The 57,671-nt window shown below is 37.2% G+C and carries 48 protein-coding genes and 1 pseudogene (2 of these 49 running past the window's edge); 15 read left to right on the top strand and 34 right to left on the bottom strand.

All coding sequences use genetic code 11. The features are described 5' to 3' along the window. From BN53_RS03425 to BN53_RS03405, 5 genes are all read right to left on the bottom strand, one after another. On the bottom strand, positions 1-1,463 hold the 5' portion of the coding sequence (locus BN53_RS03425) for a sugar ABC transporter ATP-binding protein (RefSeq protein WP_009559530.1). 16 nt of this gene lie to the left of the window's left edge; only the first 1,463 of its 1,479 coding nucleotides appear in the window; it begins with the start codon at positions 1,461-1,463; its stop codon lies off the left edge, out of view. 16 nt (positions 1,464-1,479) lie between these two features. Next, positions 1,480-1,875 (bottom strand): D-ribose pyranase, encoded by a 396-nt coding sequence (rbsD, locus tag BN53_RS03420; RefSeq protein ID WP_009559529.1) that lies wholly within the window; start codon positions 1,873-1,875, stop codon positions 1,480-1,482. Between the two features lie 14 nt (positions 1,876-1,889). Then, positions 1,890-2,807 (bottom strand): ribokinase, encoded by a 918-nt coding sequence (gene rbsK, locus BN53_RS03415; protein ID WP_009559528.1) that lies wholly within the window; start codon positions 2,805-2,807, stop codon positions 1,890-1,892. Positions 2,808-3,008: 201 nt separating this feature from the next. Then, the gene (locus BN53_RS03410) at positions 3,009-4,451 is read right to left on the bottom strand and encodes an L-fucose/L-arabinose isomerase family protein (protein ID WP_009559527.1); all 1,443 of its coding nucleotides are present in this window, start codon (positions 4,449-4,451) and stop codon (positions 3,009-3,011) included. A gap of 98 nt (positions 4,452-4,549) precedes the next feature. Beyond that, positions 4,550-5,569: a LacI family DNA-binding transcriptional regulator gene (locus BN53_RS03405; RefSeq protein WP_009559526.1), complete on the bottom strand. Its 1,020-nt coding sequence runs from the start codon at positions 5,567-5,569 to the stop codon at positions 4,550-4,552. A gap of 173 nt (positions 5,570-5,742) precedes the next feature. On the opposite strand from BN53_RS03405, the gene BN53_RS03400 reads away from it, so the two are divergent. The 3 genes from BN53_RS03400 to BN53_RS03390 are packed head-to-tail and all read left to right on the top strand — an operon-like array spanning position 5,743 to position 8,974. Beyond that, positions 5,743-6,576, top strand: a complete 834-nt coding sequence (locus BN53_RS03400) for a transketolase (RefSeq protein ID WP_009559525.1) — start codon at positions 5,743-5,745, stop codon at positions 6,574-6,576. Continuing rightward, positions 6,569-7,513, top strand: a complete 945-nt coding sequence (locus BN53_RS03395) for a transketolase family protein (RefSeq protein WP_009559524.1) — start codon at positions 6,569-6,571, stop codon at positions 7,511-7,513. Before BN53_RS03400 ends, BN53_RS03395 begins: the two co-directional genes overlap by 8 nt. Before the next feature lie 9 nt (positions 7,514-7,522). Then, positions 7,523-8,974, top strand: a complete 1,452-nt coding sequence (locus BN53_RS03390; RefSeq protein ID WP_009559523.1) for an FGGY-family carbohydrate kinase — start codon at positions 7,523-7,525, stop codon at positions 8,972-8,974. A 505-nt stretch (positions 8,975-9,479) separates the two neighbouring features. Here the strand turns inward: BN53_RS03390 and BN53_RS03380 are convergent. The 4 genes from BN53_RS03380 to BN53_RS03370 form a co-directional block, all read right to left on the bottom strand. Then, on the bottom strand, positions 9,480-10,628 hold the full coding sequence (locus tag BN53_RS03380; RefSeq protein ID WP_009559521.1) for a zinc ribbon domain-containing protein: 1,149 nt from the start codon (positions 10,626-10,628) through the stop codon (positions 9,480-9,482). A gap of 197 nt (positions 10,629-10,825) precedes the next feature. After that, positions 10,826-12,187, bottom strand: a complete 1,362-nt coding sequence (locus BN53_RS03375) for an FAD-dependent oxidoreductase (protein ID WP_009559520.1) — start codon at positions 12,185-12,187, stop codon at positions 10,826-10,828. A 141-nt stretch (positions 12,188-12,328) separates the two neighbouring features. Next, positions 12,329-12,457 carry a hypothetical protein gene (locus BN53_RS10025; RefSeq protein WP_009559519.1) on the bottom strand — a complete coding sequence of 43 codons (129 nt, stop codon included), beginning with the start codon at positions 12,455-12,457 and terminating at the stop codon, positions 12,329-12,331. Positions 12,458-12,464: 7 nt separating this feature from the next. Then, entirely contained in the window at positions 12,465-12,767 is a 303-nt protein-coding gene (locus BN53_RS03370; protein ID WP_009559518.1) for a flavodoxin family protein, read from the bottom strand. A gap of 421 nt (positions 12,768-13,188) precedes the next feature. On the opposite strand from BN53_RS03370, the gene BN53_RS03365 reads away from it, so the two are divergent. Further along, the gene (locus BN53_RS03365; RefSeq protein WP_009559517.1) at positions 13,189-17,667 is read left to right on the top strand and encodes a BspA family leucine-rich repeat surface protein; all 4,479 of its coding nucleotides are present in this window, start codon (positions 13,189-13,191) and stop codon (positions 17,665-17,667) included. Positions 17,668-17,728: 61 nt separating this feature from the next. On the opposite strand, the gene BN53_RS03360 is transcribed toward BN53_RS03365, so the two are convergent. Both BN53_RS03360 and BN53_RS09595 read right to left on the bottom strand, forming a co-directional pair. Next, positions 17,729-18,637 (bottom strand): alpha/beta hydrolase, encoded by a 909-nt coding sequence (locus BN53_RS03360; protein WP_009559516.1) that lies wholly within the window; start codon positions 18,635-18,637, stop codon positions 17,729-17,731. Between the two features lie 91 nt (positions 18,638-18,728). Continuing rightward, positions 18,729-18,917, bottom strand: coding sequence for an ATP-grasp domain-containing protein (locus BN53_RS09595; RefSeq protein WP_009559515.1), 189 nt, complete (start codon positions 18,915-18,917; stop codon positions 18,729-18,731). A 39-nt stretch (positions 18,918-18,956) separates the two neighbouring features. On the opposite strand from BN53_RS09595, the gene BN53_RS03355 reads away from it, so the two are divergent. Together BN53_RS03355 and BN53_RS03350 are read left to right on the top strand one after the other, a co-directional pair. Further along, a complete protein-coding gene (locus BN53_RS03355; protein WP_269082223.1) occupies positions 18,957-19,715 on the top strand; it encodes a transposase in 759 nt (252 codons plus the stop codon). 357 nt (positions 19,716-20,072) lie between these two features. Further along, positions 20,073-20,969, top strand: coding sequence for a metal ABC transporter solute-binding protein, Zn/Mn family (locus BN53_RS03350; protein ID WP_009559513.1), 897 nt, complete (start codon positions 20,073-20,075; stop codon positions 20,967-20,969). On the opposite strand, the pseudogene BN53_RS03345 reads toward BN53_RS03350, so the two are convergent. Continuing rightward, positions 20,946-21,964: pseudogene (locus BN53_RS03345) on the bottom strand (transposase); the annotation flags it as partial. The gene BN53_RS03350 and the pseudogene BN53_RS03345 overlap by 24 nt on opposite strands. 241 nt (positions 21,965-22,205) lie before the next feature. On the opposite strand from BN53_RS03345, the gene BN53_RS03340 reads away from it, so the two are divergent. After that, a complete protein-coding gene (locus BN53_RS03340) occupies positions 22,206-22,850 on the top strand; it encodes a nitroreductase family protein (protein ID WP_009559510.1) in 645 nt (214 codons plus the stop codon). A gap of 155 nt (positions 22,851-23,005) precedes the next feature. Here BN53_RS03340 and BN53_RS03335 read toward each other — a convergent pair whose 3' ends face one another. The 3 genes from BN53_RS03335 to BN53_RS03325 all read right to left on the bottom strand — a co-directional run bounded on the left by BN53_RS03335 (position 23,006) and on the right by BN53_RS03325 (position 27,566). Next, positions 23,006-23,521 carry a hypothetical protein gene (locus BN53_RS03335; RefSeq protein ID WP_009559509.1) on the bottom strand — a complete coding sequence of 172 codons (516 nt, stop codon included), beginning with the start codon at positions 23,519-23,521 and terminating at the stop codon, positions 23,006-23,008. A 598-nt stretch (positions 23,522-24,119) separates the two neighbouring features. Beyond that, positions 24,120-25,532: an ATP-binding protein gene (locus BN53_RS03330; RefSeq protein ID WP_009559507.1), complete on the bottom strand. Its 1,413-nt coding sequence runs from the start codon at positions 25,530-25,532 to the stop codon at positions 24,120-24,122. A gap of 117 nt (positions 25,533-25,649) precedes the next feature. Further along, positions 25,650-27,566, bottom strand: a complete 1,917-nt coding sequence (locus BN53_RS03325) for a S9 family peptidase (RefSeq protein ID WP_009559506.1) — start codon at positions 27,564-27,566, stop codon at positions 25,650-25,652. A gap of 180 nt (positions 27,567-27,746) precedes the next feature. Here BN53_RS03325 and BN53_RS03320 point away from each other — a divergent pair, with 180 nt between their 5' ends. Beyond that, complete coding sequence (locus BN53_RS03320) at positions 27,747-28,805, top strand: LLM class flavin-dependent oxidoreductase (protein WP_009559505.1); 1,059 nt, start codon at positions 27,747-27,749, stop codon at positions 28,803-28,805. Positions 28,806-29,126: 321 nt separating this feature from the next. Here the strand turns inward: BN53_RS03320 and BN53_RS09890 are convergent, their stop codons facing one another. After that, positions 29,127-29,600 (bottom strand): ATP-binding protein, encoded by a 474-nt coding sequence (locus BN53_RS09890; protein WP_009559503.1) that lies wholly within the window; start codon positions 29,598-29,600, stop codon positions 29,127-29,129. A gap of 25 nt (positions 29,601-29,625) precedes the next feature. On the opposite strand from BN53_RS09890, the gene BN53_RS03310 reads away from it, so the two are divergent. Together BN53_RS03310 and BN53_RS03305 are read left to right on the top strand one after the other, a co-directional pair. Further along, positions 29,626-29,904: a sensor histidine kinase gene (locus BN53_RS03310; RefSeq protein ID WP_009559502.1), complete on the top strand. Its 279-nt coding sequence runs from the start codon at positions 29,626-29,628 to the stop codon at positions 29,902-29,904. Next, positions 29,897-30,502, top strand: a complete 606-nt coding sequence (locus BN53_RS03305) for a response regulator transcription factor (RefSeq protein WP_009559501.1) — start codon at positions 29,897-29,899, stop codon at positions 30,500-30,502. The genes BN53_RS03310 and BN53_RS03305 overlap by 8 nt, the downstream gene beginning before the upstream one ends. Positions 30,503-30,552: 50 nt before the next feature. Here the strand turns inward: BN53_RS03305 and BN53_RS03300 are convergent, their stop codons facing one another. Then, positions 30,553-31,623: a BMP family lipoprotein gene (locus tag BN53_RS03300; RefSeq protein ID WP_009559500.1), complete on the bottom strand. Its 1,071-nt coding sequence runs from the start codon at positions 31,621-31,623 to the stop codon at positions 30,553-30,555. Here BN53_RS03300 and BN53_RS09400 point away from each other — a divergent pair. Beyond that, positions 31,601-31,966 (top strand): oxidoreductase, encoded by a 366-nt coding sequence (locus BN53_RS09400; RefSeq protein ID WP_162129752.1) that lies wholly within the window; start codon positions 31,601-31,603, stop codon positions 31,964-31,966. The genes BN53_RS03300 and BN53_RS09400 overlap by 23 nt on opposite strands. Before the next feature lie 62 nt (positions 31,967-32,028). Here the strand turns inward: BN53_RS09400 and BN53_RS03295 are convergent, their stop codons facing one another. From BN53_RS03295 to BN53_RS03265, 8 genes are all read right to left on the bottom strand, one after another. Further along, positions 32,029-32,673 carry a copper homeostasis protein CutC gene (locus tag BN53_RS03295; RefSeq protein ID WP_009559499.1) on the bottom strand — a complete coding sequence of 215 codons (645 nt, stop codon included), beginning with the start codon at positions 32,671-32,673 and terminating at the stop codon, positions 32,029-32,031. Between the two features lie 9 nt (positions 32,674-32,682). Next, positions 32,683-33,633 (bottom strand): glycosylasparaginase, encoded by a 951-nt coding sequence (locus BN53_RS03290; protein WP_009559498.1) that lies wholly within the window; start codon positions 33,631-33,633, stop codon positions 32,683-32,685. Positions 33,634-33,770: 137 nt separating this feature from the next. Beyond that, positions 33,771-33,914 (bottom strand): hypothetical protein, encoded by a 144-nt coding sequence (locus BN53_RS09585; protein ID WP_155817247.1) that lies wholly within the window; start codon positions 33,912-33,914, stop codon positions 33,771-33,773. Then, positions 33,899-34,312 (bottom strand): FMN-binding protein, encoded by a 414-nt coding sequence (locus tag BN53_RS03285; RefSeq protein ID WP_009559496.1) that lies wholly within the window; start codon positions 34,310-34,312, stop codon positions 33,899-33,901. The genes BN53_RS09585 and BN53_RS03285 overlap by 16 nt, the downstream gene beginning before the upstream one ends. Before the next feature lie 154 nt (positions 34,313-34,466). Beyond that, entirely contained in the window at positions 34,467-35,033 is a 567-nt protein-coding gene (locus BN53_RS03280; RefSeq protein WP_081495920.1) for a hypothetical protein, read from the bottom strand. Between the two features lie 6 nt (positions 35,034-35,039). Beyond that, positions 35,040-37,244, bottom strand: coding sequence for a glycoside hydrolase family 31 protein (locus BN53_RS03275; protein WP_009559494.1), 2,205 nt, complete (start codon positions 37,242-37,244; stop codon positions 35,040-35,042). A 133-nt stretch (positions 37,245-37,377) separates the two neighbouring features. After that, the gene (locus tag BN53_RS03270) at positions 37,378-38,385 is read right to left on the bottom strand and encodes a YeiH family protein (RefSeq protein WP_009559493.1); all 1,008 of its coding nucleotides are present in this window, start codon (positions 38,383-38,385) and stop codon (positions 37,378-37,380) included. Positions 38,386-38,455: 70 nt separating this feature from the next. Next, positions 38,456-38,998, bottom strand: coding sequence for a DUF4256 domain-containing protein (locus BN53_RS03265; RefSeq protein ID WP_009559492.1), 543 nt, complete (start codon positions 38,996-38,998; stop codon positions 38,456-38,458). 251 nt (positions 38,999-39,249) lie between these two features. On the opposite strand from BN53_RS03265, the gene BN53_RS03260 reads away from it, so the two are divergent. From BN53_RS03260 to BN53_RS03250, 3 genes are read left to right on the top strand one after another with little or no spacing between them, the layout of a single operon-like run. After that, a complete protein-coding gene (locus tag BN53_RS03260; RefSeq protein ID WP_009559491.1) occupies positions 39,250-39,909 on the top strand; it encodes a DUF4417 domain-containing protein in 660 nt (219 codons plus the stop codon). Between the two features lie 13 nt (positions 39,910-39,922). Further along, positions 39,923-40,336, top strand: a complete 414-nt coding sequence (locus tag BN53_RS03255; protein WP_009559490.1) for a hypothetical protein — start codon at positions 39,923-39,925, stop codon at positions 40,334-40,336. Between the two features lie 2 nt (positions 40,337-40,338). Then, entirely contained in the window at positions 40,339-40,926 is a 588-nt protein-coding gene (locus BN53_RS03250) for a hypothetical protein (protein ID WP_009559489.1), read from the top strand. Positions 40,927-40,990: 64 nt separating this feature from the next. Here BN53_RS03250 and BN53_RS03245 read toward each other — a convergent pair whose 3' ends face one another. From BN53_RS03245 to BN53_RS03225, 6 genes are all read right to left on the bottom strand, one after another. Next, positions 40,991-42,823, bottom strand: coding sequence for a type I restriction endonuclease subunit R, EcoR124 family (locus BN53_RS03245; RefSeq protein ID WP_420181672.1), 1,833 nt, complete (start codon positions 42,821-42,823; stop codon positions 40,991-40,993). A gap of 199 nt (positions 42,824-43,022) precedes the next feature. After that, entirely contained in the window at positions 43,023-44,843 is a 1,821-nt protein-coding gene (locus tag BN53_RS03240; protein ID WP_009559487.1) for a DUF262 domain-containing protein, read from the bottom strand. A 370-nt stretch (positions 44,844-45,213) separates the two neighbouring features. Continuing rightward, positions 45,214-45,354 (bottom strand): hypothetical protein, encoded by a 141-nt coding sequence (locus BN53_RS09580; RefSeq protein ID WP_009559486.1) that lies wholly within the window; start codon positions 45,352-45,354, stop codon positions 45,214-45,216. A gap of 132 nt (positions 45,355-45,486) precedes the next feature. After that, complete coding sequence (locus BN53_RS03235; protein WP_009559485.1) at positions 45,487-47,103, bottom strand: peptide ABC transporter substrate-binding protein; 1,617 nt, start codon at positions 47,101-47,103, stop codon at positions 45,487-45,489. Positions 47,104-47,246: 143 nt separating this feature from the next. Then, positions 47,247-47,924: a PD-(D/E)XK nuclease family transposase gene (locus tag BN53_RS03230; RefSeq protein WP_040537290.1), complete on the bottom strand. Its 678-nt coding sequence runs from the start codon at positions 47,922-47,924 to the stop codon at positions 47,247-47,249. A 94-nt stretch (positions 47,925-48,018) separates the two neighbouring features. Then, positions 48,019-49,431 carry an FAD-binding oxidoreductase gene (locus tag BN53_RS03225; RefSeq protein ID WP_009559483.1) on the bottom strand — a complete coding sequence of 471 codons (1,413 nt, stop codon included), beginning with the start codon at positions 49,429-49,431 and terminating at the stop codon, positions 48,019-48,021. Positions 49,432-49,698: 267 nt separating this feature from the next. Here BN53_RS03225 and BN53_RS03220 point away from each other — a divergent pair, with 267 nt between their 5' ends. Further along, complete coding sequence (locus tag BN53_RS03220; RefSeq protein WP_009559482.1) at positions 49,699-50,766, top strand: LLM class flavin-dependent oxidoreductase; 1,068 nt, start codon at positions 49,699-49,701, stop codon at positions 50,764-50,766. A 53-nt stretch (positions 50,767-50,819) separates the two neighbouring features. Here the strand turns inward: BN53_RS03220 and BN53_RS03215 are convergent, their stop codons facing one another. From BN53_RS03215 to BN53_RS03205, 3 genes are all read right to left on the bottom strand, one after another. Continuing rightward, the gene (locus tag BN53_RS03215) at positions 50,820-54,545 is read right to left on the bottom strand and encodes a YSIRK-type signal peptide-containing protein (protein WP_009559481.1); all 3,726 of its coding nucleotides are present in this window, start codon (positions 54,543-54,545) and stop codon (positions 50,820-50,822) included. Between the two features lie 224 nt (positions 54,546-54,769). Beyond that, positions 54,770-57,355, bottom strand: coding sequence for an ABC transporter permease (locus BN53_RS03210; RefSeq protein WP_009559480.1), 2,586 nt, complete (start codon positions 57,353-57,355; stop codon positions 54,770-54,772). A 9-nt stretch (positions 57,356-57,364) separates the two neighbouring features. After that, positions 57,365-57,671: the 3' portion of an ABC transporter ATP-binding protein gene (locus tag BN53_RS03205; RefSeq protein ID WP_009559479.1), read on the bottom strand. The gene runs 395 nt beyond the window's last position; only the last 307 of its 702 coding nucleotides appear in the window; its start codon lies beyond the right edge, outside the window; the stop codon is at positions 57,365-57,367.

Genomic DNA, 57,671 nt, shown 5'->3' with positions numbered 1-57,671 from the left:
GCCAACTTCATTACTTGTTCTTGAGTAGCGCCCTTCGCATCGATGATACCCATTTCTTTTCCTTCGTATAAAACCTTAATACGGTCACTCATACTCAACACTTCTGGAAGGTCACTAGATACCATGATGATTGCAACATTGCGATCTGTCAGTTGGTTCATTAACTTGTAGATTTCCTTCTTAGCACCAACGTCGACACCACGCGTAGGCTCGTCCAAAATTAATACTCTTGATCCACTACCTACCCACTTTGCCAAAACAACCTTCTGTTGATTACCACCAGAAAGACTTCTAGCAGGAACATTTGCACTCTGGGCTTTAACTGTTAATCTCTTCATCAGCATATCAACAAATTCATCTTCGGCCTTTTTATCGATAATTCCACCTTTTCTGAATCCATCAATACTTGGCAAAGCAATATTGTCTTCTAAGGATTGATCTAAAACTAATCCTTCTGTCTTTCTATCCTCGGTTAAGAAACCAATACCATGTTTAATCGATTCACTTGGGCTAGATAGTTTAACCTCTTCCCCATGTAAGATGATTTTTCCGGATTTTAGTTTATCTATTCCGAATAAAGCACGCATTGTTTCGGTTCTACCGGCACCCATAAGTCCAGAAAAGCCTAATATTTCACCTTCGTGAACTTCAAAGCTAATATCGTTAAACTTGGCACCTGTTAAATGTTCCGCCTTCAAAGCAACTGGACCAAACTTAGGATTTCTAGCAGGGTAGTAGTCACCAATATCTCTACCAACCATATCCTTAACAATTCGATCTTCTTTAACTTCAGTTGTGCTATAGGTATTAACTGAAACACCATCTCTCATGACTGTTACTCGGTCACAAATCTGCCAAAGTTCTTCCATTCTGTGAGAGATATAGATGAAACCTACTCCTTTGCTCTTTAGTTCTCTAATTGTCTTGAACAGGATTGCCGTTTCATTTTCTGTTAAAGCAGCTGTTGGTTCGTCCATGATGATAAACTTTGCATCTGTCATCAATGACTTAGCAATTTCAATCATCTGTTGGTTACCAACTGTCAAATTACCTATCAATTGGTCAACATTGATATTTGAACCTAGTTGCTCAAGATAATGTTTAGCCTGCTTCTTCATTTCCTTTTGATTCATAAGACCAAACTTTGTTTTGATCTCTTTATTCAGAAACATATTGTCTACAACACTCATTTGAGGGAAGTTATTCATTTCTTGGTGAATAAAACTGATCCCATGGTGTTCAGCATCCAAAGCACTTGAGTAGCTCGTTTCTTTTCCATCGATCAAAATTGAGCCAGCATCCTTTTGCAATAATCCTGTTAGGATGTTCATCAATGTAGATTTTCCGGCACCGTTTTCACCCATCAATGCATGAACTTCACCAGATTTAACATCGAAGTTTACTCCCTGCAAAACCTTGTTTGAACCGAATGCCTTTGCGATTCCTTTCATTTCTATTTGCATAAAAGGATCTCCCTTTCTAAAAAACTACACCACTTTCTAAAATGACATTTGAATATGGTGTTTCTTCACCCGTCCGAATAAATGCTTTACTATCTTTGAGACGTAATTTTAGTTCAGCGTGAGTTATAAATTCTATTTCAACATTTGGCAAAACTTTCTTGATGTTTTCCAATTGTTCTGGATTTTGTGTTTTTATTTCTTCTGCTATATAAACTTTTTGAACTTCTAACTCAGTCAAAACTTCAGTTAAAACATCGATAAAGCTAGGTAGATCTTTTTTAACTGCCAAGTCAATTTTGACAGTTCCTTTTGGAACCGGAGTTCCTGCATCCCCGACACCTAACAAATCCATGTGGCCCATATCAGCCACTACACTTGAAATCTGAGAATTCAATATTCCACTTTTTTTCATAACAAAACCTCGAATTATAAGTTATAAATGCGAGTAACCTCATCTTCTTTAGGAATTGATGGAATTGCTCCTGGCTTTTGAACAGCTATTGATGAAGCTTGTTGTCCATAAACGATCGCTTCTTCAATATTTGAAAGGTCCACTTTCAATTTACTTGCCATCGATCCGATAAATGTATCTCCAGCTGCAGTAGTATCAACTGGCTTTACCTTAAATGCTGGAATGATCTTTTCGGTATCCTTGCTTGATAGGAAAACTCCTCTTGAGCCTAATGTAATTAGTACAACACTTACGCCTTTTTCATGGAAGTAGCTGGCAACTTTATGCATGTCTTCCACGCTTTCAACTTTTATTCCAGTCAAGACTTCTGCTTCAGTTTCATTTGGAGCAATAACATCTGTAACTGCCAATAATTCTGATGCAATCTCTGAAGCTGGGGCTGGATTTAAAATTGTAATTACCTCATTTTCTTTTGCAATTTTAAATGCTTCTAGTGTAGCTTCTTTTGGAGTTTCAAATTGTGCAATCAAGATATCAAGTGTTTCAAGTTCTTCCTTCATTTCATCAATATCTGACTTGCGAATACTATCATTTGAACCTGGATACACCAAAATACTATTTTGTCCTTCTTCGTCTAATAGAATTGTTGCTGTACCTGTGCTATTTTTTTCATCCTCTAAAACACATTCGATGTCGATGCCTTCTGCTTTAAGAAGATCACGCATCATTACGCCATCTGCATCCTTGCCAACCGAGCCGATAAACTTTACCTTTGCACCATTTCTAATAGCAGAAACGGCTTGGTTAGCTCCTTTTCCGCCTCCGGCTGAGCTTTTACTTTGCACATGAATTGTCTCACCTGGTTGAGGAATTCTGTCAACGTGCAAGGTAGTGTCTACATTAATACTTCCGAGTACTCCTACATTACTCATAACTCTTCTCACATTCTACTAAAATAAACTAAAATTTTTAACTGACTTTATACTTATTACAGTTACTATTCAAGCACTTATTGATAGCGTTTTCAATAGGTTTAGCAAAAAAATATTATTCTAGTTATATTTTAGTTGACAAGCTTTTAAAGATAAAAAAAGAGCATAGTGGTGCATAACCCATTACTATGCTCTTTTCTCTTAATCAATTATTGATTCTAGGTCACCATACCAATAAGCGTCAACTTTATCGCTAATTGGGTCAAAATAATCTGGAGTTACATTAATGTATTTGCCCGCCTCTGCAAGGATTGGTACGACATCAGCGCGGACTGCAGCCATATGGTGAATGTATGGACCATAAACATACTTAGCTTCGAATCTATTTAAGTTTTGGAATTCAAACCATGCATATGTTCCCTGTTCATATGGTCCCTCACATGTCTTAGCGTTACCTAAAAGCATTGAATATTTGCCATGATCGCCATCAAATCTTACTAATGTGTAGTCGCCATCCTTGATTTCAAAGGCAGCTGATCCAGGATAGTCAAATACAAAGTGTGATGGTGGCAAAACTGGTCTATTCTTTGCAGTTTGGAAGGCAAATGTACCCAAGTGTTGCAACAATTCACCGTTTTCATTGTATGGGTGGCGGCAGTTAACGTCTGCAAACAAAGCTTTTTCTTCACCTAAAGTTGCACTTTCAACTAGCAATTCTGAAATAGCACCATTAATATCAACTTCACATGTTACTGGCAAGCCTTCAGTTTGAAGCAAGGCTTCTGAAGCATATGGCAAGATGCCGATTTCGCGTTGAAGTTCTGTCCAGCATTGAATTACGCCGGCATTACAGCCATATTGATGCATCTTGTCTTCAAGTGCCAACTTCAATGCAGCTACCTTATCGAAATCTTTTTCTTCAATTTGAACATCAGCCCACTTGCGATAAGTATCCTTAGTCTCTTCGATGCGAGGATCCTTCTTTTCCAAGATATCCTTCATAGCTGTAGTCAATTCACCTAAAGGAATAGGAGACAATTGGATACCAAATTTTTCAAGCAATTCCCCTTCATTTACTATTACAGACCAAAAGTCAAATGGTCGTGGACCCACTTGAAGAATTCGAGTACTTCTAAAGGTCTTTACAACATTACATACTTTGATAAAGTCTACTAAACCTCTGGTAAAGCTTGGATCATCAATATCGCTGTTTCTGATGTAAGTAAATGGAACATTGAAGTGTCTCAAAACTTTGCCGATCGCAAATAAACCACACTGGGTATCTCTTCTTCTAGAGCCATCTTCTGCAGGAGCTTCATCTCTTGGCCCCCACAATAAAACTGGCACATTGAACTTAGCTGCTAATCTAGCTACTTCATATTCTGTTCCGAAGTTTTCATTGGCAATGAACAAACCATCAATTTCTTCATCTCTGAATTTTTTATATACTTTTTCAAGTCCTTCATCATCGTAAAGTAAGCCATCAGAATTAACATCCTTGATATCAACGTAGTTAATGCCGATTTCATCCATCTTTTCGCGAGTATAATTTGCGAATTCGATTGCTGCTTCAGCTGAGAAAATATTTCTTCTAGTAGGAACAAAGCCAATTTTTATCTTTTTAAGAGCTTCTTTATTAACCATAATTATCCTTCTTTCCGAGTAAACGTTTTCATGTATTAAACTTAACACTTTTGTGAAGGATTAATCAAGCTAATATTTACTAGAATAGACTAAACTAGCTAAATAGAATTTCGCTCAACCAAGTGTGTGCTGACCAAACACTTTTGCGCTTCCCATTCAGAATCCTCTGCTTGGCTTTGTAATTGGAAGATAACTTGGTTAACGATTTGTTGAATTGGCACATGGATAGTGGTCAATTCTGGAATGACCATGACATCTTCATAAATATCGTCAAAGCCCATGATGGCAATGTCTTCTGGAATTGATAAGCCTTGTTTGAGGAACTCCTTCAATAGTCTCAAGGCCATATAATCATCTTCACAGAACAATGCCTCAGGCAGGTCTTTGGTATTGAATTCTGGCAAATCGCTTGATGGCATTAATTGAATCGGATTCAAACTATACATATACTTCTTCTCTAGTTCTAATCCATTTTCTGCTAAAGCTTGCACAAAACCTTTTCTTCTCTGGTAAAAGTTTGGAATTAACTTATTGGATGCAACATAGCCGATCTTCTTGTAGCCCTTGCTGATGATATATTTACCGGCTGTGTAGGCACCCCTGAAGTTGTCCATGGTGACAAAATCAGCATCAATGTCGTCATAATATGTATCGACAAAAACCACGTTCTTTATCCGCTTATTGATTGCAATAATATCATTTCTACTTAGGTCTGTTCCTAATACCACAGCATTAGTAATTTTAGTATGTTCTAGTAAAGTCTTTAGGTCAGATGCCAAATTATCAATTGAAAGAGTATCAATTTGGACATGTCCACCAAAACCTGAAACGTTTTGCGTCAAACTTGAAACAAGCTTATCAAAGAAAGGCAAGCTCCGATAATTTTGGCTAACGACACCATTTTTATCGCTAACGATGATCAAGTTAACACTGGCTATCTTTCTAACGCCACCCTTTTTTCTTTTTCTCAGCGGCTTATATCCTTCTTGATCAATGATATCGAATATCTTCTTGCGGGTTTCATCACTTACACCTGGTTTGCCATTTAAAGCAAGCGATACCGCTGATCTAGAGACATTTGCCTTGGCAGCAATATCGCTCATTTTTATCTTTTTCATTTGGAATTCTTCTTTCTGTAATAGCATTCGTAAATATATTACCACGTTATACAACTTTTTACTAAAAAATAACTAAATTTAATTTTTATTTAGTAAAATAGCAAGATTTTTTACAATTTGCATGATATGATAGCGGTGTCAACGAAATTAAATAGATAGTGAGGTACACAGCAATGAATACTTTGGACTTAAAGAAAAAAGCTGTTCAACTAAGAAAGAATACTTGGCAGCTAATTTACAATCACAAAAATGGACACACCGGTTCCTGCCTATCCTGCGCAGATATCTTGGTTGCCTTATATTACGGCGTAATGAACCAAACGCTTGACAACTTAAACGATCCAGATATTGATACCTACATTCAAAGCAAGGGACACGCTGTTGAAATTTGGTATGAAATTTTAGCTGACAAAGGCTACATCAAGCAAGAAGACCTTGATAATGGCTACTCTACTTTCAATACGCCATTCATCGGTCACCCAACTACTGAAATTAAGGGAATGGAATTCCACACTGGTTCACTTGGCCACGGTTTAGGTCTTGGCGTTGGTGTTGCTCTTGCTTCCAAGATGAACCATTCCAAGAAGCGCACTTTCGTCTTGATGGGAGACGGCGAACAAGCTGAAGGTTCTATCTGGGAAGCAGCAATGGCTGCCGGCAATTACAACTTGGACAATTTAATTGCCATTGTTGATCACAACGAATTGCAAATTTCTGGTACCACCAACACGGTCATGCGGTCAAACCCATTAACTGACAAGTATCGTGCTTTTGGCTGGGACGTACAAGAAGTAAATGGCAACGATGTGGAAGCTTTAGTTGAAATTCTTTCAAAAGAAAACAATACCAACAAGCCACGCGTAATCATTGCTCACACTGTTAAGGGCAAGGGTGTTTCATTTGCCGAAAATCGAGCTGACTGGCACCACAAGATTCCAACTGAAGAAGAATATCAAAAGGCACTTAAAGAATTTGATGCTCAAATGGAGGCTTTAGAAAATGAATAATACAGATACAAAATTAACTGCTAATGCCGTAATTGCTGAAACTTTGGACAAGGCAACAGCTACTGATCCAGATTTATTAGTAGTAACTTGCGACTCCCGCGGTTCAGCTGGATTGAATGCTTTCACTAACGCTCACCCTGACCGTACGATTGAAATGGGTATCGCCGAACAAAACGCTGTAACTGTAGCAGCTGGTATGGCCCACGAAGGCAAGCATCCTTTCGTCTTCTCTCCTGCACCATTTTTGTCAATGCGTTCAATCGAACAAGTAAAAGTTGACGTAGCCTTCAACAAAAACAACGTTAAATTGATCGGTATTTCTGGTGGTAACTCCTACACTTGGCTTGGCAACACTCACCACTCACTTAACGATGTTGCCATCACTAGAGCTATTCCAGATTTAGAAGTCTACCAACCATGCGACAAGTACCAAGTTAAGGCACTTTTCAAATACTTGCTCACTTCTGACAAGCCTGCCTACGTTCGTGTCGGCAAGCGCAAATTGGACAATGTTTACCACGAAGACTTCGAATTCGTACCTGGCAAGGCTACAACTATTCGCGAAGGTAAGGATATCTGCTTAATTTCAACTGGCGAAATGTTGTACTTCACTTTAGAAGCAGCCAAGAACTTGAGTGAACTTGGCATTGAAGCCGAAGTTGTTGACCTTGGCTCAATCAAGCCACTTGATACTGAAAAAATTGCCGAACTAGCTCAACGCTTTGACCACCTTGTGACTGTTGAAGAACACGATGTTATCAACGGTATTGGTGCAGCTGTGGCAACTGAAGTTGCTAAATATGCTTACGCTAAGTTAGACATCTTGGGCTTCCCAGATGAACCAGCTATCCAAGGAAGTCAAGACGATGTGTTCCACTACTACGGCTTAGATGCCGAAGGGATCACTAACTCCGTCAAAAATATTCTATCTAAGTAGGTAATCATTATGGCAGGAAAATACGTTTTAGCAATTGATCAAAGTACCCAAGGAACTAAGGCAATCTTATTTGATCATAGTGGAGCAATTTTTTGGAAAAGTTCTCTGCCACATAAGCAAATTATCAGCCAACATAGTTGGATTAGTCATAACCTAAACGAAATCAAAAATAATCTTACTCAACTATTTAAATTAGCTTTAGACCAGGTTCCCTCCTCTGAAATTGAAGCAGTTGCACTTACCAATCAGCGAGAATCAGCTGCTGCCTGGTCTAGAAAAACTGGCGAACCCCTTTGTTCAACTATCGTTTGGCAAGATAATCGTGCAGAGCAATTGATCAAACGTATTTCATATCAGGAATTGCTCGACGCAGTTAAAAATAAAACCGGCTTGGCCTTATCTGCTTATTTCACCGGTGCTAAATGGGGCTGGATGCTCTTAAACGAGCCAAGAGTAATTCAAGCTCAGCAAAATAATGACTTATGCTTAGGAACTATGGACGCCTGGTTAGTCTATCAACTAACTTCAGGCAAAAGCTTCAAGACTGAGCCTTCTAATGCCTGCAGAACGCAATTAATGAACATTCATACTGGTCAATGGGATCATGAACTGGCTGAAATTTTTGGAATTGATTTAAATAATCTACCTGAAATCGTCGATTCCAATGCTAACTTCGGTCAAACTGATCTATTTGGCTTAGCAGATCATCCTATCCCAATTCTTAGCGTTCTGGGTGACTCTCAGGCAGCCCTTTTTGCCCATCAATGCTACCAACCAGGAGATTTTAAGGTTACTTTTGGCACGGGATCTTCTGTTATGTTAAATATTGGCGATAAATTGATGGACGATCTCAATAATCAACTCAATACTTCAATTGCTTGGTCAATTAATGGTAAGACTTCTTACGTAATTGAAGGAAATATCAACTATGCCGGGGCCAGCATCACTTGGTTGAAAGACAAATTGAAACTAATTGCTAGCCCTGAAGAAACTACTGAACTGGCTCTAACTGCTGATCCAGAAGATCATACCATCTTGATTCCTGCCTTTGCAGGCCTTGGGACGCCTTACTGGCTACCTGAAATGAAAGCCGCTTTTGTTGGTATGACTGCATCAACCGGCAAAAAAGAACTAGTTCGCGCAACTTTAAATTCATTAGTTTACCAAATCTGTGATATTATTTCTGAATTTCAAAAGATTTATCCTAACGTAAAAGCAGAAATCCATACTGACGGTGGCATGATCCACAACAAATATTTGATGCAATACTTGAGCAATATTGCTCAAAGCCAAGTAGTTATTTCCGATGTATCTGAACTTAGCGCTTTGGGCACTGCCATGAATGCCCAAAATGCTATCACTGCTCCTATTTCTTCTAAGACTTACCAACCTAGAATGACAAAAGAGCAAGCTTCAGTCTTCCGCAAGGAATGGTCTACTTATATAGAAAAACTATCCTAACTAAAAACAGCTAAGTCAATATCCCCCTCTCTGACTTGGCTGTTTCTTGTATCGCAGCGTTAAAACTGTTACAATGGGTATAGAAAAAGGGAGATGTTTGCAGACATCTCCCCTAGCAGATCCGCAAATGCGGTGACCTAATTATAAAGTAGTTCAAACAACCACTAGCACTCAGTCAAAGTTGATAGTGGTTGTTTTTTTCTTTTACATCCATTTGAGCAAATGGATCACCAGGATAAGATATCCGATGGTTGCCACTAGCTTGACTAAATTTGTCGCAAGGACTGTTAACCAATAAGTAAGCACTATCGTCTCCCGGATTAGCTTGATGACTTTCCGGTAGAGGAAATTCATCATTAACCTCCTTTCTACTTAGTTTCTGCTTATTTGGAAAATTTCCCCATAGGCATACCCTTTCGAAAAAGAAGACCACCACTGTTCACTTTTCTGCTATACAAATTTTATCAATACACAATTAACTGATCAACAAATTATTGTGAGTTTTCTAATCCAAATATCTCAAATCAGAAAACTGGTAATCTTTATATTTTTTAGCTAAGTCAGGACTTCTGAATGCTACATCAGTCACTGAAACTTGTGCACCAACTGCAACTAACAAGACTGGCTGGCCTTTTTCGGTGTGCAAGGCATAGTATTCGCCATCTCCGGCACCTTGGAAATATCCACGAACATTTATCCAGTAAATTCCATCGAGTGGCTTATCAAATTCCATAATTCGAACCCAATCTTTTGCAGCTTCACGGTATTCTTTAGATATCTTTGAATAGTCAAAGGTTGCTAAAAAATGTGGATCCATTTCATGTGCTTCAGAACTGCCCATTTCAGAAACAATATTATGCTCTGTAAATTCTTGCATCTTCACCTTTTTGTCGTATTTATCCCAGTAATACCATTTGCCGCGCATTTCTTCTGGGAAAGTGTAGAGGCCTTTATCTCCAGGATAAGAGGTCTTGGCAGCTGAAGTTTGATTTCTTTGATCAATTACTTTGACAATTTTGCTTAACTCAGAAGTTTCCTGATCCAATTTCTGCCGTCTTAAAGTGCGAACCATACTGCTAAAGTTTTTGTAGCTTACAGTCTTACCAGCATTGGTATAAAGCACAACTGTCATGTCGTTTGCATCCTGCTTATCTGGCACATAAGAGTAAGCAGCTGATTCATTAAAAACATAGACTGGATCAGATACAGCAAATTGATAGTTGGCCTTTTGACGGATCTTCAAATCGATTTCATCCTGCTGCGTCAACTTACTCCAGACAGGGTTTTCCTGATTTTTCATATAAGCTACAATAATCGCTACTGCTTCTTTAGGCGAGTAATCCGCAATTTTAGTAGAAGTCAAAAAAGTTATCTTCTCTTTAGTCTGATGAGTTTTCTTTTTGCTTTGCTTGGTCACTTTCGTATCAGCAGTCTTGTTAACTTCTTGCATCTTCGACTGCTTCGCCATAAATATTCCGGCAGAAACCGAAATACCAACGATTGCTATAGCCAAGACTAAATAGATCAAGCTCTTTCTACTCTTTTTGGCTATATCAGTTGATTTCGGCACTTGCTTTAACTCTAATGATTTGCCACAATTACCGCAAAAACTGGCACCTTTATCATTTTTGGCTCCACAATTTGGACATTTCATTCTTCTTCCTCCCATTTCGATGAACAATGTCACAATTTCAACTTTAATAAAGTATCATACCTATATGTTGATATGCAATGGAAAGTGGTTGTTTTTTTCTTTTACATCCATCCTATTAGATGGATAACCAAGATAAAGCAAATAACCTGCTACTCTCTCGTAAAGTAGCAGGTTATTTGCATACTCAAATTTATTTTCTAAAACTTAGCCCAACCTAAAGCATGTTGAGCAGCTAAATTAAGAATATTCCATTGACGGTCAAAGCTTGGTGAGAAGAAGAAATCTTGTTCTGCCAAATCTTCCAAAGTCAACTTGTGACTTATTGCCAAACTAAGGACATTGCCTTGACCAGTAAGGTCATATTTCGACATTACAGCTCCACCCAAAATCTGGTGTGATGAAGCATTGTAAGTAAGCGCAACATACCCTAATGGATTATCTTCTTCAGGAATAAAGTCAGGTCTTAAATGATCTACATAAACACTGGTTTTTGCATCTATTCCGGCAAACTTAGCCGTGCGAGTATTCAAACCTGTTGCCACTGCATGTACATCGCCAAATTCTAAGAGTTGTGCACCGGCTAAACCGTAAAATGGACGAGATGGCTTAGCTTCAAAAAGATGGTTAACCAAGTATTCAGCCTCATGTCTTGAAGCTGTAGCTGAAGGAATTGGAATATGTTTGCCAGCTGGAATTGAATATGGCCAAATAGCATCCCCTAAGGCATAGACATCTTCAAGATTAGTTCTGAAGTATTCATCAGTTTCAATGTAACCTTGCTTGTTAAGCTCAACTACACCCTTGAGCCAGTCAGTATTTGCCTTGATGCCGACAGTGATAATAACTAAATCCGTTTCAATTTCGCCTTTATCAGTAACAATCGTCTTAACTGCTTGATCGCCCTTGAATCCAGTTACCTTAGCACCCATGACTAGGTTGACATTTTTATCCTTTAATTCATTTTCAAAAACATCAGTAAATTCTTTAGGCAAATAATTAGCAAGAGGCGCATCATTGATGTCAATCAAGGTAACTTCTTTGCCATGCATTACGGCTGCTTCAACAGCTGAAACACCATTGCCTGCACCGATAACAGCTACCTTTTTAATGCTTGAATCCTTCAAGGCTTGATCAATTTTGCTTGCCCATGAATATCCTCTCATTAAAAAGATATTGTCCAAATCATTCCCTTCGACAGGGATATTTTGTGGTACAACACCTGGGGTTAAAATCAGCTTGTCGTAGCTAACGTCTTTAGTGTTGTTAGTTACCGTATTTTTGATTGTGACAGTCTTTTTATCAGGATTAATCGCAATAGCTTGACTATTATTTTCAATCTTACCACCACGTTCAATCAGATCATTTGGTTCAAAATTTCTAACGTTATTTTGACCAGTGGTCTTTCCTTCCAAAAATAGTTTCATCCCGCAAGACATAAAGGAAACAAAATCGCTTGCTTCAAATACTTGAACGTCAACGTTCTTGTAGCGATCAAGTAGTTCAATCGCAGCTTCATGTCCTGGGTGAGAAGCACCAATGATTACAATCTTTTTTGTCATAAAAAATACCTCCTTTTATCGCCTTAGATTGTAACACTATTGTTAGCGCTGTCAAAATGATATGCTCAGGACTAAAAAAGGACAGATTTCCATGTGGAATTCTGTCCTACTTTTTAATAATAGCCAACAATCTGTATTTTCCTACTTCAAAGACTTGCCCAGTTCATATGCTCGTTGTGCATGCTTTTGCAATTTCTTATTATTCCAGGAGTCATCGGCGTAAATTTCGCCTAAGCTTGGCCAGCGCATGTAATCTTGAAGCTTCTTCATGTGAAGCTTAATCGCAGCTAAACTGAGCGTTGATCCCAAAGTAATACAGCGATGAAACTAGAACTACTAAATCTGCTTCTAACAGCTTAGGCATAACTTCAGCTTCGATTTCATCATGGTCTGGAATAGTTATTTCCATCCCTGGCTTTGACTCAACTTGTAAGAAATGAGGATTGACTTTGCCTTGCAAGCCTGCGTCATAGCGAAAGACTTCGTTTCCAGCTTCTTTTGCACCTTTTTCAAAATAATCTGCCAAGGTATTTGATGCGCCAGGATTGTGCGGACTTCCTGTTAAGATAACGATTTTCATATTTGTCCCTCCGTTACACATAAATTATTGTCTGTAGCTTTACTCTAGCGCTTTTTTCTGCTTGATAAAAATATCTATTTTCAATTCCTAGCTATGCAAATCAAGTATAAGTATTAAGTCGACAAACTTTTATAATTACTAAAAAGCTCGTCGGCAGCTAAATATTTCTTTACTGGATTTACTGTTATGATACTCCTTTTTATGTTTTTGATGGCGAGAAAATTCAGATTTGTAGCTATAATTACAATAAGTAGTGTCTATATAGATATAATAATTAAGTATTTGTGTACCAAAAATAGACCAAATTATTCTTATTCAGTCAGGTGTTATCGCTTTCATCAATGTCATATGATCTATTATAATATAAGTATAGAGAAGATTTATACCCTATAGATTTATGTTCGATATAGGAGGGATAAAAATGAGATTTTCAACTAGACCAAAGTACACATTGCGGAAATTAACTATTGGACTTGTCTCCGTATTTTTCGGAACGGTCGTTATTGCTGTTTCTCGGCATGCTCATGCTGCTGTTGTCGATTCTGATCAAGACAAACCAGGTTTAGTGATCAAAACCTCCACTGATAAGCCTTTGTCAGTAGAAACCACGACTACTACTGAAGAAACTTCTACCCCTTCAACTACTGAGGTAACTGAATTCGATGGAACCAAGGAAGAAGCTCCACCTGTAGTTGAAGAATCAGTGGCAGAAGAGTCAGTTTCTGAAGTAGACAACGATGAGAATGCTGAAAAGGATACCGAAACTAGTAATAATAGCGTGGTAGAGCCTAATTCAACTGTAAACACTGGCAATGCAATCGAAAAAGCTTCTAGTGAACTTGCAACGGTGGAGAAGACTGAGCCATCTAAAGAAGAATCCGTTGAAGAGAAGACTACTGAAAAAGTAGAAAGTGATGCTGACAAAACTGGCAAAGTTAGAACAAAACGTGCTGCAGCAAGTGAGGCCAATCAAGTAGTTGATCAGATTAACTGGGATGCGATATTATATGAAACTTATGACAAAGATGTCAAAATCACGGGTTGGGATCTAGAAAAAGGTGGCTACGATGTGTTATTGCCAAACACTTGGGACTTCCAACAAAAAGGGATCATCGGAGAAGATGGTGTCGCTACAATTAGTTCCGGCGATATGCATAAGATTGTGCTAGATATTACTGATGTATCTAAGTTGCCTGATCCAGATCAAAAATCATCTATTACAATTTCACATAACGGTGGAAGCAAGTTGATAGCCAGCAATGAAAACTGGAGCCGGACTTTTTCTGTCCAAAACGAATACCAAAGATTTAATCCCTATTACAATCCTAATCTAATAGCTATAGATGCTAATCATCTAGATACTTATAAAATAACTAATATGGAAGGTATATTCTATAAATTATATTCTCTTCACTCTTTGAATATTGAAGACTGGAATGTATCTAATGTTAAAAGCTTATCCCATGCATTTGGTAATACTTCCTTGACAAATTTAGATTTGAATAGTTGGGATACTCAAAGTCTAATAAATCTTGATAGTGCATTCATAGGAATTCGTACTCTTGCTTCGTTAAAGATTGATAAATGGAACACTTCAAAAATAACAAACATAGAAAGATTTTTAGTTAATACGTCCAATTTAAAAGAAATAAATCTAGCCGCCTGGGATACGTCTAAAATAATAACTGCATCATACGCTTTTAAAGACTCAGGTTTAGAAGAGCTAGATGTAAGTAACTGGGATACTTCTAACTTGAAATATGCAAATTATATGTTTTCAGGTACATCATTTTCCTTTTTGGGTGTTTCTAGATGGGATACTTCGAATTTAATCAATGCAACTGCTATGTTTAGTGACATGAGAAGTTTAACAAAATTAGATGTTTCCAAGTGGGATACTTCAAATTTAACAACAATAGCAAATATGTTTGAGAATGCTACCAGTTTAGAAAATTTAGACGTTTCTAGATGGGATACTCACAATATTAAAGATATGCAATATGCTTTTGATAACACTCAAAAACTTCAAAAGTTGGACGTAAGCAAATGGAATACCTCTAATGTTATAAATCTATCTAATACATTCGCTAATTCCAGATCATTAAAGGATTTGGACGTAAGTAAGTGGAATACTTCTAATGTTACAAATATGAATGCCACGTTCTCTGGACTTAAATTTTCAAGATTGGATATATCTAACTGGGACACTTCCAAGGTAAACTCGATGGTACGTACATTTGCAAGAACCGATCTTGAACATCTTGACATAAGCAAATGGAATACTTCCAATGTTATCAATATGTACGGAATGTTTGAATATAGTAATAAAATTTCATTTCTTGATATAAGCAAATGGGATACTTCTAATGTCAAAAAATTTGAAAGTATGTTTTCTGGGATGACAAATCTAGATAATCTTGATGTAAGTAAATGGGATACTTCTAGCGGAACTAACTTTAGATATATGTTCAGTTCCGCTAAAAAGTTATCCAAATTAGATATTGATAATTGGGACATGAGTAAAGCAATTGAAATTTATGGTATGTTTTTAAATACAATAAACTTAGAAAGCATTAATGTTTCTAAATGGGATGTATCTAATGTTAAAAACATGCACTTTGTTTTCTCCGGCTCCGGCATTAAAAATCTCGATTTAAGTACTTGGAATACTCAAAACGTTGAATTGGCTTGGCAATTTTTTAGAGACACAAAAACACTTGAAACTATCAACCTCAGTAATTTAAACTTTAACAATTTAGTATATAATTCTGAGAAACCTTGGGGCGAAACTTTCGAAGGAAGCTCAGTTAAAGTCATCTACGCTGACAACTACCAAGGCCCATTAATTCCAGGTTATGATAGAAATGCCCCACTTGTAATCATTACAAACAATACCACCCCAATCACCAACGAAGAAGAGTGGAATAGAACCAACAAACTAACATTTAAAATCGATAACCAGATTAACGGCACCACGTCAACTAAAACAGACAAATTTTCATCTATTATCTTCAAATCTGTTGATGATCTCCATAGCCAAATCAACGACAAGATTAACAACCTTAAAGCTCAACTTGAAGATGGCGGCAAGAACGAGGTTACTATTACTCTAACCTCATCCCCTGCTGACTTAGCTGATGAAGTAAACGGCATCTACAAGGTTGTGGTTCGTGCTGCTACTGCTTCTCAAGAAGTTCGCTTTGTAAACCAAAACAACCCTTCAGAAATCATTTCATCTAGTTCATATCAAGGTAAGATTGGCGAGAGTAAAGATTTCTCCTTGTCTGTTCCTGAACGCTGGAAGCTTGCTGATGGACAAACCATCCCTACTTCTATCACTTTCACAAAAGATGCTGCTCCAATTATTATTGGTTTAGTCCATGATACTGTTCTAATTGATCAACCAGTAAACGCTGGTGATTTAATTCCAAACAAGGGCAATGTCATTTACGAAAAGACCATCACCAACGATGATCTTACCTATAATGTAACTAGAACTATTACGATTCATAATGAACCAAATAGCTCTACTCGAGTTCGTCGCTCGCTTGATAACACCAGAACAATTGAAGAAACAGTTTCATTCAAGAAGACCTACACATTAGACCTAGTTACAATGGAATTAACCGATAATGGCTTTGAATTAGCACCTGGTTCTGCACAAGGATTTACAGCCTTCACACCTACTAATTACGCTGGATACAATTACACTGTAAGTCCAAATAGTGATGCTCTTAATGCAGTAGATAGGGTTGCTCCTACAACAAGTTCATTTAATGTTGATATTTTCTACGAAATTCTAGAAGATACTCAAGTTATTGAATTCGTTGATAAAGATACAAACGAAATCGTTGGTCCTACTTACTCAGTTACTGGGCAAGTTTCCAAAACTATCGCTACTCCAAAAATGCCAGTTCCAGATGGCTGGAAGTTAGTTGATGGACAGATTATTCCTACAGAAGTTTTAATTATTCAAAAAGCTAAACCAATTAGAATCTTGATCGAACACGATATTAAAGAAATTTCTGAAAATCGTGATGATCTTACTAAATTAGTAACTAGAACTATCAACATTGTTGATCCACATACCAACCAGACTAGCAGTCAAAAACAGACTGCTGAATTCAAGCGGTCCGCCTTTATCGATCAAGTTACTGGAGAAGTTGTCAGATACTCTGATTGGGACAAGGCTGAATCTACTTTGGCTGCAGTAATCACACCAATTATTCCTGGTTACACTGCAAGCACTTCTGTTGGAGTATTAATCGTTACACCTGAAAGCGAAGACTCAGAAGTTACAGTGACTTATACTGCTAGCGATGGCAAACAGACAATTATTTTCATCGAAAAGGCTAGTGAAACTGAACTCTCAAGAAGCACAGTTAATGGAAAAACGAATGAAACCATCAAGACAGATCTGCAAGTACCAAGTGGTTATAAGCTTGTTGATGGACAAACCATCCCTACTGAAATCACAATCGGTCCAAAGGATGAACCGATCAAGATTTACGTAGAAAAAGTAGCAACCCCAGTAACCCCTACTCCAGAAATACCAACTCCTGATCCAACAATTACACCTGAGGAACCGACAGAATCTGAAGTTGTAACTACCGAAGATATCAAAATCACAGACACTGACAATTCTAAGACCGAAGAAGAAACAACTACTTCCAAAGAACACTTAGAAGTAAAAGATCTTGATCATAAATCATCTAATGGCAAAACAACTAAGGCGAAATTAACCATCGTATCAACTTCGGCAAACCCTGATAGTTCAACTGCTTCACAGGCTACCTTGCCACAAACTGGCGAAAAGTCTCGCTTGCTTTCCCTCTTACTCGGCTTGTCCTTATCAGTATTAGGATTAACTGCACTTTTCAAGAAGAGGGACAATGGCTAAACATTTAGATTAAAGACATTATAACAATCACAGAAAAAGACCACTGACGTGGTCTTTTTTGCTACTTAATAAATTGTTTGAAGAATCTCAACTCATCTAAATTACATTTTTCTGCTAAAGAATCTTTCTGATTGATATGGAATACATGTTCTCTTGGTTCTGTTTCACTTCCATAATCATGAAATTCATGATCAATACCTTTTTCGGATAAAAACTTATCCAACTCAACACTTTGCTGTCTAACCATATCATGGTTAGCAGTCATAACATACAGAGGCAAAATTTTGTCAGTGATATAATTTTCAACCTTGCTCAAATCCACCGTTGCTTCATCTTGATGTGTTGCAAAATATAAACCAGCGATATATAGTAAGTCCCCAGCAGAACGATTATCTTTATAGTAACTAGTGATGAAACCACCACAATTTGTTGCAGCTGCACGGATAGTCATGTTTGGTTTTCTTAAACCGAATAACCGACGATAGTTATCATTAGTATAAATCGTGCTGTATTGGGTAACCATTTGACCACCTGCAGAATCTCCAACTAAAAAGACGTTGCTCAAATCCAACTGGTATTCTTCAGCATTCTCTTCAAGCCAAGTTAGTACTTTATCCAAATCTTCGATATTAGCTGGGAACTGATAATCTGGTGCAAGACGGTAGTTAAAATTAAGCACTGCAAAACCTTGCTTAGCTAAAAATAAACAATAGAACTGGTAAGTTTCTTTAGTTCCATAGAAAAAACCACCGCCATGAATATTTACAATTACAGGAATCTTATCCCCATGTTCCTTTGGTAAATTAAGATCCAGCAAGTTATATACGCCATAAGGACCATAAGAAATATTATTGATTCGCTTAACTTCTGGAATTTCTACTGGCAATTCCGCATCCCTGGCATCATCACCCTTTTTCCAAGTTTTTCTGAATTCACTAATTTGCTCTATTTGTTTATCTGTATAACGCATTTTTAGACCTCATTTCTTGTCTTATAACACAAGTTAATTATAGTCTATCACCAATGGCAGCGCTTACCTTATATTGACATATTTGATTTGTTTATTGACCAATATTGCCTTCAATTCTAGCTATTGCGTCGTAAAAATCCTTGGCAGACAGTTCTTGCAATCCAGAAACCTGCCCATCGCCCATTTCCGTAATAATCAGCGAACCATCAACTTTTCTAGCCAGATCAATTGTAACAAAATTGCTTTTAATCGAACCTACCAGACTCTTGGACGGTTTCATCAGGACACGCTACCTGACTACAAGCAGCACGCAGAGGTCTTGGAAAGCATGATTATCAAGCTTTATTCTAAAGGCGTCACTACCAGGGAAATCGCTGATCTGATTGAGAAGATGTACGGCTGTCACTACAGCCCGGCTCAGATATCGAATATTTCCAAGCAAATGATCCCCAAGGTTGAGGCCTATCACAGGCGCAAGCTGAGCGATAGGTTTTTGTCCACCTGGATGCGACCTATCTTCCGCTACGTCGAGAAACGTTTGAACGGGAAGCCGTCTAACCAGGTTGATCTCTTTCTTTCGGACGGCGTTGTTGGCATGAAAGCAGCTTTGGCTAGAACGTATCCCGAGACCCACTTCCAACGCCGCATGGTTCATGTTATGCGCAATATTTGCACTAAAGTTCGCGTCGACGATCGTGAAGCGATCATGGATGAATTCAAGCGGATTCATCAACAGGCCAACAAAGAAGGCGTCACAGCCGCCTTGCATGAATTCTATGGCAAATGGAATAAAGCATATAGTCGTGTTATTCAAGAATTAAAAGCCATCGAATCGGATCTGCTGGTCTTTTATAATTACCCCAAGCAGATCAGGGCATCAATTTATTCGACAAACATGATTGAATCGTTTAACAACATTATCAAGCGCAAAGCTAAGCCTAAAGCAGAGTTTCCAACAGAACAGTCACTCGACACATTTATTGGGATCCAGGCAATGAGTTGCAATAGCCGCTATTTTAATCGAATCCATAAAGGCTTGGGTCAGGTACAGGATACCTTAGAATCCTATTTTGATTAAATAAACAATTAAAAATCAATTTACGAGAAAAATCTATTTACACAAAAGATTTGACAGTTTCGATCATTTATTAAAATGCTAGCTAAAAATCTTATTATCGTGAATACTAAAATAGCTTACTAATTTATAATCACTATAATTTATAAAAAACAGGAGTTTTTATAAATTAGCTTAAGAAGTAAGTCTTACATACTTTTAAATATAAGTCAACAATTTTTTATTAATAAGCAAAAAAATTAGTTAATATAAAAAGCTTGACAAAAATCTTTTGTAATTATAAGCTGTTCTTACTCTTATTTAGAAAAGTAGCGTTTTTTTCTAAATTATAGTGATTATAAATTAGATAGGAGTATTTTTATGAAAAAGAAAACATTTTTAATGCTTGGTATGACGGTTTTAGCGTTGGTAGGATTGGTTGGTTGCTCGAAGTCATCCAATGATAGCGCCCAAAATTCTTCAAATGATAAGAAAATTACTGTTGTTACTACAACCAATGTATATTCTGATATTGCAAAAAACATAGTAGGAAAGTACGGTGTATCTAAAGCTATAATTAGTGATTCATCAATTGACCCACATGATTTCGATCCAAAAACTAGTGATGCTAAAATTGTTGGATCAGCTGATATAGTTGTTGCTAACGGATTAGGCTATGATTCTTGGATGAGTAAACTTGCCAAATCAGTCAATAAAAAAGAAGTTTTGGTAGGAAATGATCTAATGAATTTAAAAAATGGTGATAATCCACATATTTGGTACAATCTATCAATGCCTAAAAAATATGTAAATTATTTAGTTTCAAAATTTTCAAAATTACAACCTACCCATAAGAGCTACTTCAAAACCAATGCTGAAAAATATCTAAAGAAAGTTGACAATATTAAGAAAATAGCTGATAAAGTAGCTAATACAAGTACTAAACCCGTATTTGTAAGTGAACCTGTATTTGACTATGCTTTAGAACAAGCTAATATTAAAATTGGTAATAAGGATTTTGAAGAGGCAGTTGAAAGAGAAACCGATCCATCTCCAAAAATTGTTAACACAATGATCAACGATATTAAAGCTAGAAAAATTGCATTTTTTGTAAATAATGTCCAAGAATCTAGTTCTACAATTAATACCTTTGTAAAGTTAGCTAAGGAGAATAATATTCCTGTTCTTGATGTTAGGGAAACAATTCCAAACAACACTACATACTTGAAATGGATGCAGAATAACTACACAAATTTAGTAGATGTATCTAAGAAATAATAAACTCTTTGTTAAACAATCTAAAGTAGTGTCTGGGAAAAAACTAACTTTCAGATACCAAAAGACGATCAATCCAACTCTTAATTTGAGCTGCTTGACCGTCTTTTTCTTTGTTATTTTTATTTTCGCATAAAGAAGATTGGTCCTTTGGCCATCTTCTGTTCCAATATTTGCTTAAATTCATCATCATGAAGGCTATTCCGATATCGGTTTCAACCTTCTTTTTGCCTCTTAAATGAGTTCGACGCATGCCAAAAACGTTCTTCAAATGTCCAAAAATCGGCTCCACATCATACTTTCTCATACTGTAGATGTATCTGCCTTCAGGACTTTGGAGAACTGCTTTGGCTTTTTCTTTTAAGTATTGCCAGTTAGGATTATAGCGAACCTGACCAGTCGTTTTATCTTTACGCCGACTATAATGTTTAAAGCTGAATCTAACGCCGTTTTGATCGAGGTAGTAATCGCCTTGTTCATCATAGAACCAGTTGGCTAGCTTAGTTGGATCGTTTTTGTACTTTCTGGTTTGTTCCTTTTCGTACATGGTATAAGGGATATAGTACTGCTTGTCTGAATACTCTTCTTCTAACATTGAGTAGTTATATTCGCTGCCGTAGCCAGCATCGGCGACTATTTTGTCAAACTTGTCCAGCGTCGTCATTTGTTCTAAAAAAGGCTCTAGAGTCTTAAAGTCAGTCGGGTTAGGATACAAAGCAAAATCAACTACATATTGATTAGTAGTAGCTGCCTGGATATTGTAGCCTGGCTTAAGTTGACCATTTTTCATGCGGTCCTCCTTCATATGCATGAACGTCGCATCGTGGTCGGTCTTGGAATAGCTATTGCGCCCAGCAAAGATCTCTTTTGCCTCTTCGTATTTCTTCATTCTAGGAACATAGTCTTTTCTGAGTTTATGAAGCAGCTTCTTAAGACCGCACCTTCTTGCTTTTCTAGGCGATCTCTTCAGTCAGCTTTTCAATTTCAGCTTCTGTTTCTTATGCTAGCAAAAAAGACACTTGCTGAACAAAAAAATTCGATAAATGCCTTGAAAAGCGAAGATCCACTTTGTCAATGCCTTAACTTAATGACATTGCGAGCAAACGATCGTTTTTTTATTAACCATTGTAAAGCAGATACTTAACACAATAGATCAAAAATAAGAACACAGCATTTTTTGCAAGCGCTATAATATATATTGTAAAATTTATCACAAAATGATCGTGAAGGAGCTTTAATATGGCTGAATTAAATAATGACTTTAGAGAGATTATGCTTAACCGTCACTCGGTTAGACGCTTTGATAAGAATGTAAAAATTTCAAGTGAAGAATTGAACGAAATTCTTGAAGAAACTATCACTGCACCTTCTGCTTGCAACCTACAAGCTTGGAAATTTGTGGTAGTCAACACCCCTGAAGGCCGTGAAAAACTAAAATCCGTATTTATGAAATTCAACTATCCTCAAGTTGAAGACAGCTCTGCTGTAGTAATTTTCTTTGGCAACACCCTTGCCTACAAGAAGTATAGTCAATTATGGCACAAGATGTATGAAGATAAGAAAGTAACCAAAGAAGCAATGGAAGCCGCCTTGAACACCTTCATGCCACTTTATCAAAAAGCTGATCGTACAATGCTAGTAGCCGATTCAATGATCGACACATCCATGGCTGCTATGCAATTCATGCTCGCTGCTAGAGAACACGGCTATGACACTAACGCCATGGCTGGCTATGCTTCTGATAAGCTCGCAGCAACTGTTGGAATTGACCCTGAGCAATATGTTCCTGTAATGGCTATCGCTATTGGTAAGCACGACCCAGAAGCAGAGGACGAAATTACTACCACTCGCTATCCACTATCCGAATTGGTAGACTACATGTAAAGATGATTTTTAGATGCAAAAAGTGCTGATATGTCAACATTTTGACTATCAACACTTTTTTGTTTTTTAACTTTTACAAACTCGCACAAACTTTTATGAACTTTCACTAACTTTTACGAACTTTCACTTTTATTGTGAAAGTTCATGAAGGTTAATTATTTTGCTAGATCTGGTGATTTGTATGCGTAGAAAACCAACCAATTGCCTGCTCCTCCACCAACTCTTAGAGCTGGCACTTTTTTACCATGGAGTGTTCTAGTAGTGGGAGTAACTTGCTCGCCTGCACCATTACCAAGTAACCATGTATGCAAGTTAAAAGATTTTATGCCTTTCCATTTAAATGGTATAACTTCCATCATAGTGTGTTCCAAATATTTATAGACTTTATCTTGTTTCTTATCTGGAAGACTAGACCATTTATCATAATATTTTTCATGATCCTTTGATGACAATTCATAATACATCTTGCGTCCATTAAATGTATGCTTGGTAATCTTCAGGCTTTTAATCTTACCCTCTTCTTTATAATACCAAGTCCCCCGAGCAACTGCAGGTGTCGTATACAACTTCTTGGCACCCCACGGTGCAGCAGCTACTTTCTGTGAATGCATCCCTGCAAAACCAACTACTACCAAAAAGGCAGCCAATACCCACATTATCTTTTTCTTCATCTTTCTTCTCCCACTGAAAATTTTCCCTTACAATGATAGTCCTTTCTGCATTCCTATGCTAGTCCACTAACTTTATATTTGTTACAATAACTATGGAAAAAAAGGGAGATGTCGGCAAACATCTCCCCTAGCAGATCCGCAAATGCGGTGACCTTTATTTTAATGATTTCAAACAACCACTAAACCCGTCAAAGTTTATAGTGGTTGTTTTTTATATCTGATTGTTATTACTAACTTGACTAAATTGTAAGCTTTGAAATAAAATTCACTTGGTAAAAGTGTACTAGCAGACAAAATCAAATTTCTGTTCGCTATACTCTTATCATACGGGGGGTTAACCAAATGGAGGCAATTAAGAAAAATAAATATCAATTAGGTAAACATACAACAATCGAAGTAAAATGGGATGAAGCAAATAAATAAAGAAAGAAAAGCTTACATTAGAAATCGTTCTGGTGCTAAAAATTTCATTTTAAAGCAAGCAACAGAATTGCACAGCGAGAATTAGATCTCTAAACTTTAATACCTTGTCCAATTCGGGCAAGGTATTTTTGGTATATTATCATTTAGAAAATAGCAGGTTCCACTGTTCACTTTTTTAAAAGAAATTTTGATAATTAATCACAACAATATTTGATTGTTTAGCTTTTTCTACAAAATCTTGATCTGCGTTTTTTGCAAAAAAGTACAAAAATGTTTGTTCTAAGTTATTCAATTCAGAAAAAAGTGTTGCTCTCTTCTGCAAAGTTGTTAACATTTCTGAAGTTAACTTTCCGCTACCTCGCCACTTGCACTCCCCAACTATGGCTTGGCTATTATCCAAATTTACAACAACAAGATCAACTTCTTCTTGGCATTTAAGGATTGGATTAAATCCCCACCAACTACTGATTTGTCTAGGTATAATTGGTAATTGTTCCTGCTTCCACAGCCAATCTGCACACGCTTGTTCAAATACAGGACCCAAAAATCTTGGAAGTTCATCCATTATTCTTGCTAAAACGGCGTCAACCCTCCCTAAAGCAATCTGATCTTGCACTCCAGAAATAAATTTAAACCAAAACTTGAACATACTGTCCTTTATGACATATACTGCTTTTTTCTTATTTTGATTTAAAATCGGTTCCTTTCTCTCGATAATTTCCAATTCCACTAGTCGACTTAAATATGGACTTATCTGTGTAGCCGATTTTAATCCAATCATTTGATATATATCATTAGTCTTGGTTTTTCCTTGAGCAATAGCAACTAAAATCGAATAGTATGTAGCCGGCTTTCTCAGCTCTTCTTGCAACAACACATTTACTTCATCTTGTAATGGTGCAGTCTGCTTTAAGAAAAGATTCTTAATATTATCTGCCACTGTCAGATCCTGATTTATAAAATTTATATACTGCGGCACGCCACCAGTTATACCATAATATGCTAACAAATCATCGTTGCTAACTTTAGGTAAAGACTGTTTCATATCAAAAATATCAAAAGGTCTAAGCTTCAACTGTCCAGTCTTTCGTCCATACAAAGGACTCTTATTTCCTAAAACTTGATGCATCATAAATGACATCGACGAGCCACAGAGGACGAGCATGATGTTGTTAAAATTCTTATATATATGGTCAATTGCAAATTGAAGTAGTGAGGAAACTTCTGGAGCACTATCAGCTAGATACGGAAATTCATCTAATACAAAAACTAATTTTTCATTTTGTTGATTTGCAATATCTTGTACATGTTCAAATGCATCCCTAAAATCCGCAAAATTAAATTTTCGATTGATTCTGTTCGGATTTTCAAAATCCATAATCGCATCTGATAAATATCCCAAGTTTAATTCTTTAGTTGCTTCAATTCCTTGAAAATAAATAGCTGGTTTATTTTTGATAAATTGTTTTATCAATGAAGTTTTACCCACTCTACGCCTGCCGTAGATGACCAGCATTTCAAAGCGATCGCTTTGATACATATCTTCTAAAGATTGTAGTTCATTATTTCGTGCAACAAATTTTTCCATGATCTCACCTTTATAATTACGATTATTCTAATCATAATTATTATAATCGTAATTATAAAACTGATCAAATTATACATAATCAAAAAAGCGAACCGTTGTTACGATTCGCTTCTCTTTTTACTTCAAATGCTTATCAAACCAGTCGGTAATCTCATTCAACCGGCGGATACGATGCTTTGGTTGACCCTTTCTTGACAATTCATGATTTTCGCCGTGGAAGACGCACATTCTACTTTCAACGCCATGTGAAAGCAAAGCATGGAACATCTGTGTTCCTTCAGAAATTGGGCAACGATAATCTTCATCAGAATTGATAAACAAAGTTGGTGTTTTAACATTCTTAACATATTTAATTGGTGACTGTTCCCAAAGCTTTTCTGGATTATCATCAATCGAACCAGCAACTTGATCGTTGACAAAGTATGGCGAAATATCTGAAACATGTTCAAAACTTAGCCAGTTAGCAATTGACCTTTGCGAAGCGGCTGCCTTGAAGCGATCAGTATGGCCAATTACCCAGTTGGTCATAAATCCACCGTAAGAACCGCCAGTAACGCCAAGGCGAGCTTGATCAATATCAGGATAAGCTGCCAAAACGCTGTCAGTAAACGCCATTAAATCATCATAATCAATCGTTCCATACTTGCCGCGAATGTCGCCATATTCATTATCTTGTCCTGCTGAGCCATGAATATTGCAGAAGAAAACAAAGTAGCCGCGACTTGCCCATAATTGCATTTCATGGAAGAAAACTCTTGGATAAGTTGCAAGCGGTCCACCATGAACATCCAAAATTGCTGGATATTTCTTACCTTCTTGGTAATCTTTTGGCAATAATACCCAACCATGTTGCGTCTTACCATTAATGTCAAGATAATCAACTTGCTGAGTCTTAGCTACATATGAATCTTTAAGCAAGTCCATATTGTGGGAAAGCTTAGTTACTTCTTCTCCGCGGCTTAAGTAAAGTTCCTGAATTTCATCGGCAGCTGCTCCGACAAAATAAATTCCTTGATCTGTCACTCTAAATGATTGAATTGTGCCTGAAAAAGCCAAAACATCTTCTAGCTTTTCACCGTCAAAAGCCTTAATTTCACAGTGATCAACTACAGTTTGCACGAAATAATATTTATCATGATAAGTATCGCTCATATTGCCACTGACTGTTGCTAGGTCGACTGCACAGCGATTGCCTGTAGCTCCATCAAACGCCAATACTTTTTCAAAGCCCTTATCAGTTAACTTGTAAAATTGAGGGTACTCATTCAAACCATAATGTTCATGCATTGAAACAAAGCCATAAACGTGATGATCAAGTACAAACAAGTCATTGATATCGCCTTGTCCTGGAGCAAATAATTCAGTTAATTTACCATCTGCTAAATCAACTTTATAAAGTCCATCATCAAAGTGCGCATCTTCATTTTGATAGCTAGTTCCGGTGATGTATAATTGCCCATCAAGCCAGAAGCAATCAGATAAGTTGAAATATTTATCAGTCGTCAGCAACTTATTTTTCTTGCTCTTAAGATCATAAAGATAGAGCTGAGTCCGTAATTTGTTGATGATTCCGCGACCATTGAAGTAAAATGGCAACTCATCCAAAACTTCATAATCCTTGCTATCAGGATCGTCTTCTTTTGCCTCGGTATTCAAATCAGTTTGCACAGTTAAAAGCAAACGCGAGTCATCCAAAACCTCTGCAATTTGAAAACCTGCTTGATCAAATTCCGCAATTTCATTAGCTTCACCACCATCTAATGGCAACTGATAAAGATAACTCTTCTTTTCTTTATTTTTACGATTGCCAGTAAAGTAAACAGACTTGCTGTCTTTAGCAAAAGCAAAATTGCTCTCCTTACCAAAGCTAGTCAAAGGTTTTAATTGCCCCGCTTGATAAAGTTGCAAAGTAAAGTCATAGCCAGTCTGCTTGTCATTAGCTAATCCTTTAACAAAGACTACTTTATCAGTGCTAGTTTTAATATTTCCTAAACTTGGCAAACGTAATAAATCTGCTTGAGTAATTGGTTTCATAAAAGCACCTCCATAAACAATTTTTAGTTTTATTTTAATATTTTTACCAAAAATTGTCTATCTCAGACGATTTTTTTGTTATAAAAGTTACCTGTTGCATTTTAAATTTTTCCATGCTATTATTTACTTACTAAAAGTAAGTAAAGCGATTTAACAAGAAATATAACGGAGGATATTATCATGAAAGTAGAACTAGGTATTTCATCATTCGGCGAAACAACTCCTATTGAAAAGACTGGAGAAACTCCTAGCCATGATCAAAGAATTCGCGACTTATTAGACGAAATTGTCTTAGCAGATGAACTAGGCATTGACGCCTTTGCACTTGGCGAACACCACCGCAAGGACTTTGCTGTTTCAGCACCTGAAATTGTCTTAACTGCTGCAGCTGCCAGAACTAAGCAAATTCATCTATCAAGTGCAACTACCAATATGCCAACTATCGACCCAATTCGAGTTTATGAGCAATATGCAAGCATGGACGCTGTGGCTCCTGGCCGAGTTGAAGTTATGGCAGGACGCGGATCATTTACTGAGGCTTTTGATTTATTCGGTTATGATTTAGAAAACTATGATGAACTTTTTATCGAAAAATTGCGGATGCTCTTGAAGATCAACGATAACGAAATTCTTGACTGGGAAAAGGGTAAATTCACACCTAAGGTTGACCACAAGGGCATTTATCCACGTGCCAAAAATGGCTTGCCAATCGTTGTTGCAACAGGCGGAAATCCTGATTCAACTATCAGAACTGCACAAATGGGTTTACCAATTGCCTATGCTATCATTGGTGGTAACCCAATGCACTTTAAACCATTGATTGATCTCTATCGTGCGGTTGCGCAAAAGATGGGACATGATTTGAGCAAGATGCCAATTGCTGCCCACTCATGGGGCTGGCTTGAAGAAGATAACGACCAAGCAATTAAGGATTACTTCCACCCTACTAAGACATTGGTTGACCAAATCAGCAAGGAACGTCCTCACTGGACTGGTATGACCTTTGAACAATATCTTCAATCTACTGGTGATAATGGAGCAATCTTTGTTGGGGATGCTGATCATGTTGCTCAAAAGATCATCAAGATGATGGAAGGCCTAGGCTTAACTCGCTTCTACCTCCACATGCCAATTGGTTCAATGCCACACGAAGATGTAATGCAAGCAATTGAAATCTATGGTAAGGAAGTAGTGCCTAAGGTTAAGGCCTATTTTGAAGCAAAAGAAAATAATAACTAAACGTAAAAAGTTCATTTGATCTTGCTAGCTAGTATTGGTCAAATGAACTTTTTTCCTTGCTCAACTTTATATAACAGCTTATTATAGCAAACCTTACATTTGCTCAAAATCTATTAATTGACAACCTACTGTTTTAGCTAAATTAATGCAATCACTCGTGAAGCCTGATTTAGAAAATAAGAAATATAGTTTTTTTAGGATATGGAAATTCACTGCTATTTTCCAGAAGCTTTTGTAAAATCTTGCTTGAAATTGGTTCATTTCTCCACTTACATTCTCCAAAGTATCCAAGTAGTTTGTCATCGGTATACCCCATCACATCTAGTTCGATTGTTTTTTCAAATGCTTACTGCTACCCCACCAGTTTCCTATCACCTTGAAAGGAACGGGGATCACATTTTGATCAAGCACATGATTCCAAATGTACTCATGAGCAAGTTTTTCAAACTCTTGCCCCATGTAATCGGATAAATTATTTTCGATATTTTTAATCAAAGGATCAATTACATCATGTTCGATAAAACTGACATTCGGGCCAACAAATTTAAACCAAAATCTAAATAATCCATCTTGAATTCGATAAATACCTTTTCGAGAATTTGCTTTATTATATTCTGTCGCAGGTATTATTTTTTCTACAATGCCCAAGTCTATCAAGTTGTTCAAATAGTTTGATAGAGTATTAGCTTCAATATGCGAGCGCATTGCAATATCATTAGGTCTTGATGCGCCTATTGCAATTGCTTGTAAAATCGAACGATAATTTGCTAGATCTCTCAGCTCTTGCTTTAACAAGTGGCTTGGTTCTTCAAATAAAAATGTGTTTCTATTTAAAAAATTCAACCTAATATTAGTAAGCAAGGCAACTCGGTTAGATATAAATTTTTCAGATGATCATGAAAATTATTTTGTAAAGATAGCTGATAATGGGATTGGTTTCCAAAACAATGATGATGATAAGCGAGAAAAATTTGGTCTTGCTGGTATAAAGAAAAATATCACTAATTTAAACGGCCAGGTTGATTTCAAATCAAATAATGGAGCAATTATTGCGATTAAGGTTCCTAAGCCTGAAAGGGATGATAAAATTCATGATTAAAATTTTTTTGGCCGAAGATCAAACAATGCTGGGTTCCGCGCTAGCAATGTTATTGGATTTAGAAGACGACTTTGAAGTTGTTGGAACTGCAAATAACGGAAAAGATGCCTTAGAAGAAATTATCGAATTACAACCTACGGTAACTATCTTAGACATTGAAATGCCAAAAATGTCAGGTCTTGAAGTTGCTAAGCAATTAAGACTATTAAAGCTCGATACTAAAATTATTATTTTGACCACTTTCGCTCGGAGCAAATATTTTAAAGAGGCGTTATCTGCCCACGTTGATGGTTATTTGCTAAAAGATAGCCCAAGTGATTCTTTAATAGATTCAATTAGGACCATCCTATTAGGAAATACCGTTTTCGATCCTAAATTAGTTAACGGTGTGTTAGATACAGTTGATAACCCATTAACTGACCGAGAACTTGAAGTATTATCTGGTCTAAAACAGTTTGCAACTACTAAGGAATTAGCTAAAAACTTATTTTTATCAGAAGGAACCGTTCGAAACTATATTTCTTCTATTCTTAGCAAGACTGGCACTAGTTCACGACTAGAAGCTGTTAATTTAGCCGAAAAGAAGCATTGGATTTAATCCCACATAAAAAGCCAAGAACTACATTTTTGTAATTCTTGGCTTTTGTGCTATTTCTTAGGATGTGTAGGAACCACAATCTTTTTGGCTAAAATATCTTTCTTGGCCTTTTGAACAGCAGCATAAGCTTTATCGCTCATATTGCCTTTTGGCACGTAAGTTCCGTTGTCTTTCAAGCCGTAGACTAAGTGCTCGCCACCTGGGAACTTGCCCTTGTAAGTTTTTTCCGCAACATCAGTTACGACTGTGTTAACACCCTTCATAACAGAAGACAAAGTAAAGTTTGACTTCTTTCCGTTTTTATCTTTGTAATTTCCAAGGTTGCTTTGATCAGAGTCAACCCCAATTACCCAAACCTTATCTTCAGCTGTCCGCTTTTGATTGATATCCTTAGCTTCTTGGAAAACTCCTTCACCAGCAGTGGCGGCAGCGTGGAAAATTACATCTGCACCATGAGCGTACATGGTTTTGGCGATCATCATCCCTTTATCAACACTGGAGAAATTGCCAACATAGTTGTTATAGATGGTTATCTTCTTGCCCAAAGCCTTAGCACCATCTTTAACACCTTGAGTAAAACCAGCATCAAACATATCGATAATTACTCCGTGAACACCACCAATAAAGCCTACCTTGTTGGTCTTAGTAGTGTAAGCTGCTGCAATCCCTGCTTCATATGATGAATCTTGACTCTTAAAGGTTGCGGAAACAACATTCTTCAAAGGAATCACATTGTCGATCATTAAGAAATTAGTCTTAGGATTCTTCTTAGCTTCTGACTTGATGGCATCAGTTAATTCAAAACCGACCCCAACAATTGTCTTGTACTTAGCCTTGATCGCTTGTTCAATATTTGGAATGTGGTCGCTAGCAGAACTTGATTCAAAGTAGTTAATTCCACCAGGTCCCTTGCGCAAATCATGATTTTTGGCATATTTTTGCAATCCTTGCCAAGCTGATTGATTGAATGAGTGATCGTCAACCCCCGTATTGTTAGTTACCAATGCAATGCTGGCATCAGTAGTCTTGCCTTTTGACGCGTTATGATTTTTACATGCAGTTAATGAGATTGAAGCGATTAATGTGATAGCAGTTGCTGTGAGTAATTTTGATAGTTTCATTTTGCCCTCCTTGATACAACATATTGTATTATTGTATGTTATACCAGAATTATTTAAAAATCAACACAATATTTTGTGCAGAACAAAAAAATCCCATCTCTATAGGCAAAGCTCCTATTTTGATGGGATTGAACTTTCGGTCAATTTCTATTGCCTCTATGCATTCTTCTCTCACTATTTCAACAAGCGGACTGATAAATGGGGGGGAAGTCTAGAAAACAGATCCAGATTTATTCTTGCCGTTTTAGATAAAATCAGAAGTATTATTGCAAAACAAAATCCTGAATTGCTTGGTAAAGTAGCCCAAGAAGTTGAAGCAACTTCCGGTGCTTCTAGCAAATAGTAGTTAATAAATATAAAAAGCTCAGATTTCAAAATCTGGGCTTTTTCGCTAATTATAATATACTATTTCATCGACACGATCTTGGTTCCATGAACCTGATCTACGCCAAGTGCTGCAATTACTTCTTGATAATTTTCAGCCGTAATTCCGCCTCCTGGCAAGATATCGATTTTGCCTTTTGCATGAGCGATCAACTCTCTAAGATTATCTGCATTATCCAAGATGTTGGTGTTAAGCGCTCCACCATGAGTCAAGATTCGCTTTACACCTTGAGATTTTAACCAATCTAGTGACTCTATCTTATCATCATGGGTCATTTCATCAAATGCCATATGCAAAACGATGTCTAATTTCAACTCTCTTGCAAGCTGACAAAGTCTGACCATTTTAGGCTTATCAAGCTTATTATCAGCTGTCAAACAACCAAAAGCCACGCCATCTACATTCTGCATCCCAGCTGATTGCAAATCATTTTCCATAATTTCAAACTCTTCATCAGAGTAGACAAAATTTCCACCGCGCGGGCGAATCATAACTACTACTGGCACATTATGGTTATGAGCATATTTGACACTTTGCTTAATTACACCAAAAGATGGAGTAGTTCCGCCAGCTGCTAGGTCATTGTTTAGTTCGATTCGATTAGCGCCAGCGTCAATCATTCTAGGGATGTCAGTAAAATTTTTAACACAAACTTCTTTTATCATTTATTGTCCTCATTCACTTTCATGAATTCGCTTCTCATAAGCATCTAGCCATTCTTGTGAAACAGGCACAATAACCGTTGTACCATCTGGTCCAGGATTTGCCATGAGAATTTGTTGTGGCTGACGATCAGTTGCCACACAGAAGGTAAATTCAACATTAGTAGCAACTCCCCATTCGCCATTCTTATTCATCGCAATTAATGAAAATTCTCCAGCCTTGCCATAGCGTTTTTGAAGTTTCTGAATAAAAGGATATACCGCATGATCACAAGCTTCTTGTGGTGTCTCTCCTTCACCCATTCGGCGCACTATTTCATAAGAAAGACATCCCTTCATGATATCTTCGCCAAGACCGGTTGCAGTAGCGCCACCTATTTCACTATCAACGTAAAAACCTGATCCTGATAATGGTGAATCACCAATTCGACCTTGTTTCTTCATAAACAAACCTGAAGTCGAGGTTGCTGCCGCCATTGATCCTGATTGGGCTAAAGTAACTGCTCCGACTGTATCATGGCCATTATAAGGATTCAGGTGTTCCTGCTCGATCTCCTTTAGTCGCTTTTTCCATCTTGCCTTTGCACGGTCTGTCAACATATTGGTCATTTCAAAGCCATGTAGGCTAGCATATTTTGTTGCACCTTCACCAACTCTGAAGCTGTTATAATGTTCATGACTCAATGCTCTAGCAACAGAAACAGCATGAAGCGTATTTTCGATTGCGGCAACGCTGCCTTGCGCTAAGGTATCGCCATCCATAAAAGCAGCGTCCATCTGAACTACGCCCTCTTCATTTGGCAAACCGCCATAGCCAACAGACTTATAAAAAGGATATGCTTCGACTTCCTTGATCAATTCTTCAACTGCATCCCCTGCAGTACCATTATTTTCAAGCAACTGGCTAGCCTTATCGACGCCTTTTGCAGCCATCCGCCAAGTTGCAATAGTTCCCCAAGTCATACAATCACTCCTTAAAAATTTCGTTTCTTATAATACATACTATTCTGCATTTACCACTTTCGCAATCGGTCTCATAGTAAAAAATAATCATCAATCCTACTTTTAATCGATGATTATTTCGTTAGTCAAATATTGAATTATCTAAAAAGCTGCTTAGCGTAGTGTTGAACTATTTTACTCATGGTTGGTGCGTCGTGGCCACCACCTGGTTGAAGATAATATTGTAAATTTTTCCGATCAAAACTTGGCAAACTGAGCATCGCTCTTATTTGTGGTCCCATTGAAGAACTTGTTCCGTCATTTTATCAAAAGTTTCACCAGACCGAGACATCAAAAATTCTACAAATTCTTCATCGATTCCGTTATGAGTTTTTCCATCAGTTAATTGCAAATTCAATTCATGCGCTTTTCCCATGGCCTTTTCTAGAGCTTCATCAACTGCTGCCTTAACAGCATTAGTTGTCAAAGTGGCCCCGGATACGCCATCAATTTCAGTCGACTGAGCATCTAGAATTTGTCCACGCAATTCTTTCATTGCTGCTTGACCAAAATCTTTACTTTCGCCTGGCATTTCTAATTGGAGGTCGGTTATCTTATCTTGATCAACTGTAATATTTGCTTTAACTGTACTCATCCCTTCAGCGTGCGCTGAATATGAATCTGGAATATATTTTTTCATCGTAAATCCTACATCTTTCTCAAAAAACATTTCCTTTTGATGCTCTTATAATAGAATGAAAGTTCCATCCGCAAAATTACCAATTATTCATATCAGTATGCATTATCTGCATACTAAAAAACACTAGCAATCAGTTCAACTGCTAGTGTTTTACTTATTTCAAACTTGAAAAATCAACTTTTCGATATTTCAAAGCTATCTTAGAATCTTTAAAAGCTATTCCATTGACCGTCTTAGTATCGGTGCCATAACTCATATATAAGCAAGTTTGACCCTTAAAAGTTCCCAGCTTATAAACCAAGTTGACCGAATCCAAAAAGCCTCGAACCTTGATCCAATCAGATCCAACTGTCAAAATAAAACCCGCATTTTCATAAATTCTATTTTGCTTAGCTGAATTGTGATTCAAAACCAAATTCGGATCAACTTTTCGATAAGTTGTCATACCATTAACGCTATGTTTATCAATCACCAACTTTTGCAAATGTTTCTCACCTGGTGCAACTTGATACCAAGTTCCCCGAAACTCTTCAGGAACAATGGCCAATTTAAAACCTGGAAACTTGCGATAATTTTTTTGATTAGTGCTTTTAGCCTTTTGTGTTACATACTTTGTAGCAACATGCTGGCTAGGTTGACTTATTTCTTCAGTCTGCTTTTGACATCCAGACAAAATAAGCATCCCCATAAAGACTAAACCAAAATAAAAATATTTTTTCAATCTTTTCTATCCCTCGTATGCTGTTCTAATATAAGCAACTTCACTTAGGCTATCACGCAAATCAAGATTGTCTAAAGTATTAAGCAAATTAATGTATGCGCCATATTTATAATCCGCTGACACAAAGCTTTGATACAATTTTTGCTTCAATTCAAAGTCAATCTTAGCCATTTGCAGACGCTTCTTCATTTCAGCAAAGACATCTTGTAAGGAAGAAGCTTGCTTAATCAACTCAATTTTTCGACTCTTAGGTAAGATCTGATCTGGATCATTAATCTTATAAGTAAAATCTTGCTCAGTCTCATCCCAAGTAAAAGTAGTTTGAGCAAGATGGTCATTTTCATGTTCAAACAATTGATACTTTCCATCTGCTCCAGCAAAAATCTCAGCTTGTAATTTTGCAGGCAAATGATCTAAACTTTCAAGATAATTAGGATTAGTAAGAATAACGCTACCTTTGCGAACAAAGACAGGCATTTGATCAACTGATCTGTAAGTCTTGATAACTGTATTTCCAGGGTAAACTAGATGCGTAAAGTAGTCGACCCACTCGCCTTCTGGTAGCCAAGTCTCAGAATAAGCCATCTGGGTTGTTTCATCATGTGGTCTAGTAATTGGCGAAACTAACATTTCCTTGCCAAAGAAGTACTCATTCTTGAATTGATAGGCCTCTTCTTTATCTGGATATTGATAATAAAGTGGTTTAACTAGCGGAATACCCTTTTCATGAGTTAAGTAATTGCTACTATCTAAGTACGGTACCAGTTTAGTCCGCAAGCGCAAGAAGCTCTTTTGCGACTTTTCATAATCTAATCGATAATTCCATGGTTCCTTGCCTGAAAACATGTTGTTGGATGAATGCAGACGATTGATTGGACTAAATACGCCAAACTGCAGCCAGCGCGTTGCTAGTTCTCCATCAAAGCTCCCCAGCATATGGCCACCAATATCATGACTCCACCAAGTGTAGCCAACATTAGCTGCCGTAATGGTGAAGTATGGTTGAAAGGCAAGTGATTTCCATGAAATAATCGTATCGCCAGAAAAACCGATTGGATAACGGTGAGAGCCAATTCCGCCATAGCGACTCAAGATCAAGGCTTGACCTGAGTGACGTTTTTGCGAATCTTGATATTGGTAATGATTTAATAGCCACAAAGGATCCAAATGTTGGTCGTTTTTGGCTGTTCCTTGTTGCCAATCAAGCCACCAGAAATCAACGCCTTCTTTTTCCATTGGGTGAAGCACGTCTTTAAAATATGCCTGGCGGAACTTAGAATTTTCCAAATCAAAATTAGCCGGCTCCTCAGAACTAGTATCTAAGCCCATTGTCTTAGCCACATCCTGGTACTGATCTTCATAAGCGCGGATTCCATCAGCTGGGTGCAAGTTAAGGGAAACCTTTTTGCCATGGACATGCAGCCAGGCGATAAAGGCTTCAGGGTCTGAGAACAAGCTCCTATTCCAAGAAAATCCTGTCCAAGCTGACCCATACTTAACAGGAACATCCTCCACCCGGTGCCAATCCATGTCAATTACTGACACATTGATTGGAATTTGTTCAGCTTCAAATTTAGTCATCAAGTCTTGATATTCTTGAGCAGAATATGCGTGATAACGACTCCACCAATTCCCTAGTGCAAAGCGCGGAATCAAAGGCGTCTTGCCCGTTAATTGATAAAAATCAGTCAACTGGCTTTGATAGTTTTGTCCATAAGCAAACAAATAGCCATCAACTACCGAATTGGGCCGAGGAGAAAATTCATCAGTCTCATCATCGTAAATAAATGACTTGCTGTCGTCTAAATAATAAAAGCCGTTGCGCGACATGATTCCTTCGCCTAATGGAATTTCGCCATCAGCTTCATCAAGAGTTCTAGCTGTTCCTTTCAAATTGGCCCTAGCGTCATTTTTTTGGCCAAAATACCAGCGACTTACTTGGCTTGAGCCTTGAAGCAAGATATCAGCATATAGGCTTTCAGAAGAAAAATCACCGCCATCGTAGTATAAATGAATGGTTTTAGTGATAATTTCGAGCTGGTGGCCATTGTGATTCTCGATCAATTGAAAATCTGGCTTAGCAAACTCTCTTGATAAAACCGCCGTCGTTGCCCGGTTTTCAAAATTTCCTGTTTGGTCTTCTTCTATTCTGATTAGTGATTCAGTAATAACTGTAAAACGGTGCCCGCCGTCAACAATCTTTTGTTCCATAAGTACCTCAAATTTATCATCAATTTTTTGATCTATATTACTGATAAAATTATAATTTACTAGCCTGCAAAAAGCAGTAAAAAAAATCAGCAACCTACTTAAAAGTTGTCGATTTTTGTTTTCGTTTAAATTTTTACCAGATTCCTAATAAATGTTGCATTGCTAAGCTGACAATTGAAATTCCAACCCAGCAACAAAAACCAGTAAGAATTGGCTTAACACCAGTCTTGACCAACTTCACAATATTAGTGTTCAAACCAATTGCTGCCATGGCCATCACGATAAAGAATTTACTCAAATCCTTAAGTGGTGCTGTTACGCTAACAGGAAGTTGGAAAATTGTGGTTACTACAGAAGCAAGCACGAAGAAGAGAACGAAGTATGGGAAAGATTTCTTCAAGCTGAAGGCTGAACCCTTGCTGCTCTTTTCATTTCTCTGTTGTAAGAAGGCTAAAACCAAGGTAATAGGAATAATTGCTAAAGTTCTAGTCATCTTGATAATTGCAGCTAAGGCCAAAGTATTGCTGCCGTGAATTCCATCCCAAGCAGTAGCAGCGGCTGTTACTGAAGAAGTATCGTTGATGGCAGTACCAGCAAAAATTCCAAAGCCGTGGTTACCAAGACCAATTGCTGCACCTAAAGCTGGGAAAATCAAAGCAGCAATCACGTTAAACAAGAAAATAACAGAAATTGACTGTGCTACTTCTTCATCTGATGCATCAATTACTGGAGCAGTTGCTGCAATCGCACTTCCCCCGCAGATTGATGAGCCAACCCCAACTAAGATTGCACTATTTTTTTCAAGTTTTAAGAGCTTGTACATAATGTAGGCAATGATCAAGGAAGTTGAAATTGTAGCGATAATAATTGGCAAGGATTCCTTACCCTTAGCCAAAATTTCCGTCAAATTCATGCCGAATCCTAATAAGACAACCGCAGTTTGCAAAATCTTCTTAGAAGTAAAAGTTACGCCCGGGTTGACCGTTTCCTTATTAGGCAAAAATAGGGTAACTACCATTCCGATCAAAATTGCAAAAACCGGTCCACCGACTACTGGCACCAGCTGGCCTAAGAACCAGGCAGGAATCGCAATTACTAAACAAAGCAAAATTCCTGCACTATTTCGTTTAATAAAATTCATTGTTAACCCCCAAAAAGTTAGATATTTTAAATTTTATCAAATCGCGTGCACAAATTGAATATTTCTGAAATTATAAAATAATTTTTGCTCGAAAAGCACGACTAGAATAATAAGAGTCAGCACCATTGTGGTAAACGAAGATATGGTCATAGCGATTATCGCAAAATAGGGCCCCGCCTAAGTCTCGAATTTCCGCCGGCGTCTTGATCCAAGATGATGTCTTCAAGTCCAAATTTTCCAAAGCTTGAATTTGTCGATATTCTGCTTCAGTTAACAGTTCCACGCCCCACTTCTCACATTCTTCAATCACGCTTGAAACAGGTGGAAACTTCTTGCGACCAAGTCTAGCTGCTTGATCGTAGCATAAACTCTTTCTACCCTTAGGCGTTTCTTTGCTGAAGTCAACGTAAACAACTTGATCATTAATTACAGCTCCATCTGGTTCACCTTGGGTCGCTTCTAGGTAGGCAATTTTCTTCAATAATTCGGGACTATTTTCAAGCTTGTCGCTGATTTCTTGCCAGGTTAGATTTTCATGGCGAGTAGGATTTTTTGCAAATCTGGCTTCTAGGATTGACATTAAGTCTTTGGATGTTGGTAAAGTTAGTTCCATGTTGGTCACCTCGAGTAGGGATAAAATTTCAGTTATTCATCTTATCTAAAATACAACATATTGGTATTAAGCTTTTACATCTACACAACATCTGGTATAATATCTGTTGCAAAATATATTTAGATAGATAAAAAAAGGCGAGCATGCTTAGCATACTTCACCAATAAGACAAAATTAAGTATAGCATGCTCAGAATTATATTTGTCGATCTTAATATATTTGTAAATATTTTTAAGAAAGGATGGCTAATAATGAATAATTTAGCTAGACAAGACATTTTCAATTCATTCATGCTTGAAAATGCAAAATTTGAAGGTAATTACGATATTCCTCTTTGTGAAAATATCGTAACCAACTTACCTACTAAAATCATTACATTTGAGGAAGCACGTAATGAAATCAAAAAGAAAAATCCTGATTACAAAGCAGCAGTCTGCTTCTATAAGGATGATTACAAATTTGATTCAAATAAGAATGGTATCTGGAAGAATCCATATCAGTGGTTACCACTTCTTTGTAAGTTTGAATCAGTAATCCAACCTGATTTTAGTACTTACCAGGATTTCCCAATTATTTACAAAATGTATAATACATATCGAATGCGTGCAGTAGGTCATTTTCTGATTAATAACTCTATACCAGTTATTGCTAACTATCGATCTGGAACAAAAGAAACTTTTGATTTTTGCACAGATGGTATCCCAAAAGATGCTATTGTTTGTATTGGTACACATGGAAACTGTCGTAGTTATACAGATCATCAGAGAATCCGAGAAGGGTTAGAATTCTTAATAGAAAACAAACGTCCTCATGCAGTTGCAATTTATGGACCTGCTCCAAAGGATGTTTTTGGAATACTCACTAATGAAGGTATACCTTATCAGAGATATGAAACAGATCTTGAAAGGTGATTGGTAGCAATAAATGAGTAAAAAGCCTTCTGATTTATTTTCAAATACTATTGGTGATAAAATTGCTCATCCTCAACAAGAATTAAATCTTGCTTCAATTCAAGAAAATATTCGCCAGCTGACTAAGGATTATCCTTTATCGCCTGGCGGGGAATTTGGCAAGGCTGGAAAAAGTTCTGGCGTAAGAGTAATTGAAGCAAATGATCAATTCAAGACCGCACAAGATTTTTGGTTGAAACTTTCTAAAGGTGGAGAAGAATTATACTTACCAAATAAAAAGGGTAAAAAAGTTATTTTCCCAGATGGATCGATTTCAACATACAGAATTATCACTTCAACAAAAAACAGTCCTGCAATAGAAATTTACGTGTATCATAACAATTCCAAAATCAAAATGAAGAAAATACATTTTGTTAGAAAGGATTAAAGATGCAAACATATTTGACTAAAAGTGAAATCTATACTTTAGCTAATTTAAAGAAGGATACTTTACTAAGTATTACAGCTGAAGATTGGCAGAATCATGATATTAGCTATGGAAATATTTTATTAGAGAGTGCGCATCACACCGTCGAAATCAACAATGACTATAGATTAGTCCCATTTCTTAGCGACACCGAAGAACTCGTAGGCTTTAAAATTAATCAGTTAAAAGATATAAGTGATTTTGAACCGTCTGTCCCCAAAGATGCATTACGTACTAAAAAAATCAATGAGTCAGTTGAAAATATTATTTTGATCAGGGATATGATATCTATTAATTATTCCAATGGCACTAACGAGCACCATTTAATTGATCAAGCGATTATTTTTAAATTGGAAAGTACTGATTGGCTAATCAGCTTGCTTGGTCTATATATGCCAATTGAAAAAATGATCTTTAAAAGGGATGTTCTAAAAGATATACGTAGCGTAGATGATGTTATTTCCGATTGGGAAGATACTGACTACGAAGAATGCGGTCTATCTCATCCCCGCTATCAAGTCCATGTTGGGCGAGAAATTATTGAAATCTAACTCAACTCTATTAAACAATAAAAGGATTGTCACACACGACAATCCTTTTTCGTATACTTTCAAATTACATATTAATTATTCCGCTTAGGTATAACTCTTTGATACCTTTTCTAACAGCTTTACGCCATTTCAGACGCGTCTTTTCGCTTCCACCTTTATTGACATATTCTTCAAAAGCATGAGGATCTTGCAGTAATTCATTTAGTCCGGGAACTTCTGAATCCTTCAACTCAGGATCGTAATTATGAATTACAAACTTAAGATTAATCAAGTCAAGACAATATTCATCCGCAAATTGTCTAAGTTGCTTATCTTCAGCTTCTTCGACCATTTCTTGCAATAATTCATTCACCTGGCGATCACGATACTTTTCTGGATCCATCTGAATATTCAGCCACAATTCTGCCATTATTTGTGCCAAAGATGGATTCTTTTTGCTCAAACGTTCGATATAACGGTCAATTTCTTCAATTGCCGACTTGCTGATAGCAACTGACCGATCTTCTGATGGAATATACGCTTGAATGAGCTGCATGATGTATTCATAGTTTATAGTTTGCTGATCCCAAGACTCTAGTACATAATCTGGATCAAATAGGTCTGGTTCTGGATCCGGTTCTGGATCGATCGGTTTTTTCTGATTTTCTTTGCAGACTTCATATGCAGCGCGCATTTCTTCGACATAAGCATCATCAAGTCCATATTCTTTTTCCATATCTAAGTTGTTGAACTTATCATAAGTCTGAATGGCTGCATAATTTTTATCGAAGTCTTGATATGCCTTAATAAAACTCTTCTGCTCATCATCAGGAGCTTGAGTGATATTGTAACTACTTGTTACATCGTATTTAACGACCTCTTTTTCTGCAATATTAAAGCGACTAATTGATTCTTCCCAACTAGGAGCTAAAATTTCATTTCCACCTCCATCAGTGTAGAGAGCCAATATCGTATTAATAGCTTCTTTAAACTTATTAGGGTATTGAAAAGTAACAATTTGGCCATATTTCTTATCTTGATCAAAGATTCGATTGGTTCTTGAAAAAGCCTGCAATAAGTTCTGAGCTGGCATTGGCGCACGATCGATATATAAGGTCGATAAGGCTGGTGCATCAAAGCCGGTTAATAAACGATCAACGACAATTACCAAATCAAGCTGCTGATTTCTGGCCTTAAATTGTGGCATTTTCCGAGATAGACGATTATTTACATCTGTGTTGTAGGCAGCTAGATTAGACATTGAAAAGTTAGTATTAAACATTTTATTGTAATTATCGATCGAAGCCTTCATCTCATTTTGATTTGCTTCAGCTTCATCAGTATTTTCAGCTACTGAATATGTGATTGCTATTTTTGGAAAATCTGGCAGTTGCTCCTTAATTCTGCGAGGAATCTTATACTCGTCTTGGTCATTAATTATTTTTTGGAAAATCTTATAGTATTCTTGTGCTTGCTTAATTGAAGAAGTGGTAAAAATTGCTTCATAGCTATAGCCTCTGTGCCCCATGTTGTAAAGACCTAGAAAACGGTAGCTGCTTTCAATAATACTCTTAGCGACTGCATGCATGTGAGTCTTCGAAAGATACTGCTTAGCAAGATCACGTGAGTCTTCATTATCACTGTTTTCAGTTACAGCTCCTCTTTCTTCGGTCTTAAAGCCTAAAACAGCTTGATCTCTAATTGCATCTTTTATCGTATATTTATGCAAACATGGACCATATTGTTGCTCAGTAGTACGAGCATTCTGCCCCTTTTCTTGCCGAGCGTTTTCGTCAAATATTGGCGTTCCAGTAAAACCATACCAGCGTGGCTTTTTGGCAAAGAATGTATCTAGTTCATTTTTTTGATCTGGAGTTACTGCTCGATGACATTCAAGTGCAACGTGATGATACAACATTAGGACTAGCAGATTTGTTAGTGCTAGATAATACGAATATTGCTGGTGGGACATCTGTTTACGAAGTGGTGCAACGTAAATCATTAATAAACTGATACAATTATACCTACTTAAACTATAACCTGTCCATGTCACACATTACAAAAAGCCCCAAGAGTCGATCAAACGCTCTAGGGGCCTTTTTGCATGCCTATTGTGATTACTTGAACATCTCATCATTCCAAATAAGTTTAACCAGTTGTATTAATACAGATGTTCTCTTTTTGATTTCATCTTTTCCAAAGTTATCGTATGATTCAAAACCTAGATTATGTTCTGCAATAAACTTTTTAAATTTAGGATTGTTCTGATATGCAATATCACCAAGAGACTCAGTATAAATATTACCCTCATTGGAACAATACTTAGTAAGCTTGTAATCATACTTAGAATCATTAAGACTTGCATTGATACTCTTTGGCAAAAGTAATAGTGCTCCTACACTATTTCTCCATCGTTTAAAGTCATCTGGATCATTATATTCGGATATATACCATTCATAATGGTTTGGAATTATATGTTCAATTTCATATGGATTCTTTGTATTAGTATCCATGTAATTGCAGTAATTTGAAGCTATGCCTGTCTGTTCTTCAATATATCCAGCCACACGTGCCAAAATATTTTTGATATATCTCTTTGTAAAACTATTCAATTTCAGCTCTGTAAATGCCTTTACAGGATCAAAATTTAAATCAACATATTGTGCATCAAGTTTTGCCTTTAATGTAGGAATATCTATCATCCGAATATCTTTTATTACTTTAAAAATAGCTTTCTTTATTGTACTGTAATCAACTGAACGATAATTTGAAACTCTCGATATAATCAAGACGTCGATGTATCTTGCTACTAGGCTGATTTTTTCTGTAATCACCGACCACGAATCCTCATAACAAATCGGCGCCAAAAGTAATAATGGTTGCAAAGTGAAATTTATTCTTGCATTGTAATATACATACTTAGTTTCATCAGAATATGTTGTTTCTGCTTTGCGAATATATTCATATATTTCGGCAAACCTAGCAAATTTTTTGATAAATAACTCGAAGTCCTCTGAAGTATTTAGCCCTAATTTACTCTTTTCATCTCTAACCCACCTATGGAAAGACACGCCAATAATATCGAAATCCTTATTTACTGCACCAACCTTAGTCTCTCTTATAGTCTCTGCATAATGGGCTCTCAGCCATGCTTTAATAAAGGTCTCGTCACCCTTCTCATCATCCTTCTTCAAGCTGAGAACCCTATCTTTCCAAAGATCATTCATTTTTTCTCGTATAGAGTCAGATTTTATCTCTGAAAGCAAATAACCTTTCAACATCTCAGTAGAAGTCAAACTTAGTCCACGATCATTCATTGTAACAAAGATCTTATGTGCATCTTGTTCTGTAGTTGCTACAATTTCTATAAAAAATACTTTCTCAGCAAGCCAATCGCAGAAATGAAGAAGAATTTCATCAGTAATATCATCTGGAAAGATCTCATTGATATCTTGGTATCTTCCGTACAGATTTCGGACAGATTCACCTGCACCTGTAACATCGAAATCTGAGTCATTAAAAATTGCTTCCATACATTCTTGACGATCTTCGACATTTATATTGAACGATTTTGTTCCAAAAGATTCAGAAAAAATCATTGTCTCAATCATATTATAAGTCTGACCAATCGATTTCAATCTATTATTCAAATAGATCAAAAGCAACGTCAAAGATGTGAATCTCTGCTGTCCATCAATAATCGCATTATCTTTTCCTGCTAATACAATAGAACCCATAAAATATGATCCGTAATCAGCAACCGCTGGTCTCGAGTCATTTGAATGATAATACTTCAAGAATTCCGAAGTCAAATCATCAATCAGCTCTTCAATATGTTTTCTCTGCCACATGTATTCACGTTGATAATAATGAATGGAATATTTTGTATTTTGTAAAAGCTGTTTGAGATTTTTTGGTGAACCTTCTATCTTTTTCATCGATTAATCTTCCTTCTTCAAAAACAGTTGCAGACTTTATTAAAAGACTATTCTATACAATAAATTTTCACCAATAATTATAACCAAAAAAGACCCATAAAAGCCATACATCTTGGCTATATAGGTCTGATATTACTTGATTTTCAATAACTTATATACTTTTATCTTCCTTAGCAAAATCTTTTGAAATAAACTTTATCGCTTCACGATAATTAGGCCCATCTTCAAACAACAAACATTGCTTGTACAATTCATCCAAGGCTACTTGGACTTTCTTTTCGTCCTTAGCTATAAATCTTATCGGGTAGGCAACAACGCTAGGAAATTTTGGATTAACAAACTCGCCCTTTTTGGGATACTTTACTGCAACTTAATGCTTTACTAAATAGTGATCAAGTAAATAGCCATCGTTAACTTTATAATCGAAGACAAAATAAGTTTTCCGCTTTCTCAAAATACTGATCAACCCAGGCGTTATTTCGACCCAGTTTTTCCCGTAATCTTTCGACATTTCATCCCTACCTTTCTTTTACTGACTCTCTTAATCTTAGCCTAATTCCTGAAATTTTGGTAGAAAGATCAACGCCAAAAAAGGCCTCAGAATCTATTTATAGACTCTTGAGACCTTTTTGATTGAATATTCTTATTTCAATTCAGCGTTCTTGTAGAAGACAATTCCACCATAAGGAGAAATTTGGAAATTCTTAACTCTTGAACTTAATAAGTATGCTTGACCACCTTGGTAAACAGGTACCATGAAGGCATCTTTTTGTACAACTTGCTTTTCAGCATCAATCAATGCATCCCAGCGCTTCTTAGGATCAGTTGCATACTTACCAGCAGCATCGGCTAAGTCTTGCTCATATTTGCTATTCTTGTAATCAGTTGACAAGTGGTATGATCCACCATCAGCAATGAAGTTTACAGGATCAGCAAAATCTGGTGACCAAGTACCATAAACAACATCAAAATTATAAGCGGTCGTTGATGCCAATCTTGACTTAAGAGGAATAGATCTTAATTTAATTGTCAAACCTGGTAAATTCTTCATTAAATTACTTTGCAAAAATTCCCCAACTAACTTAGATTCATCAGTATCACTTGTTAGTAATTCGATAGTAATCTTTTTACCCAAAGTCTTTTGTGCTTGCTTCCATTCAGCTCTAGCCTTAGTTACATCATATGGCAACATGTCGCCAGCATCCTTGCGGTAGTCGCTGCCAGTTGCTGTATTAAAGGCAAAGTTAGCAGGAACAATACCATTTAATGGTGCACCAGCGTAGATAACATTTTTAACTAAAAGCTTCTTATCAACTGCCATGCCAATTGCACGTCTTACATGAACATTTCCAGTCGTCTTGCGCTTAGTGTTAAAGCCGAAGTAACCAATCATTGGCGTCAATTGCTTGTGGAAGTTCTTGTTGTTTTGGTATTGCTTAATAAAGTTACCACTTAATGGAACATAATCAAGTTTTGATTCGCGATACAAGTTGATAGCAGTGTTAGGAGTTTTTACAACTTGCATATTAACCTGGTTCAACTTAACCGCTGACTTATTCCAGTAATACTTGTTCTTCTTGTAAGTCCAATTTAAATCTGAACCAGTCCAGCCATTAACCGTAAATGGCCCATTGTAAACTGCCTTAGCAGAAGAAGTACCGTAAGCTTTGCCATACTTTTGAACCAACTTGCTATCTTGTGGGAAGAATGGAATACCTGTCAACAATTCGTCGATATAAGCAATTGGCTGCTGCAAAGTAACTTGCAACTTGTACTTGCCCAAAGCCTTAACGCCCAATTGACTTGGCTTTACATCCCCTTTAGAAACCTTTTCGCCATTAGCAATAAAGGCAAAGCGACTTGTGTTTGGTGATGCAGTCTTAGGATCAGCAGTTCTTTGCCAACCAAAAACATAGTCTTGAGCAGTAACAGGATCACCATTTGACCATTTAGCATTTTTTCTTAAAGCGAAAGTGTAAACCTTCTTGTCCTTAGATACGCTAACCTTTTCTGCCCCAGCTAGTACTGGCTTGTTCTTTTGGTTAAAAGCGTATAGACCTTCGTATGAGTTTTGAATTGCTTCAGAACTTGATGAATCCGAATATTTACTTGGATCTAGTGTTTGCAATTCTGCATTAACTTCTGAATTAATAACCTTATTTGAAGTAGAATTGTTAGATTGCTTGTTATTGCCACAAGCAGCCAAGATCAAAGCAGCAGAAGCAGTGATCAAGGTTGCAACGATTGTTTTAATCTTCATTTTATCCCCCATCTAACTGTTAAATTTTAACAAAAACATGTTACTAATTTGCTTACTTTTTGTCAACAAATAACCCTTGAAATATAAAAATAGCGAAGAAAATTTCTCCGCTACTTTGCAAGTTTTATCTAAAGTTATGCATATCATGCTTCTTGCAAGGTCCTGTTTCTAGCTTCGGCAATGAATTCTTTTAGTTGATCATCAGTGTAGTAGTCTCCGTACTGAGCTTTTGCTTCGTTAAAGGCAGTAGCATCATCATTAGAAATTCTGATTATAGTGCGAATTAACTTCTTCACACCAACCAGACGTTCCATATCAATGCCTTCTTTTTTATAGTATTGAGCTCTTACTCGTTCCTTTTCCTTTAATTCCATAATCTTTGCCACCTCAATCCTATTATGTGAGATTTTCTCAAGATCATTTTTTACAGACTGAACCAATGGTTCAGTAGAACTTAAATCTCCATTCATCGCAGCTATGTAGCCTTGAACACTAGCATTCACCCGACACTTAGTTCCTTTACAATTAAGAAACAATATATGCCTATTAGGAGATAACTCCATGTTTAACTTGGGGTCATACATACGAAAATGATATAACTTTTGATTTTCATTGAAGGGATCAAACATACAAACAAAAATTACAATTACATCCTTGTTCTTATCATAGTTTTCACCTGTCGGCCTTTTAGCAAAATCAAGCAACGATAAATAAAAATTTGCACGGTTAATCAAAAAATCTTCTGGCATAACTTGTACTTCAATATCATTTAGTTTAAGAAAAGAAAACTTATATGTTAAATATTTATGCTTTATTATCATTCATACTATTTATGCATGTCAAAAAAGTAAAAAGGACCTGCTATATCAACAGATCCTTTAAACTTATTATTCGCGATTTTCACATTAGTATATTTTAGTTCTTTGGTTCAAGTGGGAAGATCTTGTCTGGGTTGATTACACCATTTGGATCAAGCAAGCCCTTAACCTTACGTAGTAAGTTAGTGTAGTCTTCACCATAGAAGTCATCGAAGAAATCTTTACGTGCATAACCAATTCCGTGTTCACCTGACATGTTACCATCAAGTTCCTTAGTCAACTTGTAAAGTTCGCTAATCACAGTGTGGCACTTTTCTTCGTATACTTCGTCACTGTCTCCATCTGAGCAAAGGTAAATGTGCAAGTTACCGTCGCCAGCGTGACCAAAGTTAGGAATTCTCATCTTGAGCTCTTGTTCCAATTCTTCGATTCTGTTCAAAACATTTGGAATCTTGTTGATTGGTACACAGACGTCAACTTCGTCCATCTTAGGAGTTGACTTTTGAATAGCTAGAAGCAATTCTTCACGAGCCTTCCAGATCAACTTAGCTTGTTCATCATCAGCGTTAAGGACGATTGCTTCACCAGCACCCTTTTCCTTTACAACTTCCAAGATTTCTTTCAATTCTGCTTGAATTTCTTCATTAGTGAAGGCATCAAGACCTACGATAATAAAGCCGTTACCTTCTTTAATTGGGAATTCTTGGCCTGAGTAGTTTTCCCAAAGATCAAGTACCTTGCGACCCATAAATTCAACAGTTGTAGGAATTACACCTGAAGCCAAAATTGCAGGAACTGATTCAATTGCTTGGGTTAAAGTTGGGAATGGAATAATTGCGTTGATGCTGTTCTTAGGACGTGGAACTAGTCGCACAGTCACTTCAGTCACGATACCTAAAGTACCTTCAGAACCAATAATAAGGTCCTTCATTGAGTAGCCAGATGCTGATTTAACTGCCTTAGCACCAAACTTGTAAAGCTTGCCGTCAGTCAAAACAACTTTTAATTCACGGATGTGTTCACGAGTTACGCCGTACTTAACAGCCTTCAAACCACCAGCGTTAGTATCAACATTACCACCGATAGTAGCCCAGTGCATGGCTGGAGCTGGCATGTAAGTAAATGGCTTATCAGCTAAGTATGCTTCTAAGTCTCTTAAACGAATACCTGCTTGCACAGTCATGGTCAATGAATCAGGATCGTATTCAAGAACTTGGTTCATCTTAACCATGTCAAGTGAGATACCACCCTTGATAGTCAAGTTAGCACCCATCAAACCAGTTGAGTTACCTCTTGGTACTAATGGAAGGTGGTGATCGCTAGCATATTTAACAACTTGTTGTACTTCTTCGTTAGTTACAGGTTGAATAACTAATTTTGGCATTGCACGCACAACTTTGAATTGGTCGTGATCCCAGTGTTCAGTAGGTTCAGTAATAAAGCGTTCTGGATCAGCAATAAAGCCACGTAAAGTTTCAATATCTTGAGCAGTTAATTCATTGTACTTCATATTTTTTATTCCCACTTTCTAAGTTTGGATCTTTCATTTTATGAAAGCGTTATCATTACATTTGTTATTTAACCACAGCTTTTGTGAAATGGCAAATAGAAAATACTAGAAATTTTATTTTTCCGGGAAAATACGTATTTAACTTTGTGAAATGATTTTCAAATATAGCACGGTAAAAGTTGGAATTTTTTCTATTTGCATTTTTAATTTTCACGTTTTATAATTTACTTACTAAAAGTAAGTAAAAGCAGAAAGAAGGCTATATCCATGTCCATGAAAGATTTTCGAATTGATCCAAGCAAAGGCTTAGAATTAGGAATTTATACCTTAGGCGAGCACATGCCTGATCCTCATACGGGTAAACGTATTTCGCCACAAGAGCGAATTAAACAAATTATCGAAATGGCAAAATTAGCCGACGAGGCTGGACTTGATGTCTTCAACTTAGGCGAAAGTCATCAAGAATACTTTGTCAGTCAGGCTCATGCCGTTATTCTAGGTGCAATTGCCCAGCAAACTAAAAATATTAAGATCGGCTCAGCTGCTACCATTGCTTCAACTTCCGATCCCGTTCGCATTTACGAAAACTTTGCGACTTTAGACCTAATCTCTGGCGGACGAGCAGAAATTACTGCTGGCCGAGCTTCTAGAGTTGGGCTTTTCAAGCTACTTGGCTACAACATCGATGATTATAAAGAACTTTTCGAAGAAAAATTTGATCTCTTAAGACAAATCAATGAAAACGAAAAAGTGACTTGGCAAGGCAAATTCCGTGCCCCACTTGAGGATGCGGAAGTCTTGCCTCGGCCATTGACTGGCAAAATGCCAATTTGGCGTGCTGTTGGCGGACCTGCCGCTAGTGCAATTAAAGCTGGCAAAAAAGGCGTGCCAATGATGATCGCTATGCTCGGTGGCGATATTCGCATCTTTGAGCGATCAATTGATGCTTGGCGCAACAGTCTAGAAGCAAATGGCTTTAATCCTGACGATTATCCTTTGACTACTGCTGGATTGCTATATACTGCTAAAGATGCCGAAACTGCTAAAGAAGAATTTTATCCTTACCTAAACAATGGAATTATGCTAGCTAACGGCGATACCTTCAATAAACGGATTTTCGAACATAGCAGCGAGCCAGATGATGTAATGGTGCTTGGCAGCCCACAAGAAATTTTAGAAAAAATCCTCTACCAACACGAAATTTTCAATAATCAACGCTACATGGCAGAAATCGATTTTGGTGCTTTACCTTTTGAAAAAGTAATGGATACAATTTACATGTTAGGCGAAAAAATTGTCCCTGCGGTTAAAAAATATACCACTAGTGATTTGTGAAATTAGATACAAAAACGGAACAATCGAAAAAATGATCGTTCCGTTTTTTACTATTAATTTTCACTAGATTGATCTTTTTGCCGTAGGTCGATGCCAAATAATGTTAGCAAACTGACTAGGGCTAGAATAAATCCCCAAATTACTGGATTTTTCTTTTCGCCAGTTTCTGGCAATTTTTGAGCATTTGAGTCAGTTGCTAAATCTCTAATAGCAGCATTTTTCTCTTCATCTTTAGCTACCAGCTTGATCTTTTCATGATCAACAGTAACTTTGTCATCTTTTGCCTGATCATTTTTGCCATTTTGGTTTGAAGCTTTATCTTGATCTTCAACCGTTAACTTTTCTTCATCCGTCTCAGTTTGTGGAAGCTCTGGATTTGTAGTTGGATTATCTGGGGTTTCTGGTGTAGTCGGATCAACCGGATTGTCAGGATCTGGTGTAGGAATTACTCTTGGCAAAACGATTACCCGGCTCTTATTAAGAATTAACTCACCAGCTTTGCCAGTACTATCTGCTTCTAGACGCTTTTCGGCTGTAACATAATCACTAACTGGCTTTCTTTCATCCCCATAGAATACTCGGCTGTAAATCACCGTATATTTACCAGGTCTAGTCAAATCAACTTTTGGCACTTCAACTAAACTGCCATCATCTTTTTCTTCATAGATGGTAACCGTTAATTTGTATGAACCATCAGCCAATTTTTCATAAGGATCCAGTCTTGGCAGATCATTGTATACATCTACTTTGAATCCCTTATTAGAATCGTAACCTGGATCGTAGTAACCCTTTAGCAAACTATCCTTATTGATATCTTTGCTACCAATCTTGTCCTTTACATTATTAGCATGACTTGCTAAATTGCGTGGGTCCCAGTAGAAATTACCGTTTGCATCTTTAGGATTATTTGGATCGCCAGCATAGTAAGTAATCGTATCATTGACGATAATTGATGGGATTACGGAGAAGTAGAAGCGAATTGCCTTCTTGCCTGTTGGATTATCAGGATTTCCAATTTCACCCTTATCATCTCCGGTATTTTCTTCATACAACATCTTCAATTGGTTATTGTCATATGCGTAAATCTGCATCGGCTCTAGATGATCATCGGCGTGAGTATTCTTGGCAAATTGAACAGTGTAGCCATGAACTGACAAGTACCTTTGAATTTCTTTCAAGTTCAAAAAAGTTTGAGTGGTGCTGTAAATCGTTCTTTCGCTTGGATCATAAACGCCGGTGTAATCAGTTCTAAATGGATCATAATCATCACCGCCATTGAAAAGATGACCATAGTTATCCCAAATGAGTAGATCATCCCAGCTTAAGTCACCATTTTTGATTGCATCATTTAAGATCTTGTCGAGCTCTTCATTGTGGATCCACTGTTTAGCAACAATTTCGCCATTTTCATCAATATCAGCATACTTAACAGTTGGATACAAGTACATATTGATTTCATCAAAGTTGTACATCGGCTTAGCCATACGCACATCTAAGATGCCACCACCATTTTTATAAGATGACATGGCAATTCCGCCACGGTCAACATGGTCACCCTTGTAGAGCAAAGGAATAGTGAATTTCACCAAATCATTGGCTTCAATTTGCTTACCCTTTAATCGTAATCCGCGAAGATCAGTAACTGTCATGTTATCAGCAACTGTTTCAGCTAGCGATCTTTCCTTGCCATCATTCAAGTAGTAGTAGAATTCATAGTCATTATGCAACTTACTTTCTGCTGTCCACTTAAGATCTGCGTGCCGGCTTGGATCTACTTGGTAACCAGTCTTGCCGTAAATTTTATTGAAATCAACTAGCAAGTATGGATCATGGTTTTCATCGCCATTTTGGTATAAAACAACTAATTCTAAGCTATTTGGATCAATCTGGCTGTAGTCGATCAAGAAGTCTGGCGTAGTAACATTTCTGCCGCTACCACTTAAGTATGGCGTTACGTAGTCTTTTCCATCCTTACCTTTAAATTTAAGGTAAATTGTTGCTTTACCCTTAGCGTATTCAAACCACCTACTTAAGTCTGCATCTTTTACTTGGTCATAATTTTTCAAAACAATTGGATTAGTGCTGTCATGATCGTTATTGTCGCGGCCGCCAGTTGGCTGATCAATCGCAATCTCAGCTGGATCACGATCAAAGATTACTTTTTGATACTTAGTGTAAAAGCCAAAACTGTCTCTAGTGCGACCATTTCCAACGTATTTCAATGGAATCTTGACTTGAATAGAGTCGCGGCTATTGATCTTATCCTTAATCGCAACTCCCTCAAGTCGATCAAGGCTGCCAGCTTTATTTAAAAATTCCGCAAAGGTCAAATATGGATTGACGCCAAGCTTGTATGTTAAGTTATACTTTTTGCCTGAGCCAGTAACTTGTTCAGGCTCTGCTGCCATCTTATCTGTATTAACTTTGAAATCTTTTGAATTCCAACTACTAATGAAGCTGACATCGTTAGTAGAAGAAGTATTGCGGTAATTCAATACTAGTTCAAAGGAATTAGGATCAATCTTGTCGTAATCAAGGTGCAATTCTGGCGTCAAGCCATTGAGATATGGCATGACGTATTCCTTACCATCAAGGCCTTGGAATTTAAGATAAGCGACTACTTGAGAATTATTTGGTAAAGTCTGCCATTCAGCTAGCTTGCTTGGATCAACCGCTTCTTCAAAAGTCATTGGGCTATCTACATCTTCTCCTGGTTGAACCACTGGAACATCAGATGGCTTATCAACTGGAATTTCAGGATATAGCTCTTGGAATTTGAAGTTGGCCCAGCCTCCACGGCCCTGCTTTCCGCCATAATTATTAGTCACTTGAACAGCAGTAGCGCCTTCAGTTTTACCTGTGTATAACACTGGAATCTGCCACTTCAACACATCCCCTGGTGCTAAGACTTTGCCCTTACTTTTTTCTTCCCATCTAAACCATGCATAAGTAACAGACTTCAAGTCTTTGCCAGCAGCTGTTAATTCATCGTAAGTCATGTACTTGTTGCTAGCTAGATAGACTAATTGGTAAGGCGAATCTGATTTAGAATTGATTGTGATATCGCCATTTAGGCGCGAAGAATCAATTTTCAGGTTTGAATTAAATCGCATCAGAAGACTAGCCTTAGTCTCATGAGCAGTATCTGTGCTTTTATAGTAGAAATTAAGCACCAGAGTACTAAAGTCAATCTTAGTTGAGTCAAGTTCAACAGTATAATTGCCATTTTTCAAGTACGCAGTAGTGTAATCTTTACCATCTTTATCTTTAAAAGTTAAATAAACTGCATATTCTGAAGGGTTAGCAACTTTTTCATCACTAACAATCAATTGATCATTTGGCTTGCCTTCAGCATTGGTATCTTCTTTAACGATCGGATTAGTTGGATCCTGATCGCTTTTTATATCGCTTGGCTTATCTAATTTAAGTGGATCTTCTGCTGTCTGATTTGCATCGGGATCGACTGGCAAGGTAGTTGGTGTAGTAGCTGCTTGGATACCATCGTCAGTTGAAAGATTCGTTTCATCAACTGCATTAATAGTCGCTTCATTTGAAGCAGCCTGCTGACTTGCAGTTTCGATATTCTGGTTATTTTCAACCGGAGTGTTAGGGCTATTATTTAAAACATTTTCCATTGTTTCAACATTAGCAATCGACGCAACATTTTCTTCAGCAGCATGAGCATTGTGACTTGTTAAAATAATAGTACCCACAATTACTGAAGTAAGGCCAATTGTTAACTTTCTTAAAGTGTATTTTGGATACTTTTCAAATCTCATGTTGGGGCCTCTTTCTAAGAAAAAAATGTCCAATATTACTCTTCTTACTTTAATTATATAACGCCTGTTATCTCTAATCAAAGCTTTTACACTTGTATACATTGACAGTGATTAATTTTCTTAGAAAGGCGAACAAAAAGCACTCATCACGTGGCTAAAATCACCTTTGATGAATGCTTGTTGATTTAAATAAAAATATATATAATTGAAATAATAAATAATTACTATTCAACAGATTGCAATGCATCTAGCATATCCACCGTCTTGATCTTGCGGTAGACAATCAATGCCAAAACAAAAGTTATCGTCAATGGAATCAGGGCTGATAACAAGTAGTTAGTCCAATAAGTATTAGGATCAAACATGGCATTAGTCGGTGGCAAATTATCGATAATGAAGAAGTGTAGCCACTTACCCCAGCCATAGCCAGCTAAAATCCCGATAATTGATAAAATAATTGTTTCACGGTAAATATATAGCGTTACTTCCTTATCAAAGAAGCCCAAAACCTTCAAAGTCGATAATTCTCTGATCCGCTCTTCAACGTTGGTATTAGTCAAGTTGTACAAAACCACAACCGCTAAACTTCCAGCGATCAAAATTAACAAAAACATAACCTGATTCAAACTGGAGATCATATCATCAATCATCATTCGATTATCGATACTGATATTGACTCCTTGAATTGCCTCTGTATCCAGCAAGGCGCTAGCAAAATTATGGACGCTATTTTTGCCATGATTTTTTAGACTAATAAAATAGCTATTTGCCTTGGCCTTTTTTCCAAAACTTGCCTGATATTGCTTTGGACTCATCAATAGATAGTGTCCTAAATACATTTCAGTAATTTTAGCTACCTTAAATTGATGATTTTTGAAGCTAACTTTGGACCCTACCTTAGCATTTAACAATTTAGCCAATTTTTCAGAAATAACTATGCCATCTTTTGGCACTGTAATTGCTTGATGGCTTTTCGCATCATATAATTTGAAATATTTTGCGATGTCGCTTGGCTTAGCTACGATAACTGAAATCTGCTGCTGAGCAGTGTCGACCTTAATTTTTTTCTTCCAGGATTCAAAATGAATTGCAGATGCTTTGCGAACTTTCTTTGAAGCTAGCAAATCATCAAGTTGATTCTTGGCCTTATTGGAAACATAATTTTCTTTAACTGCTAACAAATCATAATTAATTATGTGATCAAATTGTCTTTGACTAATTCCTTTTAGCGAGTCATTAATCCCAAATCCCATGACCAGTAGTCCAGTACAACCAGCCACGCCAAAAATCGTCATCAGCATTCTGCTCTTATAGCGGAAAAGATTGCGCATGGTTACTTTACGATTAAAGCTAAGTCTCTTCCATAATGGCGTAATTCGCTCTAGCAAGATGCGTGAGCCATGGGTTGGAGGTTTAGGCAATAATAGGGCAGCCGGTTTACTTTTAAAGGTTACACGCAATTGAATAATCGCTGCTCCACTTGTACAAATTAGCGAAATTATTAGTGAGATTAGAAAGGCAGACCACGGGAATTTGGCGACGAATCCCGTCATGGTTGAATTAATTGCATAAGCGGTAAAAATTTTCCGCGGTAAATAATACGATCCAATCAAGCTACCAATAATCACGCCTGGAATAGTCGCAATTAGACCATAGAAGACAAACTTTGTGCTAATGGCAAAATTGCTATAACCTAGCGCCTTCATAGCACCAATATTGAGCCGTTCTTCTTCAACAAATCTAGTCATCGCATTCCAGCTCACCAAAGCAGCGATTGCAAATAGAAAGGCCGGAAAGACATTGGCAATCAAATCTATCTTTAAAGAATTAGAATGATAAGTTGTATAGCCACTATCTTGATTGCGATCGTTAACGGTAAATTTAGGCTTGCCTAGTTTAGCAATTTGCAACTTGGTCTTGGCTAATTTCATTGTTTGATTAGAGAGCTTTTTTTGAGCTTGATTTACTTTTTTGGCTATAGCTGGATCCAGCTTTGCATATTGACTTTGCGTCTTTAACTCTTTTTTGGCACTCGCAAGCTTGACTTCTGCCTGCTTGATTTCATCATTAGTAGCCTTTTCTTTAGTCTTGGCCCGAATAGCTAAAGCTTGCTCTAAAGCCTTTTGCTTTTTGGCAACATAATCGGTGTAAGCCTTAGCATATGGGTCTAGCTTAGCAGTTTGCTTAAAGCGAATTCGGCCAATCAGATACTTGCCTGACTTAAAGGCTGATTTGGTCATAACGCCAACACCAGCTAGCTGGCCATCGCCAATATTAGTAGCACCCGTTTCAAGACTATTGGTGTGCTCACTTGATCTGACAAAACCAACTACCTTTAGCTCGGAATTTTTAAGTAGTTGATGTTGATCGAGTTTTAGCTTTTGGCCCAAATGATATTTATCAGCTAGCAAATAAGAGATGGCAACTTCATTTGCTTTCGTCGGCATCTTTCCTTGGACCAATTGGTACTTGGAAATATTTTTGGTCAAAGAATATAAACGAAGTGGCTGCTTGTTGCCATTAATGGTTGTATCTTGAAAGTATCCCCAATCTATTTGAGAGTTGCCCGCCTTTTTTTCGACTAAAGTGCGGTCTTTTTGATCAAAGCCATAATTAGATGTGAGGGTTAGGTCAGCCAGCTTAGTCTCCTGGTAAAAATTGCGGGCCGTATCTCGCATGTCGGATCCCGTAATTTTCAACCCGGTTAAAGCAAACGAAGCCACCATTACTAATAGCAATAATGACCAAAATCTACCTTGGCTCTTGAGAATCGTTCGCCAAGTATCACGCCAAATTGCTCGATGCTTCATTTTGCTCACCTACCATTCAATATCTTTAATACCCATGGGATGATCATTGAAGATAATCTCACTTACTTGTCCATCATGAATCTTAACTACTTGATCAGCAATCTGTGCAAGAGCAGCATTATGGGTCACGATTATGACGGTAGAGCCGTGCCTTTTACACATATCTTGCAAAATCTGCAAGACATGCTTGCCAGTATTGTAGTCAAGCGCCCCCGTTGGTTCATCGCACAGCAATAGTTTAGGATTTTTGGCAATTGCTCTAGCGATCGCTACCCTCTGCTGCTCGCCACCTGACAATTGAGCAGGGAAATTATTC

This window comes from Lactobacillus pasteurii DSM 23907 = CRBIP 24.76 (genome assembly GCF_000297025.1).
GTDB classification, from domain to species: domain Bacteria; phylum Bacillota; class Bacilli; order Lactobacillales; family Lactobacillaceae; genus Lactobacillus; species Lactobacillus pasteurii.
Note: the sequence above shows the minus strand (reverse complement) of the source record. Positions and strands in the feature narration are given on the sequence as shown.

Bases quoted from the DNA above. Each gene is read 5' to 3' on its own strand.
- BN53_RS03275 (WP_009559494.1), bottom strand. From the start codon at position 37,244: ATGGAACAAAAGATTGTTGACGGCGGGCACCGTTTTACAGTTATTACT.
- BN53_RS03290 (WP_009559498.1), bottom strand. From the start codon at position 33,633: ATGACTTGGGGAACTATTGCAACTTGGCGGATGGCTGCAAAAGGCGTC.
- BN53_RS03215 (WP_009559481.1), bottom strand. From the start codon at position 54,545: ATGAGATTTGAAAAGTATCCAAAATACACTTTAAGAAAGTTAACAATT.
- BN53_RS03350 (WP_009559513.1), top strand. From the start codon at position 20,073: ATGAAAAAGAAAACATTTTTAATGCTTGGTATGACGGTTTTAGCGTTG.
- BN53_RS03230 (WP_040537290.1), bottom strand. From the start codon at position 47,924: ATGATAATAAAGCATAAATATTTAACATATAAGTTTTCTTTTCTTAAA.
- BN53_RS03240 (WP_009559487.1), bottom strand. From the start codon at position 44,843: ATGAAAAAGATAGAAGGTTCACCAAAAAATCTCAAACAGCTTTTACAA.
- BN53_RS03365 (WP_009559517.1), top strand. From the start codon at position 13,189: ATGAGATTTTCAACTAGACCAAAGTACACATTGCGGAAATTAACTATT.
- BN53_RS03405 (WP_009559526.1), bottom strand. From the start codon at position 5,569: ATGAAAAAGATAAAAATGAGCGATATTGCTGCCAAGGCAAATGTCTCT.
- BN53_RS03360 (WP_009559516.1), bottom strand. From the start codon at position 18,637: ATGCGTTATACAGATAAACAAATAGAGCAAATTAGTGAATTCAGAAAA.
- BN53_RS03335 (WP_009559509.1), bottom strand. From the start codon at position 23,521: ATGAAGAAAAAGATAATGTGGGTATTGGCTGCCTTTTTGGTAGTAGTT.
- BN53_RS03380 (WP_009559521.1), bottom strand. From the start codon at position 10,628: ATGAAATGTCCAAATTGTGGAGCCAAAAATGATAAAGGTGCCAGTTTT.
- BN53_RS09595 (WP_009559515.1), bottom strand. From the start codon at position 18,917: ATGAAACCGTCCAAGAGTCTGGTAGGTTCGATTAAAAGCAATTTTGTT.
- BN53_RS03300 (WP_009559500.1), bottom strand. From the start codon at position 31,623: ATGAAACTATCAAAATTACTCACAGCAACTGCTATCACATTAATCGCT.
- BN53_RS03235 (WP_009559485.1), bottom strand. From the start codon at position 47,103: ATGAAGATTAAAACAATCGTTGCAACCTTGATCACTGCTTCTGCTGCT.
- BN53_RS03225 (WP_009559483.1), bottom strand. From the start codon at position 49,431: ATGAAGTACAATGAATTAACTGCTCAAGATATTGAAACTTTACGTGGC.
- BN53_RS03370 (WP_009559518.1), bottom strand. From the start codon at position 12,767: ATGAAAATCGTTATCTTAACAGGAAGTCCGCACAATCCTGGCGCATCA.
- BN53_RS03285 (WP_009559496.1), bottom strand. From the start codon at position 34,312: ATGAAAAAATATATTCCAGATTCATATTCAGCGCACGCTGAAGGGATG.
- BN53_RS03400 (WP_009559525.1), top strand. From the start codon at position 5,743: ATGAATACTTTGGACTTAAAGAAAAAAGCTGTTCAACTAAGAAAGAAT.
- BN53_RS03390 (WP_009559523.1), top strand. From the start codon at position 7,523: ATGGCAGGAAAATACGTTTTAGCAATTGATCAAAGTACCCAAGGAACT.
- BN53_RS03325 (WP_009559506.1), bottom strand. From the start codon at position 27,566: ATGAAACCAATTACTCAAGCAGATTTATTACGTTTGCCAAGTTTAGGA.
- BN53_RS03320 (WP_009559505.1), top strand. From the start codon at position 27,747: ATGAAAGTAGAACTAGGTATTTCATCATTCGGCGAAACAACTCCTATT.
- BN53_RS03210 (WP_009559480.1), bottom strand. From the start codon at position 57,355: ATGAAGCATCGAGCAATTTGGCGTGATACTTGGCGAACGATTCTCAAG.
- BN53_RS03255 (WP_009559490.1), top strand. From the start codon at position 39,923: ATGAGTAAAAAGCCTTCTGATTTATTTTCAAATACTATTGGTGATAAA.
- BN53_RS10025 (WP_009559519.1), bottom strand. From the start codon at position 12,457: ATGAAGAAGCTTCAAGATTACATGCGCTGGCCAAGCTTAGGCGAAATT.
- BN53_RS03270 (WP_009559493.1), bottom strand. From the start codon at position 38,385: ATGAATTTTATTAAACGAAATAGTGCAGGAATTTTGCTTTGTTTAGTA.
- rbsK (WP_009559528.1), bottom strand. From the start codon at position 2,807: ATGAGTAATGTAGGAGTACTCGGAAGTATTAATGTAGACACTACCTTG.
- BN53_RS09580 (WP_009559486.1), bottom strand. From the start codon at position 45,354: ATGTCGAAAGATTACGGGAAAAACTGGGTCGAAATAACGCCTGGGTTG.
- BN53_RS03340 (WP_009559510.1), top strand. From the start codon at position 22,206: ATGGCTGAATTAAATAATGACTTTAGAGAGATTATGCTTAACCGTCAC.
- BN53_RS03260 (WP_009559491.1), top strand. From the start codon at position 39,250: ATGAATAATTTAGCTAGACAAGACATTTTCAATTCATTCATGCTTGAA.
- BN53_RS03245 (WP_420181672.1), bottom strand. From the start codon at position 42,823: ATGTTGTATCATCACGTTGCACTTGAATGTCATCGAGCAGTAACTCCA.
- BN53_RS03305 (WP_009559501.1), top strand. From the start codon at position 29,897: ATGATTAAAATTTTTTTGGCCGAAGATCAAACAATGCTGGGTTCCGCG.
- BN53_RS03330 (WP_009559507.1), bottom strand. From the start codon at position 25,532: ATGGAAAAATTTGTTGCACGAAATAATGAACTACAATCTTTAGAAGAT.
- BN53_RS03250 (WP_009559489.1), top strand. From the start codon at position 40,339: ATGCAAACATATTTGACTAAAAGTGAAATCTATACTTTAGCTAATTTA.
- BN53_RS03410 (WP_009559527.1), bottom strand. From the start codon at position 4,451: ATGGTTAATAAAGAAGCTCTTAAAAAGATAAAAATTGGCTTTGTTCCT.
- BN53_RS03375 (WP_009559520.1), bottom strand. From the start codon at position 12,187: ATGACAAAAAAGATTGTAATCATTGGTGCTTCTCACCCAGGACATGAA.
- rbsD (WP_009559529.1), bottom strand. From the start codon at position 1,875: ATGAAAAAAAGTGGAATATTGAATTCTCAGATTTCAAGTGTAGTGGCT.
- BN53_RS09585 (WP_155817247.1), bottom strand. From the start codon at position 33,914: ATGGGACCACAAATAAGAGCGATGCTCAGTTTGCCAAGTTTTGATCGG.
- BN53_RS03295 (WP_009559499.1), bottom strand. From the start codon at position 32,673: ATGATAAAAGAAGTTTGTGTTAAAAATTTTACTGACATCCCTAGAATG.
- BN53_RS03395 (WP_009559524.1), top strand. From the start codon at position 6,569: ATGAATAATACAGATACAAAATTAACTGCTAATGCCGTAATTGCTGAA.
- BN53_RS03220 (WP_009559482.1), top strand. From the start codon at position 49,699: ATGTCCATGAAAGATTTTCGAATTGATCCAAGCAAAGGCTTAGAATTA.
- BN53_RS03265 (WP_009559492.1), bottom strand. From the start codon at position 38,998: ATGGAACTAACTTTACCAACATCCAAAGACTTAATGTCAATCCTAGAA.